This window comes from Actinomadura craniellae (assembly GCF_003289645.1).
Taxonomy (GTDB): domain Bacteria; phylum Actinomycetota; class Actinomycetes; order Streptosporangiales; family Streptosporangiaceae; genus Actinomadura_D; species Actinomadura_D craniellae.
The window spans coordinates 111,786-169,456 of sequence record NZ_QLYX01000016.1 but is presented as its reverse complement, the minus strand read 5'-3'; the positions used below and the strand labels follow the sequence as shown (position 1 = coordinate 169,456).

The following is a 57,671-nucleotide window of genomic DNA, read 5'->3' as shown; positions in this document are numbered from 1 at the left end:
CCGTCGCGATGGTCGCGGCCAGGGCGCGCGCCGCGTCCGGCAGGTCCTCGGGTTCGTGGACGGACGTGGCGAAGCCCAGCGACAGGGCCTCCTCGGCTGCCAGGTCGTCACCGGTGTAGAGCAGGCGCAGTGCGGGGCCCATGCCGATCTGGCGGGGGAGCAGCCACGTCCCGGCGCCGGTGTCGGCGACCAGGCCGCGGTGCACGAAGTTCCAGCGGAACCGAGCCCGGGTCGACACCACGCGCAGGTCGGCCTGGGTGGCGAACTCGGCGCCCATCCCCACCGCCATGCCGTCCACGGCGGCGACCACCGGCTTCGGGAAGCCCATGAGCAGCGGGACGCCGCCGCCTCCGTCGCCGTCCGGGCGGCCCCGGTCCGCGGGGGAGCGGGAGGCCAGGTCGGCCAGGTCGATGCCGGAGCAGAAGCTGCCCGGCACCCCGGTCACCAGCAGCACGGTGACCCGGGGATCCGCGCCCGCCTCGGCGACGTGCCCGGCGAAGGCGTCGAGCATCGCGTAGGTCATGGCGCCGAGCTTGTCGGGGCGGTCGATGGTCAGGGTGGCGATGCCGTCCGCCACCTCGTAGCGGATCTCGCGCATGCGCGGACCCCCTTCCCTCGGAACCGGCGAGGTGTGATGCTAGCTAAACATACGTTCAGGAGGATTTGTGGACTTCACGCTTCCCGATGAGCTGACGCGGCTGCTCGCCGACCTCGACGACTTCATCGAGCGGGAGATCAGGCCGCTGCAGGAGCAGGACGACAACGAACGCTTCTTCGACCACCGCCGGGAGTGGGCCCGCACCGACTTCGAGAACGGCGGCGTCCCCCGGCGCGACTGGGAGGAACTGCTGCGGGAGATGTTCCGCCGCGCCGACGCCGCCGGCTGGCTGCGCTACGGGCTGCCCAAGGAGGTGGGCGGGCGGGACGGCGGCAACCTCGACATGGCGGTGATCCGCGAGCACCTCGCCCACAAGGGCCTCGGCCTGCACAACGACCTGCAGAACGAGGCGTCGGTCGTCGGCAACTTCCCGTTCGTCCACATGATGATGGAGTACGGGACGCCGGAGCAGAAGGAGGAGTTCCTCCAGGGGATGCTGACCGGCACCAGGCGGATCGGCTTCGGCCTCACCGAACCCGAGCACGGCAGCGACGCCACCTGGATGGAGACCACCGCGGTCCGCCGCGGCGACGACTGGGTCATCAACGGCGCCAAACGGTTCAACTCCGGGATGCACTCGGCCACCCACGACGTGGTCTTCGCCCGGACATCCGGCAAGCCCGGGGACGCGCGCGGCATCACCGCGTTCATCACCCCGACCGGCACCCCCGGCTTCTCCGTCGACTTCCACTGGTGGACGTTCAACATGCCCACCGACCACGCCGAGGTGACGCTGCGCGACGTCCGCGTCCCGCACTCGTCGATCTTCGGTGCCGAGGGCGAGGGCCTCGCGGTCGCGCAGACCTTCGTCCACGAGAACCGGATCCGGCAGGCCGCGTCGGGCGTGGGCGCCGGGCAGTACTGCGTGGACCGCAGCGTCGAGTACGCCCGCGAGCGGGTCACCTTCGGGCAGCCGCTGGCCGGCCGGCAGGCCATCCAGTGGCCGCTGGTCGAGTTGCAGACCGAGGCGGAGATGCTGCGCTGGCTGGTGCGCAAGACCGCCTGGGAACTGGACCGGGTGCCGCACATGGAGATCAGCGACAAGGTCTCGATGTGCAACTACCGCGCCAACCGGTTCGTCTGCGAGGCCGCCGACCGCGCGATCCAGGTGCACGGCGGGCTCGGCTACACCCGGCACACCCCGTTCGAGCACATCTACCGGCACCACCGCAGGTACCGGATCACCGAGGGGTCGGAAGAGGTCCAGATGCGCAGGGTGGCCGGCTACCTCTTCGGCTTCGCCGGCCCGAACAAGCGCCGGTAGGCTCCCCGATCAACCCGCTGGCGATCAGATGAGCGGGCCCGTGCGGGTAGCCTGGCCGGGGGACAGGAGGTGGCCGCGTGGCGGCTGGATCGTCCGCGCAGCCCGGATCGTCGTCACGGGCCCGGTCGGCGCAGGGGCCGGGCGAGGCGGGGGTCCTCAAGGCCGCGATCGCGGTGATGACCGAGCAGGGCTACCACGGCACATCGGTGCGCGACATCGCGGTGCGGGCCGGGCTGAGCCCGGGCGCGCTCTACTACCACTTCGAGTCCAAGCAGGAAGTGCTTGCGACGATCATGGAGCGCGGGATCGAGGAACTGCTGCGCCGCACCCGCGCGGCGTTGGAGGGCGCGGCGGACGACCCCGCCGCCCGGCTCGCGGCGATCGTCGAGACCCATGTGCTGTTCCACCTGGAGGACCAGCGCGGCACGATGCTCGGAACCAGCGAACTGCGCGCCCTGGAGGAGCCGGTGCGCGGCCTGCACCTCGCCAAGCGGCACCAACAGCAGCACCTGTTCGACGGGGTGCTCACGCGCGGAACCGAGCTGGGCGTGTTCGGCACGCCGATCCCGCTGGAGGCGTCCCGCGCGATCGTCGTGATGTGCACGGGCGTGGCGTCCTGGTTCTCGCCGAAGGGCCCGCTCAGCCGCACCGAGGTCGCCCACCACTACCAGCGGCTCGCCCTCGACATGGCCGGAGCCCGGCGGCCCTGACCGCGGACGGCGGCACCGGGTGACCGCCCCGCGCCGCCAGACCCACGAGGAGCTGACCGCGCTGGTACGGTCCACGACCGCACGGGTGCTGGTGGTGACCGGAGCGGGCGGCTCGCTCTGCTCCGCGAGCTGATGGGCGGCGGTGACCTGCATCGCCGTCCTGGGCGTCTGGGACGGAGTGATAACGCACCGGCGCGAATTCCAGGACATTCCCGCGATCGCCGAGAGCCCGCTCCCTCCGAATAACCGGCCGCCGAAGAACGGTTGTTCCCGGGCATTCTCCGAGGTGGGAATGCCCGGGGAACGACGGAAAGCAAAACCCGTCCCGCCGCCCTGCGGCGCGCCGCGGACGGGCCTGGCGGGGAGTCCCGGACCAGGTGTCCCAGGCGTTCTGGGGCCGGTGTCCCGGGTGTCCTGGGTCAATTGCGGGGCTGGGGCAAAATTGGCCGTACCTGGCCGAAGAATGACGTATTGATGCAGGTCCAGGCTGCTCCTGGTGCCGGCCCCGGGATGTTCCTGAATCGGGACACCTAAGGGCTTGTTGTGTAAATCGGAACTATGTTTTGATCAACCTGCTTGGCCCGCCGACGGGGATTACGGGGGCCTTTGGTCAGCCATGTGGGGGAAACACATGATCGGACATGCTCTGCATCAGCCTGCCCGGAATCACTCCGTGCGTACCTTCGCGCGGGAGGCGGCGTGACTGCCGCGGCCGCCGCGAAACCGGCTCTGAGCAGCGTGAAGAAGGCCGTGGCGGCCAAGCCGCCGGCCCCGCCCGCGCCGCCGCCTCCGCCCAGCAAGGTGGAGTCCAACGTGACGCTGTGGAGCTTCACCCAGCCCAACGGCGGGAAGCTCGCCGAGGCCGCGTGGCCCGCGGTGGTCAACGGCACGCTGGCGGCGACCACCGGCGACCCGGCGGAGGAGGCCGCCGGGCCCCGCCGGCTGTCGGCCTTCCTCGGCCTGGGCGCCAACCTGCGCGGGCTCGCGGCGGCGATCGAGCCGATCGTCAACAAGGGCGCGCTGGACCCCAAGGACGCGCCCAAGGACGCCACCGACCTCAAGCTCACCCAGAACGAGCTGGAGAAGGCCCTGGCGGTCTATCTCGGCCTGCCCATCCCCCCGCTCCGCCCGACCGAGTGGAAGGTCGGCCGCCGGGTGATCCTGCCGATCGAGGTGGAGATCGTCCCGCCCGCGGCCCCGACCTGGAAGGTCGGGCGCGCGCAGATGCGCGAATGGGCCCGGCTGATCAAGCCCGAGGAGGAGGTGGGGCTCCAGCTGACGGTGCGGCTGCCCGTCGAGCCGCTGCCGGCGACGACCGAGGCCGGCCACCGCCCGCTGGAGCTCAAGGCCCAGGTGGCGACGCGGCTGGGCACGCTGACCAAGCCGGTCGCCAAGCCGGAGGAGGTCGCCGCGCTCGGTGCCGAGGTCCATGCCAACGTGCTGGTCAACCCGTTCGAGGGGATCTTCTACCAGATCGAGCTGATGCGGCAGCTCCGCCGCGACCGGCCCGAGCTCGAACTGCCCGTCACGCTGGCCATCCTGTCCGGCTTCTCCGCGCACCAGGCCGCGGTCACCGGCTGGACGATGGGCGGCAACGCGCTGTTCCGCCGGCTCTGGGACGCGCTGCGCCGCAAGGGCGACGGCGTTCCGGCCGCCGACAAGCCCGCGGTGGCCGGCGCGCGCGCCCTGCTCGCCGGAGCGCTCGGCCTGGCCGCCAACGGGACGGCCGCCTGGTACTCGCCGACCGAGCGCGGCCCGTCGGTGCCCCCGGTGGACCTGTTCCTGGCGCCCGCCCAGCTCCTGCGCAAGAGCCCGAACGGCAAGGACGTCTACCTCACCGTGGTCTACGGCCGGCTCATGGCGGCCGGCGTTCGCGACAACACCGGGAAGTACTACGGCCCGGCGGCGCTGGGCAGCATGGACCTGGTGGACTTCGTCGGGGACGATCCCGCGTTCCTCGGCCCGGCCCCCAGCTCCACGCTGCTGCAGTGCTGGGACTTGGTCAAGAAGATCGCCCCCAACGAGGGGAAGCTGGACGGCCTGCGGCTGGCCGACGCGGGCATCGTGTCGATCGGCATCCAGCAGTGGACGATCGCCGCCGACGACGAGCTGACCGTCGTGTTGTACCAGTTCATGCGGATGGCGCCGGACCACTTCGACCTGTTCTTCGGCATCCGCGGGATGCAGCTGCGGGTGTGGGGCCTCGCCGACACCACCGAGCCGACACCCGACAAGATCGACGAGGCCAACCCCTACCTGCGCCCGCGGTCCCGGCCCGACACCCCCGAGACCTGGCGCAGCGCGTACGCCTCGAAGCCGGCCGGCGACTGGGGCGACGCCGGCACCGGGCCCGCCGACGACGGCGTCCCGAGCCGGGTCAAGCTGGTGTGGCTCAAGTACAGCGCCCCCGGCGGCCCGGTCGAGACGCCCCAGCCGATCAGGTCGGGCACCGCGCACCGCTGGGCGCTGTTCGGCGGCGTGGAGAACGCGGCCAAGCAGGTGATCTTCGACCCGCTGTGGGGCGGCATCTCCCGCCTGGCCTCCCAGACCTCGCGGGAGCTGTGCACCGCACAACTCCAGACCGCCGTGTTCCGGTTCCAGCGCCTGTGGAACCAGGTGAACGGCATGTATCCGACCACCGACGCCCCTGGCGGCAAGCAGTACCCGTTCCGCCGGCTCGTCTCCTCGCAGTTCTTCGTGGCCGCCGTGATCGACGCGCACATCAACGTCCCCGGACTGGTGGCCGCCGACCTCGACACGGCGTTCCGCAACACCTACGCCCGCAAGCCGTACACGCTGGTCGGAACCGAGGCCGACGACCACTTCCTGATGCGGATGGCGATCAACTTCGTGCTCGTCCGGCGCGTGTACAAGAGGAACAAGGACTCCCGGGACCACAACATCGTCGTCCTCCACGACAAACCCGTGATCCCGGCGACCAGGGACAAACCGGCCAGGGATCCCGGCCTGAACGCCACTCCCGGCAGCTTCACGGGGTGGCCCGCGCCATGATCCCCGACACCATGACGGCCGAGGCCAGCGCCCTCGGCCGGGCCATCGGCCTGTTCGACGGCCCCTCCGATGACCTGTCCCTCAACACCGCGTTCTTCGCCTCGCCCGCCGAGCACGTCGCGCGGGTGCTGGCCGACCCCGACCAGCGCGACGCCGCGCTGGAGGCCCTCGATCTCCTGCTGCCGCACGCGGCGCTGGAGGAGGAGACCCGGCTGCACCCGCTGGTGGAGCCCACCGGCATCGGCGGCCTCTACCTCGGCGTGACCCGCACCGGCACCGGCGCCGCCACGCAGATCCTGCTGGACCTGCGGGCCGTCGCCCAGCCCGGCCCCACCGCGCCCCGCGTCACCGCGACCGTGCCGCTGGTGGCCGTCCGCAACGGCGCGCTCGCGGTCGTGACCGGCGAGGCCGCCCACCCGGTCGAGCTGGCCGCCACCGTGCGGCTGCCCGGCGACGGCGCCCGGCTGACCGCGTCGCTGTCGATGGCCGGGACCGGCCCCGGCGGCGCCGCGGCCCGGTTCCGGGTCCGGTACCGCCCCGGGCCCGCCTCGACCCTGCCGCCGCTGGACCTGGACCCGATCGCCGTGCCGGAGGGCCTGGCGCAGCTCGCCGCCGCCCTGGTCGACGCGCTGCTGTCGGCGGCCGACCAGCCGGCGCAGGTGCGCGCCCTGGCCGGCCACCTGACCGGGCTGCTCGGCCTGTCCGACGGGCTGCCGGCGCTGCCGCTGGCCGGCCTGGTCCACGACCCGGCCGCGATGCGCGGCTGGCTGGCCGGGCTGGCCGGCTCGACCCTGGCCGACGGCCGGTCGGCGCTGGTGGCCTGGCTGCGGCACATCGCCGGGCTGCTGGGCGACCTGCCGATGTCCGCGCCCCCCGCGGGCGCTCCCACCGAGGAGCAGCCCGCGGTGCTGCGGCTGACACCGCCGGGCCCCGGCCCGGCGGTGTCGGCCCGGGTGTGGCTGCGGCCCGCGCCTGACAGCGGCACCCCGGTGCTGGTCGTCGCGCTGGCCGCCGAGTTCACCGTCGCGGCGGCCGGCGCGGTCGTCTCCGGCGAGGGCATCCTGCTGGCGCTGCCGCTGCACGGCACCGGCCCCGCCGTGCTCGCCGAGCGCGCCGAGGTGACCGTGCGCCGGGCGGCGGCGTCCGGCCCGCTCATTCCCGCCGGCCCCGCGACCCACGGGTTCGGGGTGGGCTCGCTGCGGGCCGGGCTGCGCTACGACGCCTCAGGACTCGGCCCCGTGCTGGAGTTGCGCGACGTCGTCACCCCCGACCACGTGTTCCCTCGCCTGGACCTGACCGACGCGTCCTCGCTCGGCAGCGCCGCGGCCGCCGCGCTGGAGGACGCGCTGGAGGAGGGCCTCGGCGCCGCCGGGCCGTTCGTCGGCGCGGTTCGGACGCTGCTGGGCCTGGCCACGACCCCCGGCACCGATATCGGCGGCCTGGCCACCGCGCCGACCCGCGCGCTGGCCGCCTACTACCGGGAGTTGCGGCAGACCGCCGACGGCTGGCGCCGCCTACTCGCCGCGATCGGCGGGCTGCTCGGCTCGGGCCGCCCCGGCGACCTGGCACCGGTGACCGGCGCCGGCACCGCCGCCGACCCCTGGGTCCTGCCGCTCGGCTGGTGGCCCGGCACCACCGCCGCGACCGGCGGCTTCGCCCTCGCCCTGTGGGACGAGGGGACCGCCGGCGCGCCCCGCCTGCACCTGGGGCTGCGGTTGCGCGTCGCGTCCGCCGCGCAGGCCGCCACTGCCTGGGCGGTGTCGGCGCAGGCCGCGCTGCTGGCCGCCGACCTGGCGCCCGAGGGCGGTGGCGTCCGCTGGCTGGGCGGCGCCCGCGCCGACCTGGCCGTCACCCCGCCCGGCGAGGAGCTGGACGGCGACCTCGGCCTGGCCACCGGCGACCTGCGCGCCTTCGCCGCCTGGGCGCCCGGCAGGCCCCTCACCGCGCAGGTGACCCTCGAGGACGTGCGGCTGACCGTCGCGGGCGAGCAGCTCGACCTGGGCACGCTGCGGCTGCCGGCCGACACCGACGCCTCCAGCGGCACGTTCGGCCTGGCCATCAGCCCCGCCCAGGCGGTGGACGTGCTGCGCGCCGTCGTCGCCCGTGCGGCCGCCTCCTGGGGCGGCCCGGGCGCCGGGCTGCTGCCGTCGATCCTGGGCATGGGCCGCTCGGCGCGGCTGCCCGAGGGCGCCCCCGCGATCGAGCCGCCCGACCCCGACGACGCCGGCTCCCTGCTGGAACGGCCGCTGGAAGCGCTGCGCTCCTGGGCCGCCGCCCTGGTCTCCGCGCAGGCGGGCGTCACCGCCGCGGGCCTGCCCTACCTGTCCGAGGCCCGGTGGCCGTTGCAGGCTTTCCTCACCGACCGGGTGGGCCTGTTCGAGGACATCGGCGCGGCGGGCCCCGCCCCGGCGGGCCACGGCACCGCCGCCGACCCCTGGACCGTGCCGCTCCAGCCGCACGGCCGGCCCGCCGCCGAACTGCTCACCTGGACGCTGCCCGGCGGACCGCCCCCGGAATGGGCCGAGGCGGTGACCGCGCGCCTGGAGAGCGAGACGCTCGACACCACCGACCTGGACTACGTGGCCGACCTCGCCGCCGACCTCGGGCCGTTCGTCGGCGAGGCCACCGCGGCGCTCGGCTCGGGCACCGAGGCCCTCGGGTCGCTGCGGCTGCTGCGGGACCTGTTCGCCGAGGGCGACGGCGTCGTCCCGGCGGACGCGGCCGGGCGCGGCCCCGGCTCCGCCGAGGTGGCGACGCCCGTCACCGCGGCGCACCACATGCTGCCCCGGTCCCGCGACGCCATCCGGGCCGTGCTCGGCACGGTGCGCTCGCTGACCGCCGGCCTGGGCACCGTGCCCTGGTCGGTCGTGCTGGTCGCCCCCTCGTTCGCCGGGGACGACTGCTGGTCCGGCCTGGTCGCCGCGGCCACCGGGCCCGGCGGGCCGCTGCCCGCGTCCGCCGCGGTCGCGACCGTCGACCTGCGCGGCGTCCCCGACCCGCTGCACGCCGACCTGAGCACCATCGGCGCGGCGCCGGTCTACGTCGTGCGGCTAGGGGAAAAGGCGGAGCACACCGCCGTCCACCAGGCCGCGCAGCTGCGCCGCGTCCTGGACCGGATCGCCGTCGCGCGGCCCGGCGGGCGCACGGTGCTGGTCGCCCATTCGGTCGCGGGCGTGGCCGCCCGCAGGCTGGTCGCGGACCTGGCCGCCGAGCCGGCCACCTCGGTGCTCGGGCTGGCCACGCTCGGCACACCGCTGAAGCCGGTGGACGTCAGCGCGCTGACCGGCCCCGGCGTGCGCAACGCCGCCCGGCTCGTCCGCGGGGTCGCGCCGTACGGCCTGGGCGCCGAGGGCGCGGACGACATGCTCGTGTTCCTGGCACCCACGCAGGACGACCTGGACCCCTACGGGCGGGACCTGCCCGCCGCGACCGCCGCGGTGGCGGGGCCGGGGCTGCTGCCCGCCGCCCGGTTCGCCGCGGTTCCGGCGACACCGCCGGACGTGCGCGGCATCCCCGTCCTGGCCATCACCGGTGAGTTGCCCGGCGGCACACTGGCGACGCGGCTGGCCGACCTGGTCGCCGGCGCCGCGGCCGCCGGCACCCCCGGTGAGCAGGTCACCCACCTGGCCCACGGGGTGCGGATCGGGCTGCCCAAGCCTGCCGGGCCGGCCGGCGCGGTCGCCGTCGAGACCGACGTGCGGCTGGACCTGGGCCGAGTCCCGGTCGTGGTCGGCGCGCCCGAGCCGCCGGCGCCGCGGGCCGGCCTGGTCGCCCGGGTCCGGCTGGCCCGCGCCGGCGGGCCGCTGCTGGACACCGAGACCGGCGCCGTCCCCGAGACGGGGGCGCGGATCGGGACCCTGGAGGCCACCGTCACGGTGCCCGGTGACTCCGGCGCGCCGGTGCTGGACGTCGTGCTCCGCGACGCCGCCCTCGGCGGCCGCTGGTCGCACGCCGCGGGCCTGGACGACCCGCGCACCGCGCCGCTGCTGGCCCACCTCATCGACGCGCTCGGCCGGGAGAACCCGGCCGGCGGGGAGCTGGCCGCGTTCCTGAACCTGCTCACCGACCTGGGCCTGACCGGCACCGACGGGACGGGCAAGGTCTGGATCGCCGACGCGTTCGCCGCGCTGGCCGCCGACCCCGGCGCCTACCTGGGGCCCCGGCTGGTCTCGCTGCTGGACCGCGGCACCGGCCTGTACGGCCTGGCCCGCGACGCCGGTGCGGCGGCCGGGGCCGGGCCGTGGCACTGGCGCTCCCCGGACCTGCCGGTCGAGCTGGTCGTCACCCCGGACCCGTGGCGGGTCGCGGTCCGCACCACCGGCGCCGGGCTGGCCACCGCGGCCGGTGGCCGGTTCCGCGGCGCCGGCGAGGTCGAGCTCGGCGGCGCGGCGACCGCGGACTGCGCCCTGTCACTGGCCGGGTCCCTGGCCGGCCTCGGGCTGGACCGGGGGCCGACCGGCGCGCCCCGGCTGCACGCGCCGTGGCTGGACGCGCCGCTGCCGCTGGACGCCGGGCCCGCCGAGCTGCGCGCCGCGCTGGCCCCGCTGGTGCCGCGCCTGATCGCCGACGTCTGCCTGACCGGCCTGCTCGAACGGGCCATCGGCGGGTTCGGCCCGGCCGCCGCGCTGTCGCGGCTGCTGCACGACCCGGCGGGCTGGCTGCTGGACAACCTGCTGGGTGGCGGCGGATCGGGAACACCCGACCCGGCGGCGCTGAACAGGGTCCTGACCGACCTCGCCGACGCCGCCGGCCTGGCCCGCGACACGGCCCGGCCGCTGGTGCTGCCCGGCAACCTGATCGTGCGGGCCGACGCGGCCCCGGCCGGCGGGACCAGGCTCTCCCTGGCCACCAACTCGCCCGTCGCGATCAGCGGGATCACCCTGGCGCTGTCGGCGGCGGTCACCCTCGCCGGCCGGCACGCCGCCGTCGGCGGCACCCTGGAGGTGGATCTGCCGCTGCCGGGCAGCTGGGGGAGCGTCCGCGTCATCGCCGGGCACGGCCCCGACGGCCCGGTGCTGGCCTGCACCCTCTCCGGGGCGGAGACCACCGTCCACCTGCTGCCCGCCGTCAAGGGGGTCGCCGAGCTCGTCGCGGCGCAGGCCGCGCGGCTGCTGCCCGAGGTGCTGGACGGCCTGACCGCCGCGGCGGCGTCGCCCGCGCCCTCCCCGCTGCTGTCGGACGCCCTCGCCGTCGCCGCGGCGCTGGGCGTCTACGACCCGGCCGCGGGGCCCGGGCACGGCTTCGCCGCCAAGGGCGACCGGCTCGCCCGGCTGGTCCGGGCGGCGCCGGGTTCCCCGGACGGCATCACCGCCGCCGGGGTGAGCGCCACCGCCACGCTGCTGGGCCGGCTGCTCGGCGGCATCGTCTCCTCGCCCGCGCCCGGCGCGCTGCGGGTGTCCACCCCGGTCCTGGGCGGGAACCTCGTCCTGGACGCCGTCGCCGTCCCCGGCTCGGCCCAGCCCGCCCTGCTGGTCGGGCTGACCGGCCTGAACCTCCAGACACCGGTCGGCGGGCAGGTCAGCGCCGGGGTCACCGCCGACGTGACGGTCGGCCGCTCCGGCACGGCCTACACCGCCGCCGCCCGGCTCGCGGCCCGCCTCGACACCGGCGCCGGGATCGTGCTGACGCCCCGGCTGGACCTGTCGGCGGGCTCGGACGGACGGCTGCGCGTCGCCCTGCGCCCGCTCGGCGACGACCAGGTCGTCGTCGCGCTCGCCCCCGTCCCGGCGGCGATCACCGCCGCCGATGCGGCCCGGCTCGCCCGGGCGTGGGTCGTCCCGCTGGCGACCCGGCTGATGATGCGGGCGGCCGACACCTGGCTGTCGCGCCCCCTGTGGGACGGCCCCACCGGCAAGAACACCCGGGACCTGCTGCGCGCGGCCAAGGTCGTGGACGACCAGGACCGGCTGCTGCCGCTGCCCGGCCCGGCGGCCGCGCTGCGGGACCTGCTCGGCGTGCTGGACGGGGTCGCCGTCCCGCTGCCGGGCGGCCTGGGGCTGGGCCTGGCCCGCTCCGGCACCCTGCTGGGCCTGCGCCTCACCGGCCAGGCCGAGATCACCGCCGGGGAGTACCGGGTCGAGCTGCACGCGGGCCTGCCCGCCGCAACGGGCATCGCCTGGCCGGCGGCGGAGAACGGCGTGACGCTGATGCTGCTGGACACCGCCGGGACGGCGCCGGGCCTGGCCCCCGCGCTGCGGTTCGGCGGGGTCGGCGCGACCGTGCGGCGCCGCGACGGCGCCGCCGTCATCGACGCCGGCGGTGTCCGCCTCGGCCACGCGTCCGGCTTCGTCCGCGCCGAGGTCGTGCTGCCGGTCGGCGGGACCCCGCGCCGCTCCACCACCGCGGGTTCGCTGGGTGCGGCGGCCGTGCTCGGCGGGCTGGGCCTGCCGCTGCTGACCGCCCCGGGCCCGGCCAACGACCCGGTCGCGGGCGGGATTTTGGCGCCCGGGACCGGCGACGGCACCCCGGCCAACCCGCCGATCGACGTGGTGGTCGCCTCCGGCCCGACCGGGCCGCAGGTCGTGCTGAACGGCACCGACGCCGCCGAGCCGCGCTGGCTCCCGGTGCAGAAGTCGTTCGGCCCGCTGCACCTGGACCAGCTCGGCCTGGCCCACCGCAAGCTCACCGGCCCCGAGCACGCCGACCACCCCGACGCCGTCGCGCTGTTTTTCGACGGCAGCCTCGCCCTGGCCGGCATGTCGATCAAACCGGACGGGCTGCGGCTGCTGGTCCCGCTGGACGACCTGGCCGAGCCCGGCGAGTGGGAGATCGGCCTGGACGGCCTGGCGGTCTCGCTGGACCTGCCCTCGGTGCGGGTCGCCGGCGGGCTCACCCGGACCGTGGCCGACGGCGTCGCCGAGTACACCGGCGAGCTGGCGGTGGACGTGGCCGGCCGCGGCTTCACCGCGATCGGCGGCTACTCCAAGGGCGCCGACGGCGTCACCTCGCTGTTCGTGTTCGTCGCGCTGCCGTTCGCGCTGGGCGGCCCGCCCTACCTGTTCGTCGAGGGCCTGGCGGGCGGCGTCGGCTACAACCGGGCGCTGGTGGTCCCCACCGACCCGATCGCCGCCACGTCCTTCCCGCTGGTGCAGGCGGTCCAGGAAGGCGGCGTCGGGCTGCCCCGCGACCCCGACTCGCAGCTCGCCGCGCTGCGCAAGGTCGCCCCGGCCCGCCGGGGCAGCCACTGGGTCGCGGCGGGCGTGCGGTTCTCCAGCTTCGAGCTGGTGCACACCAGCGCCGTCGCCTACGCCGCCCTCGACCGCGGCTTCCAGGTCGGGCTGCTGGGCGTCTCGCGGATGGTGCTGCCGATGGCCGGCCCGGCCATCGCCAACGTCGAGCTGGCGGTCAACGCCCGGTTCGACTCCGCCGAGAGCCTGCTGTCCATCCGCGCCCAGCTCACCGACAACTCCTGGCTGCTGTCGCGCGACTGCCAGCTCACCGGCGGGTTCGCGTTCGTCATCTGGTTCCGCGAACGCCGGTTCGTGCTGACCATCGGCGGCTACTCGCCGTGGTTCGACCCCGAGGGCTTCCCGGTGGTGCCGCGCGTCGGCATCCGCTGGGCGGTCTCCAGGCAGATCTCGGTCAAGGGCGAGGCGTACTTCGCCGTGGTGCCCGGGTTCATGATGTTCGGCGGCCGGATCGAGGCCGCCTACAACACCGACATCGTCCGGCTGTGGTTCACCGCGTGGCTGGACGTCCTGCTCGGCTGGGACCCGTTCTACTACCGCGTCGACATGGGCGTGGAGGTCGGCGCGACGTTCCGGTTGCGGGTGTGCCTCATCGCCTGTGTGACGATCCGGGTCAGTGTCAGCCTGGGCGTGTCGCTCCAGATCGAGGGGCCGCCGCTGCACGGCCGCGCCCGGGTCGACCTGGCGGTCGCCTCGGTGACGGTGCACATCGGCGACCCGGCACCGCCCCCGCCGGCGTACCTGACCTGGCTGGCGTTCAGCCGCCGCTACCTGGCCGGGCCCACCGGCCCGGCGGTGGTGGCGGTCTCGGCGGGCGCCGCGGCCGACACCGGCCCGGCCGCGACCGGCGCGAACCCGCCCGACGGGTCGCAGGCCAACCCGTGGCCGATCCAGGCGGCGGCGCGGCTGCGCACCGAGAGCCGCATCCCGGCGACGCGCGCCAAGGTCGGCGAGACCGCGGTCCCGCTCACCGGCATCACCGTCGGCGGGCCGGCACCGCTGCACCCGACGCCGTGCGGGAACAAGGTCCTGCCGTACTTCCGCGTCACCCACCAGGTCGCGGTCACCGGATCGAACGGCGCCGCGCCGAACTCGATGGTGGTGACGCCGCGGCAGGGCGGCTTCCAGGCGGCGCTGTGGCAGCCCGCCCCCGCCCCCGGCGACCAGCCGCAGAACGTGGACGGCCTGCCCGCGCTCGGCGGCGTCGACCTGGACTTCATCACCGCCGCCACCGGCGCCCCGGTGACGGTCCGGCCCGAGATCACCGCCGTCAGCACCCCGCTGCCGTTCGGGGCGCCCGCCGGGCGCGCCCGGGCGGCGACGGCCCTGGCCGCCGAACCGGCGCCGCCCGCCCGGACGCGCCGCACGCCGACCGCCCCGGGGCCGAGGCTGATCGGGGTGGTGCACCCCGGCGGCCGCCGGGTGACCAGGCCCGCACCGGTTCCCGCGGCCGCGCTCGCCGCGACCGGCGACGCCGTCACGCTCGCCCCCGAGGCGGGGTACGTGTGGCGTGTCTCCGCCGGGGAGCGTGCGGGGCTGGCCGTCGAGCACGGCCGGGCGCGGGTGGTGTGCGTGTCCGGGTCCGGGCACGTGCTGGCCGACCGCGTCGTGGACGCCGCGGCCAAGGCGTTCACCCCGCCGGAGGGCACCTCGCACGTCATGGTCGGCGACGTGGCGGGCCTGCCCGCCGGGGCCCCGGGCTGGCACGTCGGGACGCCCGTCGTCCAGGTGCTGCCGGGTGTGGCGCTGGCCGGGCGGGTGACGCTGCTGCCGGACGGCCCGGTGCCGATGCCCGCCGCGCCCGACCAGGTCGTCCTGCTCAGCGCCGGGGACCTGCTGCGGAACCGGGGCGGCTGCCGGACGCTGCTGCCACCGGCCACCACGGTCGTGCAGGTCCTGGTGGAGCGCGCCGACGGCACCGCCGGGGCCGCCGCCGACCTGGACGGCGCCGTCACCATCGACGGCCGCACCGTCCGCGGCGAGGCCCTGCGCACCGCCTCGGGGATGGGCCTGCTGCTCCAGGTGCCGCCCCGCGACAACGGCGCGGACCTGCCGGTGCAGGTGGATCTGGAACTGCCCGGCGGCTGGTCCGCGGTCGCGGTGCACGCGGTCGCGCAGCGCGAGAACGAGGCAGCCGACGAAGGGGCAGGCCAAGCGCTCGCCGCGGCCGGGACACAGCCCGCCGTGGTGCGTTGGGCCGCCGCCGACAACGACGGGGGATGGAAATGACCGAACTGGAACCGGGCCGGATCGACTTCTACGACGGAGTCGCCCCCGGACTGCGCGACGACACCTACCGGGTCCGGGTGACCACCACCGTCGAGCACAGCGCCACCGCCGACCACGCGGGCGCGCAGCCGCTGGAGGTGTTCACCGAGGACCGGTGGGTCAAGGTGGCCGGGGCGAAGTACCGGCTGGACCCCGGCGAGGTCCTGTCGGTGTACCCGCCGCCCGACTCGGCGGGGGCTTACACCACCACGCTGGGGCACGTGGTGCTACGCCGCCGCACCCTGCCCTGGGAGAAGGCGGTGGCCCCCTCCACCAGCACCCCGTGGCTGGCGCTGCTGCTCCTGGACGTGAACGAGGCCACCATCAACCGCAACGTGGCCGCGCCGGACGGCACCCGCCACACCACGGTGTCGATGAGCGCGGACGTGGCCCGGGCCGCGCTGCCCCTGCGGGCCGAGGTGCCGCTGCTGTGCCACGCCCGCCAGGTCGCCCCCGGCGGCCCGGACACCGCCCGCGACGACGACGGATGGGTCGCGGTGGTGATGACCGGCCGCCTCCCGGTCGCCGGGCGTGCCTACAACATGTGCCTGGTCTCGCTGGCCGACCACGGCGCCGTCCTGGACCGCGGCAGTGTCCCGGCGACCGTCACCCTGCCGGTGCTGCACGACTGGACCTTCAAGTCCGGGAGCTCGGGCACTTTCCAGAAGGTCGCGGCGGGTGTCGCGCAGAACGCGGCCGCGTTCGGCCTGTCCGCCGGGCATCCCGCCTCCCTGGACCACACCCGCCGGGACGGGACGCCGGGCGTCGCCCTGTACCGGGGCCCGATCGTGGGCGTCGCCGACGAGCCGGCCGTGGCCGCCGAGGGCGAGACGGACGTGAGCCTGTCCACCGCCCGCACGCTCGGCCGGCTGCTGGCCGCCGCAGACCGGTCCCTGGTCCGGGAGCTGAGCGAGTGGCGCCGCCGCGACCTGATGTCGGGCCTGGGCCCGCCCGCGTTCGCGGCCGGATCCACCTCGGGCGACGTCGCGGCCGAGACGGTGGCGCGCCTGTCGGGCGCGACCGCCGACCCGTGGGGCGTCCCCGACCGCGTCCGCCGCCTGCACGCTCGGCGCGACGGCGCGCTCACCCCGGCGGAGGCACCCGGCGCCGACGGCGGCACACCCGACGGCGCGATCCCGCAGGACGCCGGAACCGCAGCGGAGGGAAGGTCATGAGCGAGGCAGGGCGCGCGGCGCTCCAGCGGGGCATGGCGGCGGCCGAGAAGCTGAGCGCCGGCGAGCCGCCGCAGGCCGTCACCGAGGCCATCGACCGCTACCACCGGCTGATGGGCATCCCGTTCGACCACATCGTCCCCGACCCGGCCCTGCTGCCCGAGGAGTCGGTCCGCTTCTTCATCGTGGACGGCGAGTGGCTGGAGGCGCTGACCGAGGGCGTGCTGAGCGTCGGCGGGACGGGCAGCCGGGCGAGCGCGCTCGCCGCCCGGCACACCGAGCTGTACCGGAGCAGGATGCGCACCGCCGCCGCCTCGGGGCCGGTGGCGGGAATGCTGCTGCGCTCCACCCTGGTGGCGCAGTGGCCGACGACGCAGATCCTGGCGTTCGCCGATCCGGTGCCGCCGCGCGACGCCAAGCCCGCGGGGCTCGACCCGATCGAGCCGCTGCGGTTCGAGGCACTGGCGCCGACGCTGCTGCTGGTGCTGTGGCCGCAGGTGCCGTCCGCGGTCTGGATCGAAGAACCGCACCGCGAACTGGGCCACGGCTTCCACGTCGATCCCCAGACCGGGGGGCTGGTTGTCCCGCCGGCGCCGAACACGTCCGGGGCGAACGTCCCGGTCCAGATGCGCGCGCCCCAGACCGTCGACATCGTCAGGCTGGCCGCCGATGTGGCCAGGCAGCCGGGCCGGGGCGGCAGGGCCGGCTCGGGACCGCTCGCCGCCGCGCTGCTGAGCCGCCCGTACCGGCAGGTCTTCGAATGAGCGACACCGCAGGACGCCACACCCCGGGGGAGAGCGTGTACGAATCACAGCCGGTACTCACCACGGCCGCCGCGCCCGACGCCGCCGCATGGCTGCTGGTCCCGGTCGCGCTGGACGTGCTGGCCCTGCGCGCCGGCGACGGCCCGGCGCAGTGGGCCGACACCGCCATGCGCGAGCCCGTCCCCGGCGGCGACGCGGTCCAGATGCTCCAGGCCGACCCGTTCACCGACCGGGCGCCCCGCGCCACCGGCGCCTACCTGCACTGGGCGGTCCCCGACGCGCTCACCCACGCCGAGCAGGCGCCGCCCACCGGCGGCGAACCGGGGCCGGTGGTCTTCCCCGCCCTGCCCGAGCGGTGGCTGGTGGCCAGGCTGTCGGCCAAGGCGGGCCCCAAGCCCCGCGCCGTCCGCGCCTGGATCCTGGACGCCGCCGGGGCCGCGCCCGGCACCCCGCCCACGGTGACTCCGCTGGAGCAGTGGACCGCGCCCGCGCCCGGCGCGGTGCCCGCCACGCCGCTCACCGCGCTCGGCCACGGCGACTTCGGCTGGGCGGCGTACTACGACAACGTCGAGGGCAGGCTCGGTTTCCACGACCCCCTCACCGACGCCGAGGGGCCCGTCGCCTACCTGGTCTGCGGCTGGTACGCCCACCCCGCGCTCGACCCCCTGCGCCGCGCCAACCCCGCGGGCTGGAAGGCGTTCACCGACCACCTCGCCGACCAGCGCTGGCGGCTGCCGGGGGACCAGTACAACGGGCTGGCGCCCACGCCCACCGGCCTCATCCTGCACGGCAGCGCCGTGTCGATCGGCTGGCCCGGCACCGGCTGGAACGGCGACCTGGGCGGCGTCCTGTCTGCGGAGACCGACTACCGGCCCGACCCGGAGGCGATCCGGCTGGCCCTGGCCGAGTCGCTGGTGGATGCCCTGGCCGCGCTGTCGGCCGAGGACGGCGACGAGGCCGCCCGGCTGACCGCCGTCCGCGCGTTCCTCGCCCAGGCCGACGGCGAGGCCGCCGGCGCCACCGGCGGCGGCACCAGCCCCGACGGGGAGTCCCGGCTGACCGCCGCGCTGCACGCGATGCGGTTCGGCGCCGCCCCGGACGTTCCGCACCAGGAGACCATCTGGCAGGCCGCCGACCCCCGGCCGGCCGCCGAACCCGCTGCCTCGGCGGCCGCGGGCACCACCGTGGCCGGGCAGTTCGTCGGCGTCGAGCGGGCCCGGCCCCGGCTGTTCGAGGCCGCCGACCCGGTGCTGATCGTGCAGGGCGGCGGCCGTAGCTTCAAGCATGGCGGCGACGGCCGGTTCGAGGGCGACGCCCGCCTCACCGTCCGGCTCGGCGGTCAGACGGTCGCCAGCCTCGGCGCCGCCGCCGACGGTGGCGGCGGCGCGCCCGCCGGGCGGCTGGACGGGACCGTCCTGCGTTCCGGCGTCCCGGCGCTGTGCCAGGACCTGCTGGTCGAGCTGGCCGCGCTGGACCCCGGCTCGGCCCCGCTGCCCGTCGGCGGCGAGCGGTCCCCGGCCCTGGCCCGCACCGACTGGTGGGCGACCTGGGACCCCTCGCTGCCCCCGGCGGCCAACGGCGGCGCGCTGCCCTCACCGGTCGCGGTCACCCCGCCCGCGCGCCCGTGGAACCCGCTGCACGCCGACTGGGAGCTGCGCTACGAGCCGCTCGCCGCGACCGGCTGGCGGCTCGGCGACACCGACCTGGAAGGGGCGCCCCCGCCCGCGGTGGCCGAGCCCGCCAGGACGTTCCGGGGCCGCGCGCCGCTGGCCGCCGGCCCCGCGTCCGTGCTGGCCGGCGCGACCCTGCGCGCCCAGCGGAAGGCCGTCGCCACCGGCCTGGCCGGCCCCGCCGCCGCGCCCGCCGACGTCGAGCTGCTCGACCTGCTCGGCGGCCGCCTGGACGGCCTGATGAGCATGCTGCGCGGCGAGCAGCAGGGCGACCTGGTCGGCGGCGACACCCGCCCGCCGCTGCTCACCCCTCCCCCGCCGCTGCGCGCGGGCCGCACGAAGCTGACCCGGCTGCGGCTGGTGGACACCTACGGCCAGGTCGTCGAGATGGCCTCGGGCGCCCGCTCCGCCGGGCCGCCGACGCTCGTGCCGCCGTCCGCGGCCGCCGACGACGACCCGGGCAGCCTCATCCTGGCGCCCCGCTTCACCGCACCGGCCCGGGTGACCCTGCGCTACGTCGCCGCTGACGGCCGCACCGACACCGCCGGCGCCACCGTCGAGGCCGACGACACCGTCAGCCCCGTCGCCGGGTTCCTCATGCCCGACTTCGTGGACGGCTCGGCGGAGTTCTTCGACCCCGCCGGAGGCGGCCTGGGCCGGCTGCGCGCCGACGGCACCGGCGCGACCGTCTGGGAGGACGACCCCGCCCGGCCCGGCCGCCCCGGCCGGCTGGGCGCCGACCCGGCCGACGCGATCGGGCACCCGGCTCTGGCCGGGCTGGCCTCCGGCGTCGTCGAGGCCGACCGCCGCGGCGGCCCCTACGACCCGACGGCGCTGTCGTCGCTGCTCAAGGTCATCGACACGACCTGGTGGACGATCGACTTCACCGGCGAGGCCGGCGAGGAGCACCTCGCCATGCTGCTGGGCCACCCCGTCGCGGTGCTGCGCGCCGAGCTGCTGGTCGAGGTCGACGACCCGGCCGCCGACCCCGCCCTGGGCGGCATCCCGATCGAGGTGGTGCTGGGTGCCCTGGACCGGTTCGAGGACGGCCTGGTCGGCTACCTGGCCGGCGACGACCCCGGAACCCTGCGGGTCATCGACCCGGCCGTGCTGGAGGCCGCCCGCGAGTCCGGCAACCCGCTGGCCGAACGGTACGTCACCGGCGACCCGCTGATCGTGCGTCCCGGCGTCCCGGTGCCGCTGACGCTGCTGGTGGCGCCCAACTGCCAGGTCCACGTGCGGACCGGGCTGCTGCCCGCCAAGGCCGTCGGCATGCGCCGCTCCTGGGTGGCCGAGCCGCTGGCGAAGATGACGCCGACGTTCCGGCACGGCCCGGTCCTGGTCGACGCCGAGCACCGCCGGCTGCCGCTGCCCGCCGACGTGCACGGCACCTGGACGTGGCTGCACCGCGCCGACCCCCACACCTGGGCCGCCGACGAGGTGACGGTGCTGCCGCCCGGCGGCGCCGGCGCCGCCGAGGGCAGCCCGCCGGTCCGGGCGCCCCGCGTCGAGGAGGGCTGGCTGCGGCTGGGCCTGGTCGACGCGAGCTGGGAGCAGTACGCCGTCCGCGTGGACGTCGAGGCGGTCAGCCAGGTGCCCCGGATCGTGCCCGGCAGCCCGATCAAGCGCATCGGCGGCTCCAACGGCGGCCGGTCTTGGTCGCTGAGCGCCCAGAACACCATGGAGCTGATCCGCAGCGGCCGGTTCGACTTCTGGATGCAGCCCCGCGTCAACGGCCACCCGGCCGGCATGCCGCAGGGCGACGCCCGCCAGATCCGTGTCGTCACCGATGCCGAGGGCCGCTCCGCCCTGACCACCACCACCGCGGGCGACCTCAACGACCCGCTGCTGACCCTCCCCGAGACGGGCATCCCGGAGATCAAGATCTTCGACCCGTCCAACCCCACCACCTACGAGCCCAAGGACGGGTACCGCCGCTACACCCTGGCCGCCCGGCACAGCGGCCAGTACCTCGACGTCACCGGTGGCGCCCACGTCGTCGACCCCTACGTCCCGATCATCACCTGGCCGCTGCACGGCGGCACCAACCAGCAGTGGGCGTTCCGGTGGCACGACCACGCCTACTTCACCATCGCCGCCTGGAACAGCGGGCTGCTGCTGACCGCCGGCCCGCTGGAGAGGCCCGACCTGTCCGGGGTGTTCCAGGCCCCGCCGCCGCAGCCCGGCGCGCCCGCCGCCACCCAGCTCTGGCAGCCGGTCTCCACCGGCGACGGCCACGTGGTCATCTACCTCAAGGGCACCACCCGGTGCCTGAGCGTCGACGGCGGGCCCGAATGGATGGAGAACGGCCTGCGGACGGTGGTCACCGAGTACCAGGGGCTGCCCAACCAGCAGTGGAAGATCCGCCCGGTCGACATCGACACCCCGCTCTTCGACGCCACCGCGATGTCGATCAGCGTGCCGCAGACCATGTACACCTCCCAGGTGGAGACCCTGACGGTGCGGGTCCGCAACACCGGCAACAGCGCGTGGCGGCCCGAGGCCGGGCACGCCCTGCTGCCGGGGGGCGGGTTCGTCCAGCTCGTCTACATCAAGGCGAACTACAGCACCGAGCGTCTGACGGCCATCCCCGTACCCTCGGTGGTGCAGCCCGGCCAGGAGGTGACGATCACCTTCCTGGCGGCCGGGGGGACCAGTCCCGCCACGCTCACCGGCTCGTTCCGGATGGGCAAGGTGACCGCGGTCGGCGGCATCCCGGGCGGGATCACCGAGCCCTGGGGCCAGCCGACCCCGGACCGCACGGTCACGGTCGCGCAGGTCACCGGCACCCAGCTGTCGGCCACGGTCGCGGCGTCCATGCCGCCCGGCACGATCGTCGCCGGGGACAGCCCGTACGTGTGGTTCACCATCCAGAACACCGGTACCGCCACCTGGTACCGGGAGATGAACCACCGGATGATCAACCTGCACGGCGGGGCGGGCGACCCGCTGCGCCCGACCGACATGTCCCTGGGCACCAACCCGGTGCGGCCGGGGGAGACCACCAGCGCCGGGGCGCAGCTCCACCCCGACGTCCCGGGCACCTACCAGCTGCGGATGCAGATGGCGCAGACCGCGCCCTTCGGCGCCATGTCGCCGTCCTACTCGGTGGTCGTCACGGGCATGGTCAACGTGACGCAGGGCAACGGCGCGGCCTTCCCGACCACCTGGGTCCAGGGGTACGCGGCGTCCATCCGGGCCGTGCTGAACGCCGCGGCGCCGCGCGCGGTGCCGGTCACCGTCCGGCTGGGCGGCACCGTGTGGGGCACGACCTCCGTGCCCCAGGGCTCCACCGTCTCGCCGGGCGTCTCGCTGAACCTCCCGGTCGGCTGGCACACGATCACCGTGCTCTGCGCGACCCAGGCGATCACCAAGGAGGTCTACGTGATCGAACCCAAGGAGACCGAGAAGCCCGACATCGAGAAGATCGACCCGGACAAGGTCGCCTTCAAGGAGAAGGACCGCGACGAGATCCCGCTGACCGAGGACACCGGATCCGGCGCCCCCGCCGACGGGCCCGGCGCCACCCCGTGGATCTCCGCCGACGACCGTCCCGACGTCGGCGGCCACCTCTACGACGACGGGCCCGAGAGCGGTTGATCGTCATCGTCTCCGGGAGCGGCCACCGCCCGGCCCGGCCCCTGCTGCGGGGGCTGGGCGGGGCGCGGCTCGTGACCCCCCGCACTCTCGCCGGCCCCGGCACCCGCTGCGACCCCGCCGACCTGCCCGCCGCCACCCTCGGCACCCGCTGCGGGACGCTGGCGGCCGGCGACGTCACCGCCGTGCTGGCGTGCCTGCCCGCGGTCACCCCGTGGGACCTGCCGCACATCGCCGGACCCGAACGGAGCTTCGTCGCGGCCGAGCTGACGGCGCTGCTGGCGCTCTGGCTCCAGGCCCCGGCGCTGGTCGTCAACCGCCCGGTGCCCGGTTCGCTGTGCGGCCGCGGCCTGGACCCGGGCGACGCCCGCTGGGCCGCGGTGCAGGCGGGCCTGCCCATCACGGCCCGCTCCAGGGCCGAGACCCGCCTCACCCTGGTCGGCGACCGGGTCCTGCCCGGCGGCGCCGACCCGGCCGCCGCGGAACTGGTCCGCGCCCTTGCCAAGGCCCTGGACGCCACGGTCCTGTGCGTGCGCCTGGCCCGTGAACCCGACCGCGGCTGGTGCGTCCACGGCGTGGAGCCCTGGTGGCAGGCCGCGGATGGCGAGGTCACCGCCGCTCTCGGCGCCCTGATCGCGGAAGGGGCACGATGATCCTGCTGTGGGGACACCCGGAAGAACGCCCCTTCGCCCGGGTCCTGAGGGCCCTGCACGCCCGCGGCGCCGACCCCCTCGTCCTGGATCAGCGCCGCCCGATGACCGTGACGTCCGGCACCGTGCGCACCGCGGGCGCCTCATGGGACCTGGCCGGCGTTAAGGCGGCGTACCTGCGCCCCTACGACGCGGCCCGGCTGCCCGCCGTCACCAGATCCCCGGCGCGTACGGCCCTGACCCGGCACGCCCGCCGCGCCGCACCCGCCCTGTGCGCCTGGGCCGACCACGCGCCCGCCCTGGTGGTCAACCGCCCGTCGGCGTCGGCGACCAACGCCGCCAAGGCATGCCAGGGTCTGCTGGTCGAGGCGGCCGGTTTCGCGGTGCCGCCCAGCCTGGTCACCGACGACGCCCGGGCCCTCGCCGAGTTCGCCGCCGAGCACGGGGCGGTCGTGGTGAAGCCCGGCAGCGGCATCCGCGCCCGCGTCGCGCTCGCCGACGTCCACGACCCCGACAGGATGGCCCGCCTGGCCACCTGCCCCACGTTGTTCCAGCGCCACATCCCGGGCGAGGACGTGCGCGTCCACGTCGTCGGCGACCGGACCTTCGCGGTCCGGCTCGTTTCCGACGCCGTCGACTACCGGGTTCGCGACGCGGCCCTGAAGCAGAGCACGGTCGAATTGCCTGGCGACCTCACCGAACGCTGCGTGGCCCTGGCCCGAGCCCTGGGACTGGTCGTCGCCGGCATCGACCTGCGCATGACCCCGGAAGGCGACTGGTTCTGCTTCGAGGCCAACCCGGCCCCCGCCTTCACCTTCTTCGCCGGAGCCGACCAGGTAGCCGAAGCCATAGCCGACCTACTCCACGCTCACCGCCCGAGTTCGTAGAGCCCACGCCGTGGAGTCTCCACCGGCTTTGGCGGAGCCCTGCCGCCCGGGGTGGGGCGCCTTGGACTATTCGGCGATGGGCCGCGCGGCGGCGCCGGCGTGGAGCTTGGCGTCGCCCGTCAGCCCCAGTGACCGGATCCAGATCTTGTTGAGTGTGTCGAGCAGGGTCTCCGCGTCGTATTCGACGCCTTCGTATGACCACGCCATGACCACGCGCTCGACCATCAGCGTCAGGGCGTGCGCGGTGTGCCGCGGGTCCAGGTCGCCGTACGCCACGCCGGCCTTCTGCCAGCCGGCGATCGCGCGCGTGACTCTGCTCTGGAAGTGATCGGCGACCTCGTCCCACTGGGCCTTGAGCCGCTCGTCCTCGTCGCGCGCCTGGTAGACCGCCTGCAGAATGTGGGCGTTGTGCCGGAACGCCTCGAGGTAGAGCCGGTTGACTTCCTCGATGCGATGGACGGGGTCCTGCTGGGCGCTGACCTGGTCGGACGCGATCCCCGTCAAATCGGCGGAGACGTTCTTCATCAGCTCGTGCAGCAGATCGTGCTTGGACCGGTAGTAGTTGTAAAGCGTCCCCGACCCGACCTTCGCCTCGGCGCTGATGTCGGAGAGCCGGGCGTTGTGGAAGCCGTCCCGCTCGAAGACGACACGCGCCGCGTCACGAAGACGCTGTGGCGTGGTTTCGCGGCGCCGGTCGACCCGGGTGCGTGCCTTGCTCGCTTTGCCGGTGCCGGCGGCGGGCTGGGGCACGGCTGTACCTCGTCTCGACGATCGCTGGGAGTGACGATTTTACCAGCCGCGTGCACAGGGCCGAGTCCCGCCGGCTCCCGCTCAGTACAGAGGGTAAAAAAGAGAGATTGACGTCAATCTCTGTTTTTCGATATTTTCCTGCCCTACGTGACCCGACTCACACCTCACGGGGCGGTGGTCTGCGGGCTTCACGTTCCGCGCATTCGAACCAGAGAAGCGAGGGCATCATGAAGGCGGGCATGCACACCGGTTCGACTCCGTCGCGAGTCCTGCTGAGCGCTGGGCTGGGCTTGCTGCTGACGGCGGCCACCGCCTGCTCCGGTGGCTCCGACCAGCCCTCCGACGATCCGGCCCTCACGGGTGCGCCGATCAAGGTCGGCCTGTTCAACCCGGACAAAGGACCGGTGGCGGTCCCCGCGGTGAAGTCCGGGATGGACGCGGGCGTGAGCTACGTCGCCAAGGAACTGAAGGGCGTCGACGGGCGGCCGATCGTGGTCGAGGCCTGCTCGGTCGACGGCACCCCCGAGTCCACCATCGGCTGCGCCAACAAGTTCGTCCAAGCCGGCGTCGTCGCGGCCTTCGACGGCTTCAACCTCAGCTCGAGCGCCGGCATCGGCATCCTCCAGGCGGCCAAGATCCCCCTGATCGGCCAGATCCCGTTCGACCAGACCACCGGAAGCGCGGCGCCCGGGCGCGTCTACTTCGGCGCGCCCCAGGCGTCGTTCCTCGTCGGCGCCCTGCAGGGGTTCAAGGCCGAGGGCAAGACGTCGGCGACGCTGACGCTGGTGGACACCCCCGCCTCGCACAAGACCGTCGACACCCAGCTGAAGCCGCTGTCCGGAGCCATCGGGATCAAGGCGACCGGCCTGTACTTCTCGCCCACGAACCCGAACTTCAGCGCCCTGGCGGCCACGATCGCCTCGACCAAGCCCGACGTCGCCGGCCTGATCGCCTCGCCGAACGCCTCGGTGTGCACCCAGCTGATCAAGAACCTGAGGTCGGTCGGCTACTCGGGCGCGATCTTCGTCGCCGCGTGCACGTCCTTCATCAAGTCGGACCCGGCGTCCGCCCCCGGGGCGACGCTGTACTCGTCCGTGTGGCTGCCCGGTACGGAGCGGTACGCCCCCAAGACGGCGGTCGACAACCTCAAGGCGGCGACCAAGTACATCTCGCAGACCAGCGGCCCCGCCGACTTCTACGCGCACGCCCAGTTCGCCACCGTCGTGGACTTCGCCAAGGCTCTGGCGGCCGCGCCGTCGCTCGACAACCTCACCGGGCCGACCGTGCTGTCCACGCTCCAGGGCCTGAAGAACTTCCCGACCTTCCTCGGCCCCACGATCACCTGCGGCAAGACCACGACGCCGAACTGCACCACGCAGATGCTCCTGTTCACCGTGCAGAAGGACCTCTCGCTCAAGCCCGTCACCGGCACCTGGATCACCCCGGTCCCGGCGATCATGGCGACCATCCCCGGCGCGAGCTGAGTAACAGAACCCCCCATGAACGATCTCCTGCAGTTCGCCGTCATCGGCTTCTCCACCGGGGCCGTCTACGCGGTGCTCGGGTCGTCGCTCGTCAGCCTCTACGTCGCCACCGGCGTCATCAACTTCGCGCAGGGCTCGGTGGCGCTGTGGGCGGTGTGGCAGACCGCCGGGCTTCGCACGAACGGCGTGCTGGTCCTGCCGGTCGGCAGCGTCCAGCTGGGTTCCGGACCGATGGACGTGTGGCCGGCGGTGCTCATCGGCGCGGCCAGCGGACTGGTGTGGAGCCTGCTGGCCCACCTCCTGGTGTTCCGTCCGCTGCGCCGGGCCCCCGAGCTCGGGCAGGTGGTCGCGTCGGTCGGGGTGATGCTGTTCATCCAGGCCCTGGTCCCGCTCCGGTTCAACGCCGGGACCCTCGGCACGGAACCCAGCAGCCTCATCCCGCTCCCGACGCTGACGTCCGAGGTCTTCACGCTCGGCGGCACCACGATCGCGGTCAGCAACCTGATCCTGGCCGCCGCCGCGATCACGGTGGCGCTCGCCCTGGCCGGTTACTTCCGGTTCACCCGGATGGGCATCGCCACCAGGGCGGGCGCCGAGGACGAACAGGCACTGCGGCTGATGGGGTACTCGCCGGACCGGCTCGCCGCGTTCATGTGGGGCGCGACGGGCTTCGCTTCGGGGCTGATCGTGATCCTGGCGGCGCCGGCGATCGGCGGCCTGGACCCGACCAGCTACATGCTGTACGTCGTCCCGGCCCTCGCCGTCGCGCTCGTGGGCCGCCTGACCTCAATCGGGGTCGCCTGCGGCGCCGGTCTGGCGCTCGGCTCGGTTCAGCAGATCCTGCTGTTCCTGACGGCCAAGAGCTGGTGGCCGTCGTGGGCACAGGCCGGAGTCGGCGACGCGATCCCGTTCCTCATCGTCGTGGTGGCGCTGTTCCTGCTCGGTCGCGGCATTCCGGAACGCGGCGCCCGTGACGTCGGCGCGCAGGCTCCGGTGCGGGTGCCGCGGCTACGGCCGCTGTGGACCGCCGCGCTGGTCGCCGGAACGGCGGTCGCCATCGTCCTCACCACGGGCCAGTGGCGCTTCAGCCTGGTGATGTCGATCATCCTGACGCTGATCGCGGCGTCGGTCGTGCTGCTGACCGGCTTCCTGGGCCAGATCTCGCTGACCACGATGGCCTTCGCCGGCGCGGCCGGGTTCGCGCTCTCGAAGCTGACGACGAACGTGGGCGTCCCCTTCCCCCTGTCGATGCTGCTGTCGGCCTTGACCGCGACGGCCCTCGGGATCGTGGTCGGGGTACCGGCGCTGCGGATCCGCGGCGCCCAGCTCGCGGTGGCCACCATCGCGGCGGCACTCGCGATCGAGAGCTTCGTCTTCAACAACCCGGCGATGACGCCCTACACGGGCAACCTGATCGCCGATCCGTCCCTGTTCGGGTTCTCCCTGGCCGTCCGCCAGGGCACCGACCTCATCACACTGCGGTTCTCCTTCATGGTCCTCGTGATCGTGGCGGTGCTGCTGATCGCCATGACACGCCTGCTGTCCGGGGCCACCGGGCGGGCGTTCCTCGCCGTACGGTCCAACGAACGCGCCGCGGCCGCGGCGGGCGTGAACGTCCCGGCGGTCAAACTGCTCGGCTTCGCGCTGGCGTCGTTCCTGGCCGGAGTCGGCGGATGCCTGATCGGCTACAGCCGCGGCCAGCTCTCGGCCGCCTCGTTCACCGTCCTCGTCGGCCTGGCCGTCCTGGCGACCACCTACGTCGGCGACATCACCCGCATCTCGGGCGCGATCCTCGCGGGCGTCGCCGGACCGCTGGGGCTGCTGTACCTGGTGTTCACCCAGACGATCGACCTGGGCCACTACTACACGCTCGTCGTGGCGGCCGCGATGCTGCTGCGCGTGGTCGTCTTCGCGCCGCACCGCGATGCCGTCCCCGAATGGCTCCTCGTCCGCCGCGCCCGGCGGGCCCCCGCACAGCCGCCGGCCACCGCCGCCCACGCAAGGGAGTCCGCCGATGTCCGGTGACCCGAGCCCGCTGCTGCTCACCCGCGACATCTCCGTGCAGTACGGCGGCGTCCGGGCCAACGACCAGGTGTGCATCGAGGTCGGCCCCGCGGAGATCGTCGGTCTCATCGGGCCCAACGGCGCCGGCAAGACCACCTTCGTCGACGCCGTCACCGGCTTCGCGCCGCACACCGGCACGATCGAACTCGACGGCGTCCGGCTCGACTCGGTGCCCGCGCACCGGCGTCGCCGCCTGGGCCTCGCCCGGACCTGGCAGTCGGGGGAACTGTTCACCGACCTCACCGTGGCGGAGAACCTCGCCGTCTCGGTCGACCCGCCCGGGCTGCGGGGCCTGGCCGCCGACTTCGGGAGACGCCGGCACCGGGCCGACGCGGACATCCAGAAGGCCCTGAGCCTGGTGGGGTTGGAGGCGATGGCCGGACGCCGGCCCGACGAACTCTCCCTGGGCCGGCAGAAACTCGCCGGCGTGGCACGGGCACTGGTCGGCTCCACCCGCGTGCTGCTGCTCGACGAACCCGCCGCGGGACTGGACACCGAGGAGAGCGCCGAGTTCGGGCACGAACTGCGCCGGATCGCGGCCTCCGGTCCGGGTGTCCTGCTGATCGACCACGACATGACGCTGGTCCTCGACGTCTGCGACCGGGTCTACGTCATGGACTTCGGGAAGATCATCGCCGCAGGCACGCCAAGCGACGTCAGCAGCGACGCCCAGGTGATCGCCGCCTACCTGGGAAGCCCGGTGACCCCGTGACCGAGACGACCGACGCACTGGAGATCCGCGGCCTCAGCGCCGGCTACCGCGGGGTTCCCGCCATCCGTGACATCGACCTGCGGGTCGCGGCCGGGTCGATCCTGGCGCTTCTCGGCCCCAACGGCGCGGGGAAGACCACCACGCTGCGCGCGGCCGCCGGTCTGCTGCCGGCACTCGGCGGAACGGTGACCGCCGTCGGCTCGCCCGTCACCGGGAGCGTCGAACGAGCCACCCGGGCAGGGCTCTGCCTGATCCCGGACAACCGGGGAGTCTTCCACCGCCTGACCGTCGCCGAGAATCTCCGGCTGGCCAAGGCGCGGGGCGGTTTCGGCCCGGCACTCGACCGGTTCCCGCAACTGCGGCCGCTGCTGAACCGGCGCTGCGGTCTGCTCTCGGGAGGGGAACAGCAACTCCTCGCGATCGCCAAGACCCTCCTGCTCCGACCGAGGGTCCTGCTCATCGACGAGATGAGCATGGGACTGTCTCCGGTCGCCGTACAGCAGATCCTGCCGGAGCTGCGACGGCTCGCCGACGAGGACGGCACGGCGATCGTGCTCGTCGAGCAGCACATCGACCAGGCGCTCAGCGTGGCCGACGAGGCAGTCGTGCTCCACCACGGCCGGACGGCGCTCATCGGCCCTGCGGCCGATCTCCGCGAGGACCGGGATCAGATCCAGCGAGCCTACTTCGGAGACAAGGAACGCTGACATGACCTCCGACGCTCGGTAGCGGGCGGCGCTCACCGCCAGCTGCGACACCTTCGCCCCCTACGACGGCGCGGCCCTTCCGTCCGGGATGCATGCTGCTCGCGTACCGAGCGATTGGCCGGAGCCGGTTCGTGCCGGTAGAGCTGAGTGGACATCTTGGTGGGGGTGGGCGCGACGAAGGTCAGGCGACTTTCCAGGTGCGGTCGCCGAGGGTCGCGACCAGGTCGAGGTGGCCGCCGAGGACGGCGACGTAGTCGCGTACGACGTCGATGCCGGATACCTCGCCGTGTTCGATCTTGGAGATGCGGGCCTGGCTCACGCCGAGGAGGTCGGCGAGTTCGGCCTGGGTCACTCCGGCGGTCTTGCGGATCTCGGCGAGCTGGTGTCCGCGGACGTAGGCTTCGCGCCGTTCGCGGGCCGCGGCCTGCCCGGCGGCGCGTTCGGTGTCGCTGCGCGGATCGAGCGCGGAGGCCTTCGCCTTCACCTCGGACCACGTGCTGTACCCGGTGCCCATCATCCCTCCTGTTCTTCTTCCTTCAGCGCAATCAGATGCTCGGCGAACCGCTCATCGGCCAGCGGAATCTCTTCCCGGTACCAGCCGGCCCGGTTCCCGGACTTGTCACCGGCGACCAGGAAGGATGAAGACTGATCTACCAGGACTGAAGCGTTCGGGGAAACCCCACTGCCACTGCTCGCTGTTTTGTGGGAAGCGGATATGGGATGAACCGCCCCAAACGACCGAAGGGCAAACGCGAAACCCTCGCGTCTGCCCTGCTGGTGACGGGTGCGCCGTCAGGGGCTTGAATCCCGAACCCGCGGATCTGGCTGCCCGTGCCGAAGCCCCGAGCGAGCATCGATTGCCTGGGGACACGCCGTGAAGGATTCAGAACCCTTCGTCGAATCCACAGCTCAGGGCTGGTGACAGAGCACTTGGCAGCTGCGGCATCACCCTCATGCTCTCCTGACATGGGGTCCCGCGCGGATACGGGTGCCTAGCTGCGGCGTGCTGATCTACTTACGCTGTGACCAGCGTCACATGGGCGATTGTCTAATTATGGACAATCAGCCTTCGCGTTTCCCGGAATCGTGGAAGCGCCGATCGAGGAGGAGCGCCATGGATAGTCATCCGAGTCCGCCCACGCAAGCTATCTTTGTCGTCGACGCTGTCGGGTACTCCAAGACGCCGGAGCAGCCGATGCCTGCTTTCAGTCAAGAGATCACTGGTGTTGTTCGGGAGGCGTTCATCCGTAGTGGCCGCTTAGAACTTTGGCCGGAGCAGGTTCAGGGTTGCGGAGATGGCTGCTTGTTCACGATCCCAGAGACGAGTGCCTCCTACCTGGTGCATCCAATTCTTCGGATACTGCAGGAGGTATTGGAAGAACGAGATGAAAAAGCGTCTCGAAATGCACCGCGGTTGCGGCTACGTGTGGGGGTTGGACTAGGGCCGGTTCCCAATGAAACACTCGCTGGTGGCGCAGTTAACGATACATGCCGACTTGTCGACTCAAAGCAGATCAAGGATGCGATGGCCAGGTCGGATCCGAGTGTTACCTTCGTGGTCGCGATCGTCTCGGACGAGTTCTGTCAGCGGATCGTGGGCGGTAGGTTCAGTCACCTCCGCCAGAGTGAGTTTAAGCAGGTGGTCGCTACCGTCGAGGATAAGGATTTCGCGAAGCAGGCCTGGCTTTACACGCCGCGTCCCTCCACCGTTCAGGAGGATCCCGTTGCTCCACCGCCCGCCGAGTTGACTCGAAGCGAAGAGAGTCAAAGCGAGCCGACTCAGAGTGGGCCGTTGGAATCGGGACCGCTGGAAAGCGTATTCGAAGGGCCCACCACTCACTTCTACGGCCACACAGTCATCGGTCAGAGCAACACCGCTTCAACGATAGAGAAGATCAACGGGCCGGTTCTACCGGAAGGATTCGGTGCTCTTCCTAAGAACGGAGGGATCGAGTGACACTCGAGCAACACTTGCACCATTCAAGGATCGGAATGTTGATCAATGCTGGAAATGTGTTGATCAGCGGGTCACTCCAGGTTGCTACCGGTCTCGAGCCTGACGACATTGGTGAGATGGTGCGCACCTACATCCCTGTCGACGGCTGGGACACGGCGCTCCGATTGCTTCGGCACCAGCGGCATACGCGGACTGTCGCACTCGTCGGCGAGCCTGGATCGGGACGCCACATCACCGCCGTCAATCTCGCGGTAGAGTTAGGGCTGACCCCACGCCATGCCTTGGCCGATCCAGAAATGAAAGATAGGACGCCGACCCTAGAGGATCGGAAGCTGGTAATGCAGGCTGGTGATGCATGCATTCTCAGTCTCGATCCGGCAGGTGACGTTCCCCGCGATCAGGTCAGGCGATACGTGCAAAGGCGACTGAGTGAGCTTCCTCCAGGCGCAGTGTTGATTCTTCGCGTTTCGCCTGAACTCTGGGAAGTTCTAGGCCTCAGCATTCCTGAAGTGCTGATCGTTCCAACGGATCAGCCTCTCAGTGTCTACAAGCTTCAGGTGCAAGAAGAAGTAGAATGGAATTACGGTGAACGCTGGTGGCTGGATCAGCGTTTGCTGGATCGTGTGGCAAGCGTCTCACCGGCGGAAGCGTGCCGGCTCGCGCGCGCAGTGCGTGCCCGAAGTACATCGAGTCTTGCTCCGGCGGAACTGATCGATCAGATTCTAGCGATCAGTAAAGACTGGTCCAGTGATATCAAGGGATTTTTCCGCGACACGGAAAGGCTCGATACACCACACAAGCGTGCGCTTCTCATCGCAGTCGCTGCGGTCGGCCATGGATCAGTGGAGCAAATCTTCTCTGCACGTGACGAGTTGCTTCGTGTGCTAAAGGTGCGGAACCGTCCAGGAGAGGCTCTGCTCGGACCCGGCCGCTTCGGTCAACTCCAGGATCTAAAGGCTAAGAGCGATGATGATGAGACCTTCTATCTGGAACCGGGGAAGGGGGCAGCGCTCCTGCGCCATGTGTGGAAAGACTTCGGTGATGTTCGTAAGCCTATAAGCTCGTGGCTACGAAAGATCGCTACACCAGACAACCTTAATCCCGCCTATTCCTATATGGAACTGGCGCTAGGAGTCGGCGATCTGGCAATGGTTCGAGAGGCGGCCGAGGAATGGGCAGCCGAGCCTAGATTTAGGCAGTTGGCGATTGACCTGCTGAGCGTCGCTGCCCTTGATGAACGTCTTGGTAGACAGGTTCGAGACCTGTTGTACCAATGGGCAACGCAGCCTACGAAGCATAGAGCTGAGCTTGTTGCCCTCGTGTGCGCTGGCCCACTCGGCCATACTGTCACCGATATTGCCTTGACGCGGTTGCGTCGGCTTGCGACCCATCTTGCCGAGGAGACCATTGGGCTGGTTGTCGATGCGCTGCTCAGCCTGGCCTTGGAACCGAAGCTACGTGTTCCCATCACGGATGAACTCGTCCGATGGCTCAAGGACGACCGACTTGCACATGCGGCAGCGAGAGCGCTGTCGGTAATGGCGCAGGAAGGAGTCATGGTGCCGGATGCCTCAGCTGGGCGTGCCGATGCTGAAAGAATCGTTGAAGTGTTCCGGGTCGTGCTTCTCCAGAAAGACGGCGAACTAGCCTTCCTGCCATGGTTTGCTGAGGTGGCAGCCGGGCACAGCTCGGAGGAACTGTTCCTGGACGTTGTTGATCGGCTGCTTCAGTTTGGCGAGGGGAAAGGCCCAGTAGCTATGTTCTTGCACTTGGCCCCACAGCATGCTCAGAGTGACGATCCGTCCTCCCAGGTAACGGTGTTGCTTGAGAAGCTGCGCCAACTGCTGTATAAGCGTGCCCCACAAGTCGCGCGCATACAAGGGATTTTCCGTACGACAGAAGTTCAAGCGTGATGGTCTGGCCGTGGTCTCGCACCGTAACCACGGCCACTGGTCGTTGTCTGGCCGATCGACCTGAGACTTATTTCCAGGTACATATCTCGGTTGAGTGGCGACGCCGTCGTGGTCAGAAAACACAAGCTGTGGAACTCGGAGAAAAGATCATAAAAACCGCCGAATGGGTTTGTGGGAAGATTTCTATTCTTGATGCGCCACGTGCAACTCAGGTACTCGATGGCGAGCTTCGGGACGCTCTCTCGGCTGAGGTTCGTATTCTAAATATTATGGTAAGGATTGTATCCGAGCAGCATAGTGTTGATTTTGTGATGCGACTAGAGGAACGGGTGCGCCGAAAACTTGAACTGGAACACTTGCGGGATTTGATCCTTAAGGATCCGACTCTTGCTGCCTTGTGGTATCTAAACGGCGATCGCTCGCGACTGTTCGAACTGGCTGATAAAAGTACGCAATTCGAACGTGCGATCTCCGCCGTTACAGGATCTCTGACCACTGACGACCGGACTCGGATTGTGGACTTGGTTAAGTATGCCCGAGAAAACGCGAAGCCACAGTTGTGGAATCTGGTTCTCTTGCAGATTTCGGATCTCCTGGGGGAGCTGGGGCAGGCTCATCTTGAAGAGGGAGTCAGATCGTTTATGGATGACGTCTCGACAGATGTAAGCAAGTAAAAACATATACTGTTATTGATGTGCTTTCCGATAGGGCGATGGTTGTTGGGTGTTGAGGGAATTTCGCTTCATTTGACTGGTTATTCCCCTCGGGGGGCGTTGATATGGCCGTGTGGATCCAGGTCTGGTTTATAGAGTGGGCCCCTAAGTTGGCCTTATCTCGCATGGGGTATTGGCGCGAATCCAGCCCGGATTGACTCTTGTGGTGTCGTGGAGGGATCCGTTTTCGATACGGAGCCGGACCTCGTTCCACTCTCGGAGAACGCGACGTTCCCCGTCGGGGATTTGGTGCCAGTTGTCGCGGGTAGTTGCCTGGCCTGAGTAGACGGGTTCCCAGGACAGGGCGTAGAAGGTGCCCAGATCGGGAACGAGGGTTGCCAGTAAGTTGATGGTACGGCGGTGGAACCACTTGCTGATTCCGGTGATGGGGAGCCCCTCGGCGAGGGCTTCGTTGATGTAGGGAAGGGCGTTCTCCACGTTCTGTGGGGTGTTGGTCGAGCGGTCTTCGTAACGGATCGCGGACTCGGGGACGTCGCGCTCCAAGAGGAGTTGACGGAACATCCGACCTTCCACGATTCCGTTGTGCCGGTTCACTCCGCCGGTGGCGATGATGAGGGGCGCTCGGCCCTGATGATGGAGTTCGGCGGCCAGGTCGGCGGGGGTGCTTTGGTTGGTGCCGAAGATCAGTAGTGCTGTTGAGACGTCCTCTGGTGGTGGGGCCTCGATGTCGACGTAACTGGTGATGGCCAGCCGGGTTTTGGCGGTGACGTTCATGCTGTCTTAGCGGTCAGCTCTCGGTATCGGGCTCGGTAGTCCTCTGCATGAGGGGCATTGCCGAACGTGTTGCGGAGCGTGTGGTCGAGTTTGCCTGCGAGGACCAGGGTGGGCCATGCCGGCCGGTCGCTGGAGAGGGCTGCGTGGCCTGCCTCGACTGCTCCGTCTAGGTTTCCTGCGCCTGCGTGGGCGAGGCCGAGGATGAGCAGGGAGCGGGCGTAGCTGGAGGGGTGCTCACCGCGTTGGCGTGCTTCGGGCCGGTAGACGGTGCCGATGACCCGGTGGGTTGCATCGACTGCCTCTCGGTGTCTACCGAGGAGCATCAGGGAGGTGGCGGTGTAAGGCGGGTCATCGGAGAGCTTGATGGAGAACGCCCCGCTGGCGGTAGCCGCTTCTTGGGGGAGTTGGGCAATGAGGCGCGCAGCCGAGTCGTGCGTTTGGAGCACGCGTTCTTCGTCGCCGACCATTGCGGCGGCTCGCATCTCCTGTGCTGCGAGTTTGGCTCGGACAACGGTTCTTCCTGGTGCCAGTTCCCGGCCGCGAGCTGCCAGTGTCACCGACTGCTGGGGATGCCCCTGGTAGAAGGCCACGACGGATCTGGTGAGCGCCGCCCACGCCGTCAGTTCGGGGTGGCCTGATTGGCAGCTGTTCTTCTCGGTGTCGGAGCACCATATGCGTGCGGCGGCGTGTTCGCCCATGTCGCAGGCTGCGATGGACAGAAGCGCGGAGAGCCAGCCGGAAGCGGTGGTGAAGTCACGGTGCAGGTGGGAAGTGATTTTGTTCTGCGGGACGCTGTTGGCGTACGCCTTGATGGTGAGCAGTTCGTCGTAGATCTGTGCCGGAGGGGAGGCATTGATGGTCAGCGCGTAGTGCTCCACCAACTCGCGCAGCCCGTCAACGAGCGAGCCCGCATGACCGCTCCCCATGACCTCCAGTGCTTGGAGGGTGAGCCGCTCGGGTCCGGGGAGAGCGGGGAACAGCACTGCACCGGTGGTGTTCTTGAGGAAGGTTCGGCGTAGCAGCTCCCTCACCCGTTCCCAGTCATGGTCACCGTCTGGGCCGCTCTCGGGTGGAAGGTCGAGCATTCCCCGGGCGGAGAAGACCCGACGGTACAGCTCGGCGTACAGGCTGCGCGGCGAGGTTCTGCCGGACAGGTGCATGTGGACCGATCGCAGTACCGAACTCCTGCTCGGGACCTTCCTGGCCAGGTCGGGTTTGGCCGCGTCGAGCAGGGCCCCTGCCAACTCCTGCGGCCCCATGCCGAGCCGCTCCATCCGCAGGCGCAGGGATTCGGCGGTCCACCGGGGAACGCTCACCGCTTCATCGTCGCTCATCGTGCTCCGCCGATCGGACGTTGACCTGTGCTTCTTCACTGTCTTTCAGTCTTCTTCACCAGTCTGGCGGTGGTCGCACGGTTGCGGAAGGTGTTCGTATGGACGCGCGGCGGATGACTCCGCCCAGGATTCACCAACGAAGAACATAAAGGCGCGGAACAGGACATAGCTCGCGCAATTCGAGCTGTGAAGCAGGAAGGTCCGCAGGCCGGCACCTGAAATTCCTACCAGGCATTGCCCCCAAATACAGGACATCACTATGAGCACGTTTCGGGTTGACCACTGGCATGTCCGAGCTGCCTCGAACGGCCGGGTGGTCGAGGACCGCGAACGCCTAGATCGGGCCGCAGCGGTGAGGCGGTTGCGGGGGTGGTTGCTGGCCGAGTACCGGCGCACTGGGTCGCGGGCGTGGCTGGGCGCGGTGGCGCTGGTGGATGCCGGGTGGGAGTCGGTGACCGTCACAGGCGGGTACGGGGTGGCGTTCGCGTGCTCGTGCCCGCCGGCCCCGGACAGAGGACGCAGCGAGACGAGGAGGCGATGACGTGAAGCACGCAAGACTCAGGTTTCGGTGGTCGGCTTGGTATGAGGCGTTGAACCAGGCCGGGCGCGTGGGGGCGGCGAACGCCGTGGGTGGGGTGGCGGTATGCGGCTCCACTGAGCAGGGCGGTCCGGCGGTGAGGGTGCGGCGAGTGGCGGCCTTCGCACGAGTGCAGGAGGCGCGGTGACCGGCAACGCTCAGCAGGACGGCTTCCCCCAGGCAGGCTCGACGCGACGCCGGGCGCCGTCACCACCGTCCCCGCCTCCGGCGTTGCCGGAGGGCGAAAGGCCGGCGCATCGGTCGGTCGAGTTCGAGCAGGCATCGGCCCATGCTGTCCTCCCGTTGAACTACCCGGTGACGCCGCCGTATGAGCAGTGGACACGGGAACGAACCGAGTACCTGGCCCGGCAGGAGCCGCCCGCTACGAGCGCGGAAACCGCGGCCGAGCCGGATACGGCCTCTCGTGGGCGGGTGTGGTGTTTGCCGGTGTCGCCGGTGGTCGTCCGCGTGGCGCGTGATCTGGTGACTGAGGCTCTCCGCTGCCAGGACTTCGCCGGCACCGTGGTTGAGGATGCGGCGTTGGTGGTGTCGGAGCTGGTGACCAATTCGCTGCGTGTCTCCGCACCTGGCGGGACGGTGAAGATCGAGCTGGCGTCGGACGGGCCGTGGATGGTGGTGGGGGTGTGGGACGCGGGGGCCGACCTCCCGGAGACGGTGGGCGCTGTCGCACCGGATCCAGACGCGGCGGTGGAGCCCGACCCGGCGGGGTTGGAGGAAGGCCGTATCGGCGGGTGGGGGTTGCCGATGGTGGACGCGTTGGCGACGCGGCGGTGGATTCGGCCGACGTCTCCGGCGGGCAAGTGGGTGTATGCCGCTCTCACCGTTCCGGTCTCCTCGGACGGCCGACCGGGCGAGGGGAAGGCGTAACGGTGTCGCCGCATGACGATCATGTGCTCGGAAGGTTCCCATGGTTGCGCCCCGGGGAGGCATCGACCATGACGGGGGTCCCCACGGCGACGCTGGCCCGATGGGCGGACAGGGGATTGCTGACCTGTATCCGCGTCAGGGCAGAGGACGACGGCGGCGGGTCCGGGCCTCGCCGGTACCGGCGTCACGAGATCGACCTCATCATCGTCGCCTCGATCATCTGCCAGATCGACCGGCCCAATTCCCAGTTCGTGGAGTTCGTCTACCGCGAATGCCGCTACGACGCTCGGGCTGGCGGAAACGACCCGAAACCATGACCAGGATCCCCTGCTCCAGGAGCCTGGCAGCCGGTACGAGCGCTGGTTACGCGACCTCCCTCCACCGCCGCAGCAGACCAGCTCTCGAATCAGGCAGGACACCCAGGCCGTTGGTGCGGACCGACCAGCGCGTCGGTCGATGGCGCCGCGGGCTGGAGGGCCACACTCGGGCCGAGAACGCCCGCCGCAAGCGACTCCCGGCACCGTAGGGGACATGTACGGGCCGTGGCGGGCTGCTCAACGCTCTACGGTCACGCACCGGCCGTGATCATGGCCTGGAGCGAACATGGAAACAAAGGGCCCCAAAACGACCGAAGGGCAAACGCGACATCCTCGCGTCTGCCCTGCTGGTGGCGGGTGCGCCGTCAGGGACTTGAACCCCGAACCCGCGGATTAAGAGTCCGCTGCTCTGCCAATTGAGCTAACGGCGCCTGCCGGATCAGGGCCCCGGGGGCCTTCCGACGTCCTGAACTGTAGCAGGGGCGCGAGACCGGCGCGAATCGGTTTGGGGTGCTCAGTCCCTGGTGGGGACGGCGCTCATCATGCCGCGCCACAGCGCGATGGCGGTGGCCCGCTGGTGGACGCCGAGCTTGGCGTAGATGCGGTTGACGTGGTTCTTGACGGTCTTCTCGCTGAGGAAGAGCTGCCGGGCGATCTCGCCGTTGGAGCGGCCCGAGGCGATGAGGTCCATCACTTCGGACTCGCGGGCGGACAGGCCGAGGGTGCTGCGGCTGGCGTCGCGCAGGCCGCGGATCAGGTCGCCCACCGTCAGGGACTCGCGGGCCAGGTGCCCGCAGGCGCCGCTGGCCTCGGTGGTCTGGCCGGCCGAGGTGAGCACGAACACCCGGGCGCCGCGGCTGAGCGGGCTGGCGTGGCCGTCGCGGGCGGTGGCGGCGTCCAGCAACACCACGTCGGGACGCACCTGTTCGGCCATGGAGACGGCGTCGCCGCCGTCACCGGCCTCGCAGACGACCTCGACCTCCGTGCTGCCCGCGAGTGCGGAGATCACTCCGGCGCGAGCCTCGGAGTCGCCGTCCACCACCATGATCCGCAGTGGTGCCGTTTCGTGGACCCTCATCCCGCCTCCGGACAATGTCACGGTCTCGTAAAGCGGGAGCATAACCGGCCCGTCACCGCGAGCCAATGTAGCGATACGTGAAAGGCGCGCCGATCTTGTTGATCGGCGCGCCTTGCGCAGGGTGAGCGACGGGATTTGAACCCGCGACATCCAGGACCACAACCTGGTGCTCTGCCAACTGAGCTACGCCCACCATCGCCGGAACGCGTCCGGCCTGGCCAAGTGTAGCGGGTTATCGAGTGCGCGAATCAACATCCGACACGACGGCGGCCGCGAGGGCCCGTGCGGTCTGCGAGTCGGGCCCGGGCTGGGGGACGAAGACGGCCGCCCGGTAGTAGCGCAGCTCGCGGATGCTCTCGGTGATGTCGGCGAGGGCGCGGTGGCCGCCCTTCTTCTCCGGGCTGGCGAAGTAGACCCGCGGGTACCAGCGCCGGGCGAGCTCCTTGATGCTGGAGACGTCGATCATCCGGTAGTGCAGGTGGGCGTCGAGGGCGGGCATGTCGCGGAAGAGGAACGACCGGTCGGTGGCGATGGAGTTGCCGCAGAGCGGGGCCTTCTTCGGGTCGGGGACGTGCTTGCGCACGTAGTCGAGCACGAGCTCCTCGGCCTGACCCAGCGCGATGCCGCCGGGCAGCGCGGCCAGCAGCCCGGAGGCGGTGTGCATCTCGCGCACCACCTGCGTCATCTGGGTCAGGGCCCCCTCGGGGGGTTTGATCACGAGGTCGACGCCCTCGTCGAGGATGTTGAGCTCCCCGTCCGTCACCAGTGCCGCGATCTCGATCAGCGCGTCGTTGCGCAGATCGAGTCCTGTCATCTCACAGTCGATCCAGACCAGCCGGTCGTTCATGCGCCTAACCCTAAGTGCCCCGGCGGACCGTCCGGAGCGGGACTACAGGACCTTCACGGAGTTGACCAGCAGATCGAGGTCGCCCTGGTTCACGTGGCTGTCAGGGATGGAGAGGTAGAGGACTGCGGGCCGCCTGCCCTCGCCGCGCTCGATGGTGAGGAAGAGGACGATCTCCTTGGTGAAGTTCCAGTTGCGGGACTTCGCCTGCGGGAAGCTCAGCTCCAGCCGGTGGTACCAGGCACTGTGCCCGTCCACCTGGAAGGCCCGCGACTCGATCTCCCGCTGCGTGTAGCCGGCGGGGTAGGCGAACGACGGCAGCGCGGCGAGGAAGCTCCGGGCGCCCACCTGGAGGCTGTCGTCGGGGGTGACGGTGGTGGCGACCTGGCCGGAGTACACCGAGGCCACGTAGTCGCCCTCCCGGCCGTCGTAGTCCTCCTGGACGGCGGCGGTCTGGCCGCGGGTCAGGCCCAGCCGGCCGAGCGGGTCGGTGGACCCGATGGGGGAGGCGGGCTGCCACTTGCCGCCGAGCTGGGCGTAGCTGAGGCCGGCCTGCTCGTCGGTGACCGTGCCCACCACCGGCGAGCGGCCGCCGGGGTCGTTCGGCGGGGTGGGGGACGCGGCGGCGGGGCTCGAGGTCGGTTCGGGCGACCCGCCGATCACGCCGGTGGCCAGCAGTGCGACCACCACGATCAGGGCGAGGAAGACGACACCGCCGCCGGCCAGCCCCCACAGCAGCCCGGTGTTGCTCTTGCCGGCGGGTGAGGGCTGCCAGGGCTGGGGGGTCTGCGGGCCGGGCTGCCAGGGCGGCGGAGTGTGGGGGCCGCCGGGGGCCTGCCAGGGCGGTGGGGTGCTCGGGCCGCTCGGGCTCCAGTTCGGCTGGGGAGCCGGTGGAGGCTGCTGGCCGCCGGGGGACGGCTGCCTGGCGGGGGCCCCGGAGGAGTCGTCCCATTCGTCGATGGGCTGGGTCGCCTGTGTCCACTGGCCGCCGTCCCAGTACCGCTGCAGGCCGGGCGTGCCGTAGGGGTCGGGATACCAGCCCGGCGGTGTCTGGCCGGTCATGGGGGCGAGGGTAGGGCAATCAGATTACAAGTAGGTCACTAAGCGATCATTTCGGGGGGAAACGGAATGTCAGCCCGCAGCAGGGGGTCGGGCACGGGTTCGCCGAACACCTGGTGGACCGGCAGCACCCCGGCCCAGACGTCGAGCGCGTGGTCGGCCTCGTCGTCCACGGGCGGCCCCTGGCGCACCTTCACCGACGCCTCGGCCAGCGGCAGCGCCAGCACGGCGGTGGCGGCCAGTTCGCGCCGGTCGGGTGGCCGGGTCACGTCCCAGCGGCCCGGGGCCAGGCTCTCGGAGACGGCGCGCAGCCCGGCGAGCTTCTCCTCGGGCTCGGTCACGACCCGGAGCCGCCCGTACACGACCGCGCTCCGGTAGTTGATGGAGTGATGGAAGATCGACCTCGCCAGCACGATGCCGTCGAGGTGGGTGACGGTGACGCAGACCTCCGTCGCCGCGCCCAGGCGCAGGCTCCGGGCTCCCGTCGAGCCGTGCAGGTAGAGGGTGTCGCCCAGCCGCCCGTAGCCGGTGGGGATCACCATGGGCGCGCCCTCGGTGGGCACGCCCAGGTGGCAGATGCGCCCGGCGTCGAGGATGGCGTGGAGCTCGGCCCGGTCGGCGCGGCCGCGCTCGCGGGCCCGGCCCAGCCGGGTCCGGGGAGTGTCCGACAGCGGTGCTGGAGTGCTCATGTGTCCGTAGGCTAGGAGCCGAGTGGACTGATCTGTAGAGCCACACAAGCGCGTTTTCTGGAGACCACTTGGACCTGCCGCTGGCCGTGGAACGAAGCGCCGGCGAGCCGATGACCGTTCAGGTCGCCGCGCAGCTGCGGGCCGCGATGCGGGAGGGGCGGCTCACCGCCGGCGAGCGGCTCCCGTCGAGCCGGCGGCTGGCCGCGGCCCTCGGGGTCAGCCGGACGGTCGTCACCGAGGCGTACGAGCAGCTGTACGCCGAGGGCTGGCTGGTGGGCCGGCACGGCTCGGGGACGTACGTCGCCGACGTCCTCGCCGTGCCGGCCGGTGATCCGCCCGCGCCGCCCCCGGCCGAGCCCGCCGGCGAGATGATCGACCTGCGGCCGGGAGAGCCCTGGACGGGTGATCTCGACACGCCGGCCTGGCGCCGGGCCTGGCGGGCGGCCGCCGTGCTGGCGCCCGCGGCCGAGCCCGACCCGCACGGCCTGCCCGGGTTGCGGGCCGCCCTCACCGAGCGGATGCGCCGCGGCCGGGGCGTGACCTGCCCGGTGGAACGGGTGATGGTCACCCGGGGCGCCGGCAACGGGCTCGACCTGCTGGCCGCCACCGTGCTGCGGCCCGGGGACCGGGTCGGCGTGGAGGACCCCGGCTACCCGCGGGCCAGGACGGTGCTGGCGGCCCGCGGGCTGCGGGTCGTCCCGTGCCCGGTGGACGAGCAGGGGCTGGTCGTCGACGGGCTGCCGGACGACCTGCGGCTGATCTACACCACTCCCTCGCACCAGTATCCGCTCGGCGGGGTGCTGCCGGTGCCGCGCCGCCAGTCGCTGCTGGCCTGGGCGCGGCGGACCGGCGCGCTCGTCGCGGAGGACGACTACGACGGCGAGTTCCGCTACGGCGGCGCGCCGCTGCCGGCGCTGTACGGGCTGGATCCCGAGGTCGTGGTGTACCTGGGCACCAGCGCGAAGATCCTCACCCCGGCGATGGGGGTCGGCTGGCTGGTGGCCCGGCCGGACCTGGTGGCGGCGATCGCGGCCCGGCGGCCCGAACTCGGTGACCGCACGGCGGTCGTGCCGCAGGAGGCGCTGCGGGTGCTGCTCGACCGGGGCGACCTCGACCGGTACCTGCGCCGGATGCGGGCCGAGTACGCGCGCCGCCGCGCGGTCGTGGTCGGCGCGCTGGCCGGCCTGCGGGTGCGCGGCGACACGGCCGGGCTGCACCTGGTGGTCGAGCTGCCCGCCCCGGTGGCGGACCGGGTCGTGCGCGCGGCGGGCGCGCGGGGCGTGCGGCTCGACACGCTGTCCCGCCACCACGCCGGTTCGGCCGATCCGGTGCACGGGCTGGTGATCGGGTACGGCGCGGCCCGCCGCTCGGAACTGCGCGCGGCCTGCGCGCTGGTCCGGGAGCTCGTCCTGCGCTGACCGGATCAGCGCAGCGCGTGGACGGTGGGCCGGGCGATCGGCCGGACCGGGGCGCGGATTGCGTCTTCGGCACCGGACGCGGGACGCGGGCGGGGGATGTCGGCGAGCGGGGTCTCGCGGCCGGTGATCCGGCGGATGTCGATCGCCCCGGGGTCGGCGCGCGCGACGCCGGGCACCTGGGAGGCGCCGAAGTGCCCGCCGCGCGCCCAGGGCCGGCGCTCGCGCATGGAGTGGTACGCCTGCGGCGAGGCCAGTGGCGGCCCGGCGGGCCAGCGTCGGTTGACCCCCCAGGCGTCGAGCCAGGACATGATCATGTCGAGGTTCTTGAGCGGGCCGTTGGTGAAGGGTTCGCGGGTGCTGCCGACCACCATGATCTGCATGCAGATCCGGCCTTCGAGGCGCACCGGGCCGTCGAGCAGGCCGCCGGCGAGGGTGAGCGGGAGCATTTGCAGCACCTCGCCGGAGAGGGGATTCCAGACCAGGTGTGCCGGCCGGCCGGCCCGGGCGAGGTCCTGGGCCACCGATCGGGCGGAGAGTAGCCGGGGATCGGCGTCACCGGTGAACCAGACGACGCGCGGAGCACCACCCCTCGGTGCGCCGCAATCGTTGTCGGCCGGCATTCGGCCGGCTCCCGGTAGCCAAGCGTCGGCCACGGTGCGTCCCCCCCAATCGGGCATCAACCCCGAATGGTCTTAGTTACCTGTTCGTAGCCCAGCCGGCCCGATAAGTCCAGAGTGCCGCCACCGGTGGCCGCGACGTCGATGGGCTGGTCGTCGTGGCGGTATCACCTGGTGAGTCGTCGTCAGGGCGTACCCGGCGGACACCAGGATTGCACCTTGTGTCGGGTTTTTCCTGGGGCGTGTGTGGCGGGATGGTTGGGCATATGCACGTTTTCGCTGTTCAGCAGGGATGAGCGGGAGAAAGTGGAAAAGTTCCAGTCAACGGCCGATTCCGGCCGGTGATTTACATCGCAGGTTGCCGGGACGAGTTAGGGGGGTGGGGTTCCCCTGTCAAACCGAGTAGCGTTCTAATAGGGCGTCATGACGGTTGACGCTGAGCTTCCGGCCGGAATTCCCGGCATCGATGTTCCCCGACTGGCGGCCTGGCTGGCCGAGGCGCTGCCGGGCGCCGGCCGCATCACCGCGGTCGATCTGATCGCCGGCGGCCGGTCGAACCTGACCTACCGCATCGAGCTGGCCGGGGGACGCTCCATCGTGCTGCGCCGCCCGCCGCTGGGCCACGTCCTGCCCACCGCACACGACATGGCCCGGGAGCACCGGGTGCTCTCGGCGCTGTCGGAGTACGGCGAGGCCGGCGACCGGCTCCGGGTGCCCGTGCCCCGCCCGCTGGCGTTCTGCGCAGGCGAGGACGTGCTCGGCGCCCGGTTCTACATCATGGAATACGTCCAGGGCCGGGTGCTGCGGACCGCCGAGGACGCCGCGGACGTCACCCCCGAGCAGGCCGGCCTGATCAGCGAGCGGCTGGCCGAGGCACTCGCCGCCATCCACCTGGTCGACGTGACGGCCGCCGGCCTGGCCGACTTCGGCCGCCCCGAGGGGTACATGGCCCGCCAGCTGCGCCGGTGGGGGCAGCAGTGGCAGCGCTCCAACGAGGCGATCGCCGCCACCGGCACCACCCGCGACCTGCCCGAATACGACCGGCTCGTCAACCGGCTGGCCGAGCGGGTGCCCGCCGACGGCCCCGTCGGGCTGGTGCACGGCGACTTCCGGCTCGACAACGCGCTCACCCGGCTGGAGCCGGCCCCCGAGATCGCGGCGATCGTCGACTGGGAGATGTCCACCCTGGGCGACCCGCTGTCGGATCTCGGGCTGACCCTCACCTACTGGGCCCAGGAGTCGGACGAGCAGGCCGACCGGCTGCCCGTGGGCGCCACGGTCACCGCCACGCCGGGCTTCCACACCCGCCAGGAGTTCGCCGAGCGGTACGCCGGGCTGACCGGCTTCGACCTCTCCCAACTGGACTTCTATGTGGCCTTCGCCTGCTTCAAGCTCGCGGTCATCCTGGAGGGCATCCACGCCCGGTTCCTGCAGGGCGCCACGGTCGGCGAGGGCTTCGCCCAGATCGGCGACTCGGTGCCGGTCCTGCTCGACCGCGCCCACCGCATCCTGGACAGCCGGTCGCCCTGGTAGACCCGCCGCCCGTGCCACGTGCTCCCGAGGACGTGGCACGGGGTCAGGGCGTACCGGCGGGCGGGCTCGGCGGCTCGTCGTCCGGGCAGGTCCAGGAGACCGGGGCCGAACCGCCGGGGGAGATCTGGACGCTCCCGGAGAAGTCACCCGGTTCCGTGCAGGCAGGCCGCCTGACCGGGACGCCCCCCGAGGAGGTGCCCCCCTGGCGCCCCACCTGGAGGCCGGAGGAGGCGCCGACGACCGACCAGGCCGCCCGCCCCCCGGTGACGGCCACGGAGACCATGCACAGCTCCGCGCCGCCAGGGATGTTGCAACCGAAGACCCTGACCTGGCCGACCGGGGTCTGCGGCCGGCGCGGCGTGGGCGAGGACGTGGTGCGGGTGGGCGTCGGGGTGGGGCTCGGGGACGCCGTCGTCCGGGTCGGTGTGGGGGTGGGGAGCTCGCTCGGCTCCACGGAGGGCTCCTCGGCGGGCTCGCTCGGGTCCGGGGCCGCGGCCTGGGAGGACGGGTCGCCGCTCGGGGACGAGCCGGACGACCCGGACAGCACGAAGAACACCCCGCCGACCAGCAGCAGGACGGTCACCGCGGCGGCCGCCGCGGGCCAGACCAGGTTACGCCCCTTGCCGCCGCCGCCGGCGGCGGGCTCGGTGCGCCTGGTCCTGGGGTCGACCGGGACCGGCCAGCCCCACTCGTCGAACGGCTCGGCCCGCCGGGCGATGCGCGCGCGCATCTCGGCCAGGTCGGGGGCGAAGGCGGCCGTGAGAACCTGGGCGCGCAGGTCCGCGGGCATCATGGCGGTCGGCAGCGCCTGGAGCAGGGGCCCGGCCGAGAGCGGGCGGTGCCGCTGCTCCGCGCAGATCGAGCACGTCTCGATGTGCCGGATCAGCTTGCGGCAGGTCGCGGGGGCCAGCGGCCACCGCCCGTCGCCGAGCAGCGGCCCCACGCTCGGGCAGGGCGAGCCGGGCGCCTCCCGGGCGAGCAGCGCGGCGGCCAGGGCCTGGTCGAGGTCGTGCCGGGCCTGGCGGGTGAGCGCGTCGGCGTCCGGGCCGGGCATGCCCAGCACCCCGCCGATCTCCTGCGGGTCGAGGCCGTGCCGGAACAGCAGGTCGATCGCCTCGCGCTGCCGGCCGCCGAGCCCGGCCAGCGCGCTGTGCACGAGCTGCCGGGCCTCCTGGCGGCGGGCCCGCTCCTCGGCGTCCGCCGCGGGGCCCTCGATCTCCGGTGACTCGCGCCGTTCGGCCGGGCGGTTCGGGTCGCGTAGCCGGCGCATGCATTCGTTGCGGGCCATCGCGTAGAGCCAGCCGCGCAGGTACTCGGGCTCGGTCAGCCCGTGGACGTGCTGGTGCGCGGCGATCAGCGCGTCGTGCAGGGCCCGTGCGGCGGTCTCCTGATCGCGGAGCAGGGCGTGGCAGTAGTCGTACAACCGGGGGGCGTAGCCATCGAAGGCGTGCGCCAGGGCATCGGGATCGCCTGACTGGAGAGATGACGCGAGTCGGCGATCGTCGTCAGGGCCAGAGTTCGGCCAACCGGACACGGGACCTCCCGTGGGTCACATAAGGGGCGGCCTGCGCGGAGGGGCGGGCCGGCGGGGAACACCGTCTCATCGGACGGTGGGAAAGGGGGGCGGTGCGTGACCGCGCGTGCGAAATGGAGGCCCGACGCCCCGCTCCCGTCGGGCCTCCACATGAAGGACGGCTGTCTCCCGCCTTCGGTTGACACGTTCATCGAACGAATCTTGTCAGCTACCGGCGACCCGCCGGGAGAGGGCCTGGAGGAAGATCTTCTGGATGTCCTCGGGCTTCTGGGCGATGTGGACGCTGCCCTTGGTGGCCTTGGCGATCTGCTCCAGCTCGTTGCGGTCGACGCCCGGACCGAAGCCGATCATGATGACCTGGACGGGACGCGTCGGGTCGAGCTCCCGCTTCAGGGTGTCCAGCGTCTGCTTGAGGGTCAGGCTCTGGTCGTCGTCGTTCTTCCCGTCGGTGAACAGGAGGATGGAGTTGCCCATCTCGGGCTTGTACGTCTTCTTCATGTACTTGTAGGCGGCGACGACGGAGTCGTACAGGCCGGTGTCGCCGTTCGGCTTGGGCCGCGACTGGGCCATGCTCGACAGGATGAGCTGGCGCCGGGTGGCCGACCCGATCCGCTCGCCCAGCGGGCCGATCGGCACCCGCTCGATCCAGTCCTGGTTGCCCTTCAGTCTGGTGGAGAACTCCCAGGTGCCCAGCTCGCTGTCGTTGGGCATCAGGCTGAGCCCGCCCTGCGCGATCCGCTGGGTGGCCTCCAGCCGGGTGACACCGGGCCCCACCTCCTCGGCCATCGAGCCGGAGATGTCGGTGAGGGTCAGCATCCGGATGCTCAGCGACAGCCGCGACCAGCTCTGCATGATCTTCTGGACGTCCGCGGGCTGCGGCGTGGGCAGCTGCCGGGGCCGCTGCGGGCTGACGCCGGTCGCGGCGCCGAACGTGGACGGCGCCTTCCCGTCGCTGGTCCGGAAGCCCTGCGCGCGGACCAGGTTGCGGGTCTTCTCGCCGTTCAGCGCGCTCTCCAGCAGGCGCGCCGCCTCCTTCTTGGCGGGGTCGGCCGTGGTCACCGTGTACGGGTAGTCCATCGACAGCGTGCCCTCCTGCGGGTACACCGCCACCGCGGGCTCGGCCGGCTTCTTGGAGTTGTAGGCGTGGACGGCCTGCTCCGGCGTGATGATCACCGGGTAGCGGCCCTGGCGGTCCCGCTTGAGGGAGGTGTACTGGGCCTGCACGGACGGGGTGATGTTCTCCCGCACCGTGCGGACCATGCCGGTGAAGATCGCGTCCCGGTTGGGGTCGTTGGTCAGCAGGATGTTGGTGAGGGCCAGCGTGCCGATCCCGGCCGCGTTGCGCGTCGGGTCGGCCATGTACAGCCGGACCAGGTTGGGCGGGATCATCTGGTTCTTGGTCACCGCGCCGCCGGCCGTGCCGCCCGCCGCCTTGAGCAGGTTGTCCCAGGACGGGTTGCCGATCACACCGGCCCGCCGCAGCTGCGCCGCGAGGGACTGCGGCATGCCCACCACGAGGGGGCTCTGCGCCAGCGAGGTCCGGGTCGGCTGGACGGCGTTCTTCCCCCGCTCGGAGGTGCGCACCATCGAGGTCCACAGCGACGAGTCGGGGATCCACACGTCGGGTCGCTGGCTGGTGTCCCCCGAGCTGCCCTGGCCCGACAGCAGCGTGGTCACCGAGACCGGGGCGGCGGACCGCACCCTGGCGGTGACGCAGCGCCCGTCGACCTTGTGCTTGGCGCCGTTGAAGTCGGCGGCGCTCTGGGAGATGACCGCGGAGAGCTCCGGAGCCGCGGCGACGCTGAGGGTGATCGCGTCATCGTCGGAGCAGCCGCCGCTGGTGGCGGCGAACGCGTACACGCCGACGCCCAGCAGCAGCACCAGCCCGACGGCGCCGGCCATCGGCCCCACCAGCGAGCCGGCGCTGCGCTTGCGGCGGCGCCCCTGCTCCAGGCCGCTGTCGGGACGGCTGCCGGGGCCGACGGGCATGGTCAGCGGGCGCGAGCCGGAGCCACCGGAGTAGGCGCCGGAACCGGACGGGCGGGAACCGGAACCGCCGGGCCGGGAGCCCGCCCCGGCCCCGTAGGCGCCGGAGCCACTGGAGTAGGCGCCCGAACCGCCGGCGCGCGAACCGGCACCGGGGTCCTGGGAGTACGCGCCGGAGCCGCTCGGATGCGGGCCGGAGCGACGGCTGGAGCCCGGACCGGTCGAGTACGGGCCGGGCTCGGCGGGGTAGGAACCGGAGCCCGTGCCGCCGGGGTATGCCCCGGAGTCCGTGCCGCCCGGGTAGGAACCTGAGCCTGAGCCGCCCGGGTACGCCCCGGAGCCCGCGTCACCGGGGTACCCGCCGGAGCCGGCGGAGCCTGAACTTCCGGGGTAGGCCCCGGAGCCGCCGGAGTAGGGGTTGGCGCCGGTCGAGTACGGGCCGGACTCGGCGGGGTGGGCACCCGAGCCGCCCGGGTATCCGCCGGAGCGGGGGTCGGAGTCGTCCTGGTACGGGCCGAAGCCGCTGGAGTGGGTGCCCGAATCGCCGGGATACGCGCCGGAGCCCTGGGAGTAGGGGTCGGAGTCGCGCGGCGGGCCGTATCCGCTCGGGTCGGAGGCCCCGGTGAAGCCGCCGGCTCCGTAGGTCGGGTGCGAGCCGCTCTGCCGGGGGGTGAACCACTCGGGGGCCTCGCCCGGCTGCTCGGGCAGGGGAGGCTGCTCGGGCGGCGGGTTCCCCAGGATGTCCCGGCTCTCGCGCGGGCTGAACCAGTCGGACGGGCTGCTGCCGGCGGATGAGCCGGTGCCGTCATCGTCAGGCATCTCGCCCGGGTACTCATCGCGATGACGTCCGTTCACGGCTCTCCTCGATTCCCCACAGGCCGTCTCATTGTCCCCGGCACTGTAGTGGGACGGGCCTGTCGTCACAAAATGGTAAAGAGCTAACAATCTTGCAGGTCATCAGCATAAGTGTTGACATCAGGGGTTATTTCGGGGGTGGAGGTAACGGTCCGCTTACATGTGCCCGGGCCCGGCCACCGTATCGGCACTGGACATCTGACCAGCGGCCCGCCTTCCTTCCGGGCCGCACCTTCGATACTCCGGCAACTCCTGCCGGGGCCCGGTCGTCTCACCTTGCGGAGACGGCGCCGGAACCCCGAGGCGACCGGCGGGCAGGGGGACGTTGTGACCCAGATGACAGACGAGGGTCCGTTCGGCGCGATCGGCAGGCACTGGCGGGCGGCCGTCGCCTGGGTGGCCGTCGGGTCGTGGGGGATCTGGGCGGTGTTCCGGCTGGTCGGCGCCGACCGGCTGCCCGGTATCGGGGTGCCCGCCGTCCCCCTGCTGGCGCTGACCCCGTACGTTGCCGCGGTGTCCCTGGTACCGGTGGGCTGCGCCCTGCTGCTGCGTCGGCGGCGGGCCGCCGCGGTGGGCGGGGCCGTCGCGCTGGCCCTGGCGGCGACCGTGCTGCCCCGGGCCTTCGGTCAGGCACAGCCCGCCGCGCACGGGCCGGAGTTGCGGGTGCTGACCGCCAACCTCTACTTCGGCCGGGCCTCCGCCGGCCAGCTGATCGACCTGGTCCGCCGGACCCGCCCCGACGTGCTCAGCCTGCAGGAGCTCACCCCCGACGCGGTGGAGGAGTACGACCGGGCCGGGCTGCGGCGGCTGCTGCCGCACACCGCGCTGGACGCCCGCTGGGGAGCGGGCGGCAGTGCGCTCTACGCGCGGTACCCCCTGACGTCGCTGCCCGACCCGGCCGGTGGCGACATGGCCATGCCCCGGGCCGCGTTCACGCTGCCCGGCGGCGTTCAGGTGGACGTGACGGCCGTGCACCCGCCGCCGCCGATCTCGACTCCGGGGGTCGCCGAGTGGCGGCGCGGCCTGGCGGCGCTGCCCGCCGCCGGTTCCAGCGGCCCGGTCCGCGTCCTGGCGGGCGACTTCAACGCCACCCTCGACCACGCGCGGTTCCGCGCTCTGCTGGACCGCGGCTACGCCGACGCCGCCGACCGGGCCGGGGCCGGGCTCGTCCCCACCTGGGGGCTGACCGGAATGATCCCGCTCACCATCGACCACGTGCTCGTCGACCGGCGCGCCGCGGTCCGCCGGGTCACGGTCCACGACCTCTCCGGCAGCGACCACCGGGCCGTCTTCGCCCACCTCGTCCTGCCCGGCTGAACCCGGAGCTGGCCGATACCGGTCAGCCGCCGCGAGTTCGGCAGACTGGGCGCATGGTCCACCTCGTTCCGGTCGACGATCCGGCCGACCCTCGCCTCGCCGACTTCGTCCGGCTGCGGGACGTGCAGCTGCGCAAGAGCCTGGAGGCCGAGCACGGCCTGTTCATCGCGGAGGGCGAGAAGGTGATCCGCCGGGCGGTCGGCGCGGGCTACCCGGTGCGGTCCTTCCTGATGGCCCGGCGCTGGGCCGAGCCGCTGGCCGACCTGCTCGCCGGGACCGGCGCACCGGTGTACGCGGCCGACGACGCCGTCCTGGAGAAGATCACCGGCTTCAACGTGCACCGGGGGGCGCTGGCGGCGCTGGACCGGCTGCCGCTCCCGCCGGTCGCCGAGGTGGTCGCGGGCGCCCGCCGCATCGTGGTCTGCGAGGACCTGGTCGACCACGGCAACGTCGGCGCCGTCTTCCGGTGCGCCGCCGCGCTCGGGGTGGACGCGGTCGTGCTCGCCCCCCGCTGTGCCGACCCGCTGTACCGGCGGGCGGTCAAGGTCTCGATGGGCGCGGTGTTCGCGGTGCCGTACGCACGGATGACCGACTGGTACGGCGGCCTGGGCACGCTGCGCGAGCAGGGCTTCCGGCTGCTGGCCCTGACCCCCGCCGCCGACGCGGTGCCGCTCGACGAACTCGACCTGACCGGGCGCTGCGCGCTGCTGCTGGGCACCGAGGGCGACGGCCTGTCGGACCGCTGGCAGAAGGAAGCCGACCAGGCCGTCCGGATCCCGATGGACGCCACCGCCCTCGACCGCGGCGTCGACTCCCTCAACGTCGTCGCCGCGGCGGCCATCGCCTGCTACGCCCTCACCCGCTGAGCCCACCCACCCGCCGCCGGCAACGTGATCCTTCAGCATCCAGGGCGCCCTGGATGCTGAAGGATCACCTGATGAGAGCACGTGCGTCCGTGATCCTTCAGCTTTCGAGGCGTCATGGCGCACCGGATGCTGAAGGATCAGCGGTGGGGGACGCTCGGGTCAGCGGCGGCGGGGGCGGCGGCCCAGGCGGAGTTCGACCAGGAGCAGGGAGCAGGTCAGCAGGAGGACCGCCAGCCAGGCCGCCTGGGTGCTGGCCAGCCGCTCGAAGGTGATCTCCTGCGGGGCCGGGCCGGAGTCGGCGCGCAGCGTGCTGGCCGGGAGGTTCATCGGCTGGGACGGAGCCACCTGGGGGGAGGGCAGCGCGATGGGCGGCGCGGCGGACGTGCTGCTCGGCAGGCTCACCGTGTCGCTGAGATCCGTCGGCGTGTTCGTGGAGAAGCCGTCGTCGCCGCCCGAACCTCCGGAGCCGCCGCTGCTCGAGCCGCCAGAGCCGCCCGAACTGGCCGGGCTGGGGGTCGGCGTCGGGGTCGGCGTGGCGGTCGGGGTCGGCTTGGGCGTCGGTTTGACGGTGGGCGTGGGGGTGGGCGTCGGCGTCGGCTTCGGGAGCGGTGTCACGGTGAACGTGGCCGTGCCGGTCACCGGCTCGGTGAGCTCGCCGTCGGCCACGACCGTGAGGGTCAGGTCGGCGGCCGTGGAGAGGTTTTCGGGGGTGGACACGACCACCGGGGTGATCTCGACGCCCTTCTCGTCCAGGCCGGTCAGCACGCAGGAGCCGTCCTCCGCCGGATCCTGGGGGCACTTCCAGGTCACCGAGGCGGGCGTGGTGACGGTGATCTTCACCGTGGTGGGGCCGGGCTCGCCCAGCGTGGCGGCGATCTTCACGCTCAGGGACTTGGCCTCGCCGGCGGGCCAGCTTCCCTGGTCGGGCGTCACGCCCACCGTCAGCGTGGGGGCTGTGGGGGGATCGGTGGTGGGGTCCGCATGGGCCGCCGCGAGCGGTGCCAGCGCCAGCGCCGACACCGCGCCCAGGCCTATGAAGATCGGGGTCCCCGATCGGAAGAGCACGCCCCCACACCTCCGTCGCATCGCCGTTGAGCGTTCGGCCCGTACCGGTACCCCGGCATTGGGCACGAAATCATGCGAACACGGAGAAGACGGTGGAATCAACCATGGCGCGCGTTCTAATTATCACGCTCATATGAATTCTTCGCGGAGGTTCTGCACTTCGCTCTGTGGTGCCCACGCCTGCCACACCCCATGGTCGACGTGCTCCAGCTCCAACCGCTCGGCGACCGGCGCCCGTCCGCCCAGGTACTCCACCCGCAACCAGGTGTCGTGCTCGCCGACCACGGTGAACTGCTCCCCCTGCCAGGTGCAGGTGGTGCGCAGGTAGCGCAGGCTCTCCACCTCGTCCGGCGGGATCAGCCTGCGATGGCGGCCGGGCCGGACCTCCTCGAAACCCTCGGCGGGCTCGGCCGAGTACAGCCGGACGGTGCCATCGGCCCCCGGGCTGGCCTCGTAGTCGACGCCGCGCCAGCGGGCGACGTAACCGTCCCGGCTCACCGGGCGTCCTGCGCGTCGTCGTCGGCCCGCACCCAGACCAGCCGGTCAGGGTCGTACATCGCGACGTACCGCTCCGACCGGTCGCGGCTCAGGTGGTACATCTCCGCCCCGTACGGCAGCCGGGCGCTGTCGACCTTGTACTCGCGGATCGAGCCCGCGCTGCCCGGGGCGAACCCGCTGCCCTGGAACGGCGGGCGCTCGATCACCCAGCCGGCGTCCCCCCAGCCCGCCAGCTCCTCCTCGCTCCGCCCGCCGAACGGGATGCGGTACAGGTCCGGGCAGTACGCCGGCCAGCGGATCACGTAGACCCCCTCGTCGTCGGACGAGAACGGCGACCCCTCGTAGAGCAGGCCCAGCGCCGCGTAGAGCTGGGCGGGGGTGTGCAGGTCGGTCACCTCGGCGACCGGGTGCACGAACCCGCCGACCCGGTCATAGGCCTGCTCCAGGTACCAGCTCACATGCTCGTGCGGCAGCACCTTCTGCATGACGGTCGGCGGCGGCGCGGGCTCGCCACCGGGATCCGCCGGGCGCGGCTCCGGGACCGACCCGGCGGGCCGGTGGGTGGGCACACCGCCCGGATGGACGGCGGGCTCGGCGGCCGGGGTCAGCCCGACCCGCACGGCCCACTCGCTCAGCGCCCTGACCTGGTCGCCGCCCAGCGAGGCGCCGATCCGGGTGCCGGGGTTCAGCAGCATCGCCCAGTCGGTCCGGGGCCAGGTCCCGATCAGCTCCCGGAAGTCGGCGTACACGAACCGGGACGCGGGCAGCACCTCGCGCAGCCGCACCAGCGAGGTGAACACCTGCACCGAGGAGGAGTCGCGCAGCGCGGCGTCCCAGCGGAACTCCGGCTGGGTGGGCATGACCTCCAGCGGGGCGTCTGCCGGGATCGGAACCAGCACGTTCGCGGCGAAGAGCACCTGGAGGAACGCGTCGGTGTCGCCGGACAGGGCCGCCTCGTACAGCTCCTGGTCGATCCGGTTGCCCGGCTCGAAGTCCGGCTCCCCGGCGGCCGGCTCCTCCGCGGGCCGGGCGGCGGCAGCGGGCCTGTCCGCCGGCCGGTCGGCGGCGGGTTTATGCGCGGGCCTGTCCGCGGGCCGGTCGGCGGGCGCGGCCTCGGCGGCACCGGTCAGCGCGCTCACCTGGTCGCCCGGCACGGTCATCCCGATCGGCGTCCCCGGGTTGATCGCCAGCGCCCAGCTCCGGTCGGGCCAGGACGCGACGGCGTCCAGGAACGCCGGCATGACGAACCGGGACGGGCCGATCGCCTCGTGCATCCACCTGGGCGAGGTGAAGACCTGGATCGACAGCCTGCCCTGCAGGGGGACGGGCCGCCAGGGGAAGTCGGCGTCGTCGGGCCGGATGCCCCAGGGCGTCTCGGGCTCGGTCGGCACGAGCACCTGGGCGGTCCGCAGGACGTCGAAGAAGGCCACGGTGTCGTGCCGGGCGGAGGCGTCCAGCAGCCGCTGCTCGATCTCGTTCTGCGGCTCGAAGCGCTCGGCCAACTGGTCGGCCACCCGCTGCTCGGCCCAGGCCGCCAGCTGGGACAGCTCATCGCCGGGCAGGCTCAGCTCGCTTTCCGCACCGGGGTTGATCACCGGGGTCCACCGCGGGTCGGGCCAGTACCGCACCACGGTGGAGAGCGGGAACGCCAGGAAGTCGTTGGAACCGATCGCCTCGCGCAGCCGCTCCGGCGAGGTGAACAGCGGGAGCACGACGACGTCGTCCATCTCCGCCGTCATCCACGGGAAGTTCGGCCGGCCGGGCCGCACCGCGTAGTCCGTCTCCGGCGGGATCGGGATCAGCACCTCGATGTCGGCGAGCAGGCCGAAGGCCGTTTCGAGGTCGTCCAGCACGGCGGCCTCGGCGAGCCTGCGCTCCACCTCGCCGGCCGTGCCGGCCGGCTCTTCCCCGCCACCCTGCTCCCCGGCGGCGCGATCGGGCTCCGGCACGGGACCCCGGCCGGTCGGGCGGGGACCGGGCGCGGCGGCCAGCCCGTTCGGGCTCGTGGGCGCGGCGACGCCCGGCGGGAGGAGCCCGTTCAGCTCGGCGGCCGCCCCCTCGCCGGCAGGGCCGGTGCTGCCCGGCGCGCCCCGCCCGGCCGGAGCCGGATCACCGGGACGGGCCGGTGTCGCGGGCGAGGGCCCGGCCGGAGCCGCACCGCCAGGGCGGGACGGTGCGTCGCTCCCGGCCGGCGGTGCGAGGGCGCCGGCGGCCCCCTGGGGTGCGGGGCCGGGAGGCGGCGGGAGGTCCGGCCGGTCCTGGGCGGCGGGGCCGTGCGGTGGGACGTCCGGCAGCGGGAGCCCGGAGTCGGCTGCGGGGGAGCCCGGCCGGCCCGGGGTGGCCGGGCCGTGCGGCGGGGCGGCGGGGCCGCTCGGGGCGCCGGGGGCGGGCGGAACCGGGACGGCGGCTCCCGCGCCGCCCGGGGCTGGAGCCGTGTGCTCGGGTCCTGCCGGGGCGGCCGTGCCCGGCTCCGGGGAGCCGGGTGCCGGGGAACGGTGCGGGGCGGCCGCCGGCCCACCGGCCGGAGTCCGGCCGGCGGTGTCGGAGTCACGAAGGGGCGGAGCACCGGGCACCGCGGGTTCGGCCGGCACCGCGCCGGACCCGCCCGGCAGGTGCGGACCGGCCGATGCGCCGGCGGCGGGCTGCTCCGTTCCGCCGCCGGGAAGCGCATGGCCGCCGGAGGACCGCGCACCGGTCCCGCCGGGCCGCACAGGGAGATCAGGAACGGGCGTGCCGCCGGTGGACGTCTCGGGCCCGCCCACGGGCGGCACGAGACCACCGGCGGCGGCCGGCGTGCCCGGCGCCGGAGAGGGGACCGTCGAACCGTCGCCGGGCCGGACGGGGCCGTCGAGCGGCGTGGCGCCGGGAGCGACGGTGCCGCCGGGCGGCGTGGCGCCGACGCCGGAAGGCGCGGTGCCCCCAGAGGGCGTGGCGCCACCGGAAGGCGCGCCGACGCCGGAGGGCGCGGTCGCACCGGAAGGGGTGGTAGGGCCGGAAGGCGCGGCGGGGCCGGGAGGCGCGGCGGTGTCAGAGGGCGCGGTGGGGCCGGGGGGCGGGGTGGCGCCGAGGGTCGTTGCGGGGGCGGCGGGGAGGCCGGGAGCGGTTGCGTTCCGGTCGCCGGGGGCGCCGGGCTCGGCGCGGGGCGTCGGGGGCTCGGGCAGGGGCGGCCGGGGTGTGGGGGCCGCCAGGTCGCGGGTGCCGGTCAGGCCGGGGACGGCCGCCGTGGCGACGGCCTCCGATCCGGCGGGGCGTGAGCCGCCCTGCGCCGCGGGGCCGTCCGCCCGGGCGGGGGCGCCGGGCGAGGGCCGGTCGTGCCGGCCGGGCTGCGGGGAGCCGCCGGGACGGGGGGCGGGGATCGCCCTCTCTCCGGCATGCCCGGCCGCCGTGGATTCCACCGGCGGAGCCGGGGGGTGCGGCGCGTCCGGCAGGGGGCCCGGGAGCGCGGCGGACCCGTCCGTGCGGGGGTGTGCCTCCGGTGCCGTCCGGCGCGGCCCGTCCGGTATGCCGGGGCCGGCCACCGGCGGGACGTCCGCGGGTGCCGGGCCGGCCATGGGCGCCTCGGCGGGGCGGGTGGTGCGGAGGGCCGCCTGGGCCTCCCCGGGCACGGGCAGGGGGGCCCGGTCGTGCAGGGAGGCGGAGGGGACGAGCGGGGCCGCCGGGGCGGTGGGCCGCGGGCCCTCGGCCGGCGGGACGCCGGGCGTCGTGGGGGCGAGCGGATCGCCGCTTCCGGGCAGACCCGGTCCGGGAGCCGGTTCGGCGGCCGCATCCCGCCCGGGGGCCGGGCCGGGTGCGGTGGGCGGCGGCGCGGGCTCCGGCGGGCGGGCGCGGCGGGCTCGGCGTCCGCGGGGGGCGGGTTCCCCGATCAGCGCGCCGCCCGGGGCGGCTCCCGGCATACCTGCCCGGCCGGCCTGGGGCGGCTGGGTGTCGCCGGCGGCGATCTGCTGGACGAACCAGCCGGGCAGCAGGCCCTGCAGGAGCAGTTCCATGTCGATCGCCAGCCACCAGCGAAGCTCCGGCCAGCCGGTCGCGAGTTCGGTGAACCGCAGCGTGACGAAGTGCTCCTGCGCCGGGCCGAGGGACAGGCGCATGGCCTCGGGCGAGGTGAAGGCCAGCACGTGGGTGCGCCCGCCTTCTTCCCGGGTGGGCCAGGTCAGGGGGATGCGGCCGGACAGCACGCCCGCGACGGCGTCCGCGGCGACGGGCAGGATCAGCTCGCTCTGCGAGAGGAGCCGGAAGTAGGCCTCCTGGTCCCCGGACTGCAGCGCGTCGAGCATCCGGCGTTCGAGATCGCTCGCGGGCTGCCACGCGTCGGCCACGTTCGC

37 protein-coding genes and 2 tRNA genes (1 of these 39 only partly in view) are annotated in these 57,671 nt (G+C 72.8%); 22 read left to right on the top strand and 17 right to left on the bottom strand.

Translation table 11 applies throughout. The annotated features are described in order from the left end of the window. On the bottom strand, positions 1-598 hold the 5' portion of the coding sequence (locus DPM19_RS28475) for an enoyl-CoA hydratase/isomerase family protein (protein WP_111871132.1). It extends 179 nt beyond the left edge of the window; the window shows 598 of its 777 coding nt (coding positions 1-598); it begins with the start codon at positions 596-598; its stop codon lies beyond the left edge, outside the window. Positions 599-665: 67 nt separating this feature from the next. Between DPM19_RS28475 and DPM19_RS28470 the strand changes: the two genes are divergently transcribed. The 9 genes from DPM19_RS28470 to DPM19_RS28430 all read left to right on the top strand — a co-directional run bounded on the left by DPM19_RS28470 (position 666) and on the right by DPM19_RS28430 (position 23,839). After that, positions 666-1,922, top strand: coding sequence for an acyl-CoA dehydrogenase family protein (locus DPM19_RS28470; RefSeq protein ID WP_111871131.1), 1,257 nt, complete (start codon positions 666-668; stop codon positions 1,920-1,922). 77 nt (positions 1,923-1,999) lie between these two features. Then, positions 2,000-2,632: a TetR/AcrR family transcriptional regulator gene (locus tag DPM19_RS28465; RefSeq protein WP_111871130.1), complete on the top strand. Its 633-nt coding sequence runs from the start codon at positions 2,000-2,002 to the stop codon at positions 2,630-2,632. Between the two features lie 699 nt (positions 2,633-3,331). Then, positions 3,332-5,644: a hypothetical protein gene (locus DPM19_RS28460; RefSeq protein WP_146779025.1), complete on the top strand. Its 2,313-nt coding sequence runs from the start codon at positions 3,332-3,334 to the stop codon at positions 5,642-5,644. Continuing rightward, positions 5,641-15,060: a DUF6603 domain-containing protein gene (locus DPM19_RS28455; protein WP_146779024.1), complete on the top strand. Its 9,420-nt coding sequence runs from the start codon at positions 5,641-5,643 to the stop codon at positions 15,058-15,060. The genes DPM19_RS28460 and DPM19_RS28455 overlap by 4 nt, the downstream gene beginning before the upstream one ends. Continuing rightward, a complete protein-coding gene (locus DPM19_RS28450) occupies positions 15,057-16,274 on the top strand; it encodes a hypothetical protein (RefSeq protein ID WP_111871127.1) in 1,218 nt (405 codons plus the stop codon). Before DPM19_RS28455 ends, DPM19_RS28450 begins: the two co-directional genes overlap by 4 nt. Next, on the top strand, positions 16,271-17,035 hold the full coding sequence (locus DPM19_RS28445; protein ID WP_146779023.1) for a hypothetical protein: 765 nt from the start codon (positions 16,271-16,273) through the stop codon (positions 17,033-17,035). Before DPM19_RS28450 ends, DPM19_RS28445 begins: the two co-directional genes overlap by 4 nt. Next, a complete protein-coding gene (locus tag DPM19_RS28440; protein ID WP_146779022.1) occupies positions 17,032-22,305 on the top strand; it encodes an RICIN domain-containing protein in 5,274 nt (1,757 codons plus the stop codon). The genes DPM19_RS28445 and DPM19_RS28440 overlap by 4 nt, the downstream gene beginning before the upstream one ends. Beyond that, positions 22,302-22,955, top strand: coding sequence for a hypothetical protein (locus DPM19_RS28435; RefSeq protein WP_111871124.1), 654 nt, complete (start codon positions 22,302-22,304; stop codon positions 22,953-22,955). The genes DPM19_RS28440 and DPM19_RS28435 overlap by 4 nt, the downstream gene beginning before the upstream one ends. Further along, positions 22,952-23,839: an ATP-grasp domain-containing protein gene (locus tag DPM19_RS28430; protein WP_111871123.1), complete on the top strand. Its 888-nt coding sequence runs from the start codon at positions 22,952-22,954 to the stop codon at positions 23,837-23,839. The genes DPM19_RS28435 and DPM19_RS28430 overlap by 4 nt, the downstream gene beginning before the upstream one ends. A 66-nt stretch (positions 23,840-23,905) precedes the next feature. Here DPM19_RS28430 and DPM19_RS28425 read toward each other — a convergent pair whose 3' ends face one another. Continuing rightward, a complete protein-coding gene (locus DPM19_RS28425; protein WP_111871122.1) occupies positions 23,906-24,589 on the bottom strand; it encodes a TetR/AcrR family transcriptional regulator in 684 nt (227 codons plus the stop codon). 227 nt (positions 24,590-24,816) lie between these two features. On the opposite strand from DPM19_RS28425, the gene DPM19_RS28420 reads away from it, so the two are divergent. From DPM19_RS28420 to DPM19_RS28405, 4 genes are read left to right on the top strand one after another with little or no spacing between them, the layout of a single operon-like run. After that, positions 24,817-26,073 (top strand): ABC transporter substrate-binding protein, encoded by a 1,257-nt coding sequence (locus DPM19_RS28420; protein WP_199485332.1) that lies wholly within the window; start codon positions 24,817-24,819, stop codon positions 26,071-26,073. Between the two features lie 15 nt (positions 26,074-26,088). After that, positions 26,089-28,098 carry an ABC transporter permease gene (locus DPM19_RS28415; RefSeq protein ID WP_111871121.1) on the top strand — a complete coding sequence of 670 codons (2,010 nt, stop codon included), beginning with the start codon at positions 26,089-26,091 and terminating at the stop codon, positions 28,096-28,098. Further along, positions 28,088-28,849 carry an ABC transporter ATP-binding protein gene (locus DPM19_RS28410; protein WP_111871120.1) on the top strand — a complete coding sequence of 254 codons (762 nt, stop codon included), beginning with the start codon at positions 28,088-28,090 and terminating at the stop codon, positions 28,847-28,849. Before DPM19_RS28415 ends, DPM19_RS28410 begins: the two co-directional genes overlap by 11 nt. Next, on the top strand, positions 28,846-29,556 hold the full coding sequence (locus tag DPM19_RS28405) for an ABC transporter ATP-binding protein (RefSeq protein ID WP_111871119.1): 711 nt from the start codon (positions 28,846-28,848) through the stop codon (positions 29,554-29,556). Before DPM19_RS28410 ends, DPM19_RS28405 begins: the two co-directional genes overlap by 4 nt. Positions 29,557-29,737: 181 nt before the next feature. Here DPM19_RS28405 and DPM19_RS28400 read toward each other — a convergent pair whose 3' ends face one another. Beyond that, positions 29,738-30,070 (bottom strand): helix-turn-helix domain-containing protein, encoded by a 333-nt coding sequence (locus tag DPM19_RS28400; RefSeq protein WP_111871177.1) that lies wholly within the window; start codon positions 30,068-30,070, stop codon positions 29,738-29,740. Positions 30,071-30,670: 600 nt separating this feature from the next. Between DPM19_RS28400 and DPM19_RS34980 the strand changes: the two genes are divergently transcribed. Genes DPM19_RS34980 through DPM19_RS34970 form a run of 3 tightly spaced genes read left to right on the top strand, consistent with a single transcriptional unit; the run spans position 30,671 to position 34,100 of the window. Then, positions 30,671-31,513 carry a hypothetical protein gene (locus DPM19_RS34980; RefSeq protein WP_146779021.1) on the top strand — a complete coding sequence of 281 codons (843 nt, stop codon included), beginning with the start codon at positions 30,671-30,673 and terminating at the stop codon, positions 31,511-31,513. 35 nt (positions 31,514-31,548) lie between these two features. Further along, positions 31,549-33,426: a hypothetical protein gene (locus tag DPM19_RS34975; RefSeq protein WP_146779020.1), complete on the top strand. Its 1,878-nt coding sequence runs from the start codon at positions 31,549-31,551 to the stop codon at positions 33,424-33,426. Next, a complete protein-coding gene (locus DPM19_RS34970) occupies positions 33,423-34,100 on the top strand; it encodes a hypothetical protein (protein ID WP_146779019.1) in 678 nt (225 codons plus the stop codon). Before DPM19_RS34975 ends, DPM19_RS34970 begins: the two co-directional genes overlap by 4 nt. 144 nt (positions 34,101-34,244) lie before the next feature. Here the strand turns inward: DPM19_RS34970 and DPM19_RS28380 are convergent, their stop codons facing one another. Continuing rightward, positions 34,245-34,874 (bottom strand): YdcF family protein, encoded by a 630-nt coding sequence (locus DPM19_RS28380; protein ID WP_111871116.1) that lies wholly within the window; start codon positions 34,872-34,874, stop codon positions 34,245-34,247. Continuing rightward, positions 34,871-36,208: a hypothetical protein gene (locus tag DPM19_RS28375; RefSeq protein ID WP_111871115.1), complete on the bottom strand. Its 1,338-nt coding sequence runs from the start codon at positions 36,206-36,208 to the stop codon at positions 34,871-34,873. The genes DPM19_RS28380 and DPM19_RS28375 overlap by 4 nt, the downstream gene beginning before the upstream one ends. A 721-nt stretch (positions 36,209-36,929) precedes the next feature. Between DPM19_RS28375 and DPM19_RS28370 the strand changes: the two genes are divergently transcribed. Beyond that, a complete protein-coding gene (locus DPM19_RS28370) occupies positions 36,930-37,673 on the top strand; it encodes an ATP-binding protein (protein WP_111871114.1) in 744 nt (247 codons plus the stop codon). After that, positions 37,577-37,990 carry a MerR family transcriptional regulator gene (locus DPM19_RS28365; protein WP_325050294.1) on the top strand — a complete coding sequence of 138 codons (414 nt, stop codon included), beginning with the start codon at positions 37,577-37,579 and terminating at the stop codon, positions 37,988-37,990. Before DPM19_RS28370 ends, DPM19_RS28365 begins: the two co-directional genes overlap by 97 nt. A 358-nt stretch (positions 37,991-38,348) precedes the next feature. Here the strand turns inward: DPM19_RS28365 and DPM19_RS28360 are convergent. The 6 genes from DPM19_RS28360 to DPM19_RS28335 form a co-directional block, all read right to left on the bottom strand. Further along, positions 38,349-38,421, bottom strand: a tRNA-Lys gene (locus DPM19_RS28360). A gap of 83 nt (positions 38,422-38,504) precedes the next feature. Next, a complete protein-coding gene (locus DPM19_RS28355) occupies positions 38,505-39,068 on the bottom strand; it encodes a response regulator transcription factor (RefSeq protein WP_111871112.1) in 564 nt (187 codons plus the stop codon). Between the two features lie 120 nt (positions 39,069-39,188). Continuing rightward, positions 39,189-39,261, bottom strand: a tRNA-His gene (locus DPM19_RS28350). Positions 39,262-39,300: 39 nt separating this feature from the next. After that, positions 39,301-39,915, bottom strand: a complete 615-nt coding sequence (orn, locus tag DPM19_RS28345) for an oligoribonuclease (RefSeq protein ID WP_111871111.1) — start codon at positions 39,913-39,915, stop codon at positions 39,301-39,303. Positions 39,916-39,957: 42 nt separating this feature from the next. Further along, positions 39,958-40,974, bottom strand: coding sequence for a DUF2510 domain-containing protein (locus tag DPM19_RS36845; protein WP_199485331.1), 1,017 nt, complete (start codon positions 40,972-40,974; stop codon positions 39,958-39,960). A gap of 38 nt (positions 40,975-41,012) precedes the next feature. Beyond that, complete coding sequence (locus DPM19_RS28335; protein WP_111871110.1) at positions 41,013-41,660, bottom strand: pyridoxamine 5'-phosphate oxidase family protein; 648 nt, start codon at positions 41,658-41,660, stop codon at positions 41,013-41,015. A gap of 68 nt (positions 41,661-41,728) precedes the next feature. Between DPM19_RS28335 and pdxR the strand changes: the two genes are divergently transcribed. Beyond that, positions 41,729-43,078: a MocR-like pyridoxine biosynthesis transcription factor PdxR gene (gene pdxR, locus DPM19_RS28330; protein ID WP_233510850.1), complete on the top strand. Its 1,350-nt coding sequence runs from the start codon at positions 41,729-41,731 to the stop codon at positions 43,076-43,078. A 5-nt stretch (positions 43,079-43,083) separates the two neighbouring features. Here the strand turns inward: pdxR and DPM19_RS28325 are convergent, their stop codons facing one another. After that, complete coding sequence (locus DPM19_RS28325; RefSeq protein ID WP_199485330.1) at positions 43,084-43,599, bottom strand: hypothetical protein; 516 nt, start codon at positions 43,597-43,599, stop codon at positions 43,084-43,086. A 519-nt stretch (positions 43,600-44,118) separates the two neighbouring features. On the opposite strand from DPM19_RS28325, the gene DPM19_RS28320 reads away from it, so the two are divergent. Then, positions 44,119-45,228 (top strand): phosphotransferase family protein, encoded by a 1,110-nt coding sequence (locus tag DPM19_RS28320; protein WP_111871109.1) that lies wholly within the window; start codon positions 44,119-44,121, stop codon positions 45,226-45,228. 43 nt (positions 45,229-45,271) lie between these two features. Here DPM19_RS28320 and DPM19_RS28315 read toward each other — a convergent pair whose 3' ends face one another. Further along, entirely contained in the window at positions 45,272-46,762 is a 1,491-nt protein-coding gene (locus tag DPM19_RS28315; protein ID WP_111871108.1) for an RNA polymerase sigma factor, read from the bottom strand. A gap of 204 nt (positions 46,763-46,966) precedes the next feature. Further along, entirely contained in the window at positions 46,967-49,567 is a 2,601-nt protein-coding gene (locus DPM19_RS28310) for a substrate-binding and VWA domain-containing protein (RefSeq protein ID WP_111871107.1), read from the bottom strand. Positions 49,568-49,939: 372 nt separating this feature from the next. Here DPM19_RS28310 and DPM19_RS28305 point away from each other — a divergent pair, with 372 nt between their 5' ends. Beyond that, a complete protein-coding gene (locus tag DPM19_RS28305; RefSeq protein ID WP_111871175.1) occupies positions 49,940-50,920 on the top strand; it encodes an endonuclease/exonuclease/phosphatase family protein in 981 nt (326 codons plus the stop codon). A 53-nt stretch (positions 50,921-50,973) separates the two neighbouring features. Further along, on the top strand, positions 50,974-51,786 hold the full coding sequence (locus tag DPM19_RS28300) for a TrmH family RNA methyltransferase (RefSeq protein WP_111871106.1): 813 nt from the start codon (positions 50,974-50,976) through the stop codon (positions 51,784-51,786). Between the two features lie 159 nt (positions 51,787-51,945). Here the strand turns inward: DPM19_RS28300 and DPM19_RS28295 are convergent, their stop codons facing one another. The 3 genes from DPM19_RS28295 to DPM19_RS28285 form a co-directional block, all read right to left on the bottom strand. Next, positions 51,946-52,851, bottom strand: a complete 906-nt coding sequence (locus DPM19_RS28295; RefSeq protein WP_111871105.1) for a hypothetical protein — start codon at positions 52,849-52,851, stop codon at positions 51,946-51,948. A gap of 129 nt (positions 52,852-52,980) precedes the next feature. Beyond that, positions 52,981-53,349 (bottom strand): hypothetical protein, encoded by a 369-nt coding sequence (locus DPM19_RS28290; RefSeq protein WP_111871104.1) that lies wholly within the window; start codon positions 53,347-53,349, stop codon positions 52,981-52,983. Next, the gene (locus DPM19_RS28285) at positions 53,346-57,665 is read right to left on the bottom strand and encodes an SseB family protein (protein WP_146779018.1); all 4,320 of its coding nucleotides are present in this window, start codon (positions 57,663-57,665) and stop codon (positions 53,346-53,348) included. The genes DPM19_RS28290 and DPM19_RS28285 overlap by 4 nt, the downstream gene beginning before the upstream one ends. Between the last annotated feature and the right edge of the window lie 6 nt (positions 57,666-57,671).

Excerpts from the sequence above, each read along its gene's own strand:
- DPM19_RS28455 (WP_146779024.1), top strand. The coding sequence starts at position 5,641 with ATGATCCCCGACACCATGACGGCCGAGGCCAGCGCCCTCGGCCGGGCC.
- DPM19_RS28450 (WP_111871127.1), top strand. The coding sequence starts at position 15,057 with ATGACCGAACTGGAACCGGGCCGGATCGACTTCTACGACGGAGTCGCC.
- DPM19_RS28445 (WP_146779023.1), top strand. The coding sequence starts at position 16,271 with ATGAGCGAGGCAGGGCGCGCGGCGCTCCAGCGGGGCATGGCGGCGGCC.
- DPM19_RS28440 (WP_146779022.1), top strand. The coding sequence starts at position 17,032 with ATGAGCGACACCGCAGGACGCCACACCCCGGGGGAGAGCGTGTACGAA.
- DPM19_RS28430 (WP_111871123.1), top strand. The coding sequence starts at position 22,952 with ATGATCCTGCTGTGGGGACACCCGGAAGAACGCCCCTTCGCCCGGGTC.
- DPM19_RS28420 (WP_199485332.1), top strand. The coding sequence starts at position 24,817 with ATGAAGGCGGGCATGCACACCGGTTCGACTCCGTCGCGAGTCCTGCTG.
- DPM19_RS28415 (WP_111871121.1), top strand. The coding sequence starts at position 26,089 with ATGAACGATCTCCTGCAGTTCGCCGTCATCGGCTTCTCCACCGGGGCC.
- DPM19_RS28410 (WP_111871120.1), top strand. The coding sequence starts at position 28,088 with ATGTCCGGTGACCCGAGCCCGCTGCTGCTCACCCGCGACATCTCCGTG.
- DPM19_RS28400 (WP_111871177.1), bottom strand. The coding sequence starts at position 30,070 with ATGGGCACCGGGTACAGCACGTGGTCCGAGGTGAAGGCGAAGGCCTCC.
- DPM19_RS34980 (WP_146779021.1), top strand. The coding sequence starts at position 30,671 with ATGGATAGTCATCCGAGTCCGCCCACGCAAGCTATCTTTGTCGTCGAC.
- DPM19_RS34975 (WP_146779020.1), top strand. The coding sequence starts at position 31,549 with ATGTTGATCAATGCTGGAAATGTGTTGATCAGCGGGTCACTCCAGGTT.
- DPM19_RS28380 (WP_111871116.1), bottom strand. The coding sequence starts at position 34,874 with ATGAACGTCACCGCCAAAACCCGGCTGGCCATCACCAGTTACGTCGAC.
- DPM19_RS28375 (WP_111871115.1), bottom strand. The coding sequence starts at position 36,208 with ATGAGCGACGATGAAGCGGTGAGCGTTCCCCGGTGGACCGCCGAATCC.
- DPM19_RS28355 (WP_111871112.1), bottom strand. The coding sequence starts at position 39,068 with ATGAGGGTCCACGAAACGGCACCACTGCGGATCATGGTGGTGGACGGC.
- orn (WP_111871111.1), bottom strand. The coding sequence starts at position 39,915 with ATGAACGACCGGCTGGTCTGGATCGACTGTGAGATGACAGGACTCGAT.
- DPM19_RS36845 (WP_199485331.1), bottom strand. The coding sequence starts at position 40,974 with ATGACCGGCCAGACACCGCCGGGCTGGTATCCCGACCCCTACGGCACG.
- DPM19_RS28335 (WP_111871110.1), bottom strand. The coding sequence starts at position 41,660 with ATGAGCACTCCAGCACCGCTGTCGGACACTCCCCGGACCCGGCTGGGC.
- DPM19_RS28320 (WP_111871109.1), top strand. The coding sequence starts at position 44,119 with ATGACGGTTGACGCTGAGCTTCCGGCCGGAATTCCCGGCATCGATGTT.
- DPM19_RS28310 (WP_111871107.1), bottom strand. The coding sequence starts at position 49,567 with ATGCCTGACGATGACGGCACCGGCTCATCCGCCGGCAGCAGCCCGTCC.
- DPM19_RS28305 (WP_111871175.1), top strand. The coding sequence starts at position 49,940 with ATGACAGACGAGGGTCCGTTCGGCGCGATCGGCAGGCACTGGCGGGCG.
- DPM19_RS28300 (WP_111871106.1), top strand. The coding sequence starts at position 50,974 with ATGGTCCACCTCGTTCCGGTCGACGATCCGGCCGACCCTCGCCTCGCC.